Annotated in this window: 50 protein-coding genes, 1 tRNA gene and 1 other RNA gene (2 of these 52 only partly in view); 27 read left to right on the forward strand and 25 right to left on the reverse strand. The window is 59.2% G+C overall.

Features of this window, described 5'->3' with window-relative positions:
• Together ACIQUH_RS13545 and ffs are read right to left on the reverse strand one after the other, a co-directional pair.
• Positions 1-615: the beginning of a DNA polymerase III subunit gamma/tau gene (locus tag ACIQUH_RS13545; protein WP_400815798.1), read on the reverse strand. It extends 1,260 nt beyond the left edge of the window; 615 of the gene's 1,875 nt are visible here — the first part of the coding sequence; its start codon is at positions 613-615; the stop codon falls past the left edge of the window.
• Between the two features lie 79 nt (positions 616-694).
• Positions 695-791: signal recognition particle sRNA small type (gene ffs, locus ACIQUH_RS13550), an RNA gene on the reverse strand.
• Positions 792-856: 65 nt separating this feature from the next.
• Between ffs and ACIQUH_RS13555 the strand changes: the two genes are divergently transcribed.
• Positions 857-1,285, forward strand: a complete 429-nt coding sequence (locus tag ACIQUH_RS13555) for an HIT domain-containing protein (protein ID WP_400815800.1) — start codon at positions 857-859, stop codon at positions 1,283-1,285.
• A gap of 2 nt (positions 1,286-1,287) precedes the next feature.
• Positions 1,288-2,247, forward strand: a complete 960-nt coding sequence (gene nudC / locus ACIQUH_RS13560; RefSeq protein ID WP_400816200.1) for an NAD(+) diphosphatase — start codon at positions 1,288-1,290, stop codon at positions 2,245-2,247.
• A 15-nt stretch (positions 2,248-2,262) separates the two neighbouring features.
• On the opposite strand, the gene ACIQUH_RS13565 is transcribed toward nudC, so the two are convergent.
• Positions 2,263-3,126, reverse strand: coding sequence for a prephenate dehydratase (locus tag ACIQUH_RS13565; RefSeq protein WP_400815802.1), 864 nt, complete (start codon positions 3,124-3,126; stop codon positions 2,263-2,265).
• An 11-nt stretch (positions 3,127-3,137) separates the two neighbouring features.
• Complete coding sequence (locus ACIQUH_RS13570) at positions 3,138-3,893, reverse strand: 3-deoxy-manno-octulosonate cytidylyltransferase (protein WP_400815805.1); 756 nt, start codon at positions 3,891-3,893, stop codon at positions 3,138-3,140.
• A gap of 150 nt (positions 3,894-4,043) precedes the next feature.
• Between ACIQUH_RS13570 and ACIQUH_RS13575 the strand changes: the two genes are divergently transcribed.
• A complete protein-coding gene (locus ACIQUH_RS13575; protein WP_400815808.1) occupies positions 4,044-4,622 on the forward strand; it encodes a c-type cytochrome in 579 nt (192 codons plus the stop codon).
• A 97-nt stretch (positions 4,623-4,719) separates the two neighbouring features.
• On the opposite strand, the gene ACIQUH_RS13580 is transcribed toward ACIQUH_RS13575, so the two are convergent.
• The 3 genes from ACIQUH_RS13580 to ACIQUH_RS13590 form a co-directional block, all read right to left on the reverse strand.
• Entirely contained in the window at positions 4,720-5,445 is a 726-nt protein-coding gene (locus ACIQUH_RS13580) for a sugar transferase (protein WP_400815811.1), read from the reverse strand.
• Between the two features lie 278 nt (positions 5,446-5,723).
• A complete protein-coding gene (locus ACIQUH_RS13585; protein WP_400815814.1) occupies positions 5,724-8,018 on the reverse strand; it encodes a transglycosylase domain-containing protein in 2,295 nt (764 codons plus the stop codon).
• Between the two features lie 146 nt (positions 8,019-8,164).
• Positions 8,165-8,623, reverse strand: coding sequence for a YbaK/EbsC family protein (locus ACIQUH_RS13590; protein WP_400815817.1), 459 nt, complete (start codon positions 8,621-8,623; stop codon positions 8,165-8,167).
• Positions 8,624-9,093: 470 nt separating this feature from the next.
• Between ACIQUH_RS13590 and ACIQUH_RS13595 the strand changes: the two genes are divergently transcribed.
• Positions 9,094-9,303, forward strand: coding sequence for a cold-shock protein (locus ACIQUH_RS13595; RefSeq protein ID WP_003492998.1), 210 nt, complete (start codon positions 9,094-9,096; stop codon positions 9,301-9,303).
• Between the two features lie 401 nt (positions 9,304-9,704).
• Here ACIQUH_RS13595 and ACIQUH_RS13600 read toward each other — a convergent pair whose 3' ends face one another.
• Both ACIQUH_RS13600 and ACIQUH_RS13605 read right to left on the reverse strand, forming a co-directional pair.
• Positions 9,705-11,096 (reverse strand): dipeptidase, encoded by a 1,392-nt coding sequence (locus ACIQUH_RS13600; RefSeq protein ID WP_400815821.1) that lies wholly within the window; start codon positions 11,094-11,096, stop codon positions 9,705-9,707.
• A gap of 166 nt (positions 11,097-11,262) precedes the next feature.
• Positions 11,263-11,697 (reverse strand): MarR family winged helix-turn-helix transcriptional regulator, encoded by a 435-nt coding sequence (locus ACIQUH_RS13605; RefSeq protein WP_400815823.1) that lies wholly within the window; start codon positions 11,695-11,697, stop codon positions 11,263-11,265.
• A gap of 414 nt (positions 11,698-12,111) precedes the next feature.
• On the opposite strand from ACIQUH_RS13605, the gene polA reads away from it, so the two are divergent.
• From polA to ACIQUH_RS13655, 10 genes are all read left to right on the forward strand, one after another.
• Positions 12,112-15,111 carry a DNA polymerase I gene (gene polA / locus ACIQUH_RS13610; protein WP_400815826.1) on the forward strand — a complete coding sequence of 1,000 codons (3,000 nt, stop codon included), beginning with the start codon at positions 12,112-12,114 and terminating at the stop codon, positions 15,109-15,111.
• Between the two features lie 76 nt (positions 15,112-15,187).
• Positions 15,188-15,907, forward strand: a complete 720-nt coding sequence (locus ACIQUH_RS13615; protein WP_400815829.1) for a DUF1868 domain-containing protein — start codon at positions 15,188-15,190, stop codon at positions 15,905-15,907.
• Between the two features lie 192 nt (positions 15,908-16,099).
• Positions 16,100-16,285, forward strand: coding sequence for a 50S ribosomal protein L32 (gene rpmF, locus ACIQUH_RS13620; RefSeq protein WP_003507205.1), 186 nt, complete (start codon positions 16,100-16,102; stop codon positions 16,283-16,285).
• Positions 16,286-16,469: 184 nt separating this feature from the next.
• On the forward strand, positions 16,470-18,272 hold the full coding sequence (locus ACIQUH_RS13625; RefSeq protein ID WP_400816202.1) for an ATP-binding protein: 1,803 nt from the start codon (positions 16,470-16,472) through the stop codon (positions 18,270-18,272).
• Positions 18,269-19,615: a sigma-54-dependent transcriptional regulator gene (locus ACIQUH_RS13630; RefSeq protein ID WP_400815833.1), complete on the forward strand. Its 1,347-nt coding sequence runs from the start codon at positions 18,269-18,271 to the stop codon at positions 19,613-19,615. Before ACIQUH_RS13625 ends, ACIQUH_RS13630 begins: the two co-directional genes overlap by 4 nt.
• Before the next feature lie 198 nt (positions 19,616-19,813).
• A complete protein-coding gene (locus ACIQUH_RS13635; protein WP_400815836.1) occupies positions 19,814-20,797 on the forward strand; it encodes a tripartite tricarboxylate transporter substrate-binding protein in 984 nt (327 codons plus the stop codon).
• A 99-nt stretch (positions 20,798-20,896) separates the two neighbouring features.
• Positions 20,897-21,358, forward strand: a complete 462-nt coding sequence (locus tag ACIQUH_RS13640; RefSeq protein WP_400815838.1) for a tripartite tricarboxylate transporter TctB family protein — start codon at positions 20,897-20,899, stop codon at positions 21,356-21,358.
• Between the two features lie 9 nt (positions 21,359-21,367).
• A complete protein-coding gene (locus ACIQUH_RS13645; RefSeq protein ID WP_400815841.1) occupies positions 21,368-22,873 on the forward strand; it encodes a tripartite tricarboxylate transporter permease in 1,506 nt (501 codons plus the stop codon).
• 148 nt (positions 22,874-23,021) lie between these two features.
• Entirely contained in the window at positions 23,022-23,234 is a 213-nt protein-coding gene (locus ACIQUH_RS13650; protein WP_400815843.1) for a SlyX family protein, read from the forward strand.
• 13 nt (positions 23,235-23,247) lie between these two features.
• Positions 23,248-23,799: a DUF924 family protein gene (locus ACIQUH_RS13655; RefSeq protein WP_400815846.1), complete on the forward strand. Its 552-nt coding sequence runs from the start codon at positions 23,248-23,250 to the stop codon at positions 23,797-23,799.
• Positions 23,800-23,866: 67 nt separating this feature from the next.
• On the opposite strand, the gene dnaJ is transcribed toward ACIQUH_RS13655, so the two are convergent.
• The 4 genes from dnaJ to ACIQUH_RS13675 all read right to left on the reverse strand — a co-directional run bounded on the left by dnaJ (position 23,867) and on the right by ACIQUH_RS13675 (position 28,658).
• Complete coding sequence (gene dnaJ, locus ACIQUH_RS13660; RefSeq protein ID WP_003507223.1) at positions 23,867-25,003, reverse strand: molecular chaperone DnaJ; 1,137 nt, start codon at positions 25,001-25,003, stop codon at positions 23,867-23,869.
• Between the two features lie 90 nt (positions 25,004-25,093).
• Positions 25,094-26,995: a molecular chaperone DnaK gene (dnaK, locus tag ACIQUH_RS13665; protein ID WP_400815849.1), complete on the reverse strand. Its 1,902-nt coding sequence runs from the start codon at positions 26,993-26,995 to the stop codon at positions 25,094-25,096.
• A 278-nt stretch (positions 26,996-27,273) separates the two neighbouring features.
• Positions 27,274-28,299, reverse strand: coding sequence for a RhuM family protein (rhuM, locus tag ACIQUH_RS13670; protein ID WP_400815851.1), 1,026 nt, complete (start codon positions 28,297-28,299; stop codon positions 27,274-27,276).
• 269 nt (positions 28,300-28,568) lie between these two features.
• Positions 28,569-28,658: transfer RNA gene (locus tag ACIQUH_RS13675), tRNA-Ser, on the reverse strand.
• A gap of 221 nt (positions 28,659-28,879) precedes the next feature.
• On the opposite strand from ACIQUH_RS13675, the gene ACIQUH_RS13680 reads away from it, so the two are divergent.
• From ACIQUH_RS13680 to deoA, 10 genes are all read left to right on the forward strand, one after another.
• Entirely contained in the window at positions 28,880-29,197 is a 318-nt protein-coding gene (locus ACIQUH_RS13680; protein WP_400815854.1) for a hypothetical protein, read from the forward strand.
• A gap of 75 nt (positions 29,198-29,272) precedes the next feature.
• Positions 29,273-29,923 carry a peptide-methionine (S)-S-oxide reductase MsrA gene (gene msrA, locus ACIQUH_RS13685; protein ID WP_400815856.1) on the forward strand — a complete coding sequence of 217 codons (651 nt, stop codon included), beginning with the start codon at positions 29,273-29,275 and terminating at the stop codon, positions 29,921-29,923.
• 214 nt (positions 29,924-30,137) lie between these two features.
• Positions 30,138-31,130 carry a BMP family protein gene (locus ACIQUH_RS13690; RefSeq protein ID WP_400815859.1) on the forward strand — a complete coding sequence of 331 codons (993 nt, stop codon included), beginning with the start codon at positions 30,138-30,140 and terminating at the stop codon, positions 31,128-31,130.
• Positions 31,131-31,213: 83 nt separating this feature from the next.
• Positions 31,214-32,719: an ABC transporter ATP-binding protein gene (locus ACIQUH_RS13695; RefSeq protein WP_400816204.1), complete on the forward strand. Its 1,506-nt coding sequence runs from the start codon at positions 31,214-31,216 to the stop codon at positions 32,717-32,719.
• Positions 32,720-32,726: 7 nt separating this feature from the next.
• Positions 32,727-33,830, forward strand: coding sequence for an ABC transporter permease (locus tag ACIQUH_RS13700; protein ID WP_400815861.1), 1,104 nt, complete (start codon positions 32,727-32,729; stop codon positions 33,828-33,830).
• Positions 33,831-33,836: 6 nt separating this feature from the next.
• Complete coding sequence (locus ACIQUH_RS13705; protein ID WP_279654588.1) at positions 33,837-34,808, forward strand: ABC transporter permease; 972 nt, start codon at positions 33,837-33,839, stop codon at positions 34,806-34,808.
• A 19-nt stretch (positions 34,809-34,827) separates the two neighbouring features.
• Entirely contained in the window at positions 34,828-35,217 is a 390-nt protein-coding gene (locus ACIQUH_RS13710; protein ID WP_162936796.1) for a cytidine deaminase, read from the forward strand.
• Entirely contained in the window at positions 35,217-36,017 is an 801-nt protein-coding gene (locus ACIQUH_RS13715) for a purine-nucleoside phosphorylase (RefSeq protein WP_400815863.1), read from the forward strand. Before ACIQUH_RS13710 ends, ACIQUH_RS13715 begins: the two co-directional genes overlap by 1 nt.
• A 2-nt stretch (positions 36,018-36,019) precedes the next feature.
• On the forward strand, positions 36,020-36,793 hold the full coding sequence (gene deoC, locus ACIQUH_RS13720; protein ID WP_400815866.1) for a deoxyribose-phosphate aldolase: 774 nt from the start codon (positions 36,020-36,022) through the stop codon (positions 36,791-36,793).
• Positions 36,790-38,106, forward strand: a complete 1,317-nt coding sequence (gene deoA, locus ACIQUH_RS13725) for a thymidine phosphorylase (RefSeq protein WP_400816206.1) — start codon at positions 36,790-36,792, stop codon at positions 38,104-38,106. The genes deoC and deoA overlap by 4 nt, the downstream gene beginning before the upstream one ends.
• Here deoA and ACIQUH_RS13730 read toward each other — a convergent pair.
• From ACIQUH_RS13730 to cyoA, 9 genes are all read right to left on the reverse strand, one after another.
• Positions 38,099-38,620: a TIGR02281 family clan AA aspartic protease gene (locus ACIQUH_RS13730; protein WP_400815868.1), complete on the reverse strand. Its 522-nt coding sequence runs from the start codon at positions 38,618-38,620 to the stop codon at positions 38,099-38,101. The genes deoA and ACIQUH_RS13730 overlap by 8 nt on opposite strands.
• 135 nt (positions 38,621-38,755) lie before the next feature.
• On the reverse strand, positions 38,756-39,385 hold the full coding sequence (gene upp, locus ACIQUH_RS13735; protein WP_400815870.1) for a uracil phosphoribosyltransferase: 630 nt from the start codon (positions 39,383-39,385) through the stop codon (positions 38,756-38,758).
• Between the two features lie 93 nt (positions 39,386-39,478).
• The gene (locus ACIQUH_RS13740; RefSeq protein WP_400815872.1) at positions 39,479-40,456 is read right to left on the reverse strand and encodes an adenosine deaminase; all 978 of its coding nucleotides are present in this window, start codon (positions 40,454-40,456) and stop codon (positions 39,479-39,481) included.
• The gene (locus tag ACIQUH_RS13745; protein WP_400815874.1) at positions 40,453-41,673 is read right to left on the reverse strand and encodes a phosphopentomutase; all 1,221 of its coding nucleotides are present in this window, start codon (positions 41,671-41,673) and stop codon (positions 40,453-40,455) included. Before ACIQUH_RS13745 ends, ACIQUH_RS13740 begins: the two co-directional genes overlap by 4 nt.
• A gap of 113 nt (positions 41,674-41,786) precedes the next feature.
• A complete protein-coding gene (locus tag ACIQUH_RS13750; protein ID WP_400815877.1) occupies positions 41,787-42,548 on the reverse strand; it encodes an SURF1 family protein in 762 nt (253 codons plus the stop codon).
• 176 nt (positions 42,549-42,724) lie between these two features.
• The gene (gene cyoD, locus ACIQUH_RS13755) at positions 42,725-43,120 is read right to left on the reverse strand and encodes a cytochrome o ubiquinol oxidase subunit IV (RefSeq protein WP_400815879.1); all 396 of its coding nucleotides are present in this window, start codon (positions 43,118-43,120) and stop codon (positions 42,725-42,727) included.
• On the reverse strand, positions 43,120-43,746 hold the full coding sequence (gene cyoC, locus ACIQUH_RS13760) for a cytochrome o ubiquinol oxidase subunit III (RefSeq protein WP_003524364.1): 627 nt from the start codon (positions 43,744-43,746) through the stop codon (positions 43,120-43,122). The genes cyoD and cyoC overlap by 1 nt, the downstream gene beginning before the upstream one ends.
• Before the next feature lie 6 nt (positions 43,747-43,752).
• A complete protein-coding gene (gene cyoB / locus ACIQUH_RS13765) occupies positions 43,753-45,756 on the reverse strand; it encodes a cytochrome o ubiquinol oxidase subunit I (protein ID WP_400815881.1) in 2,004 nt (667 codons plus the stop codon).
• Positions 45,757-45,828: 72 nt separating this feature from the next.
• Entirely contained in the window at positions 45,829-46,959 is a 1,131-nt protein-coding gene (cyoA, locus tag ACIQUH_RS13770) for a ubiquinol oxidase subunit II (RefSeq protein ID WP_400815884.1), read from the reverse strand.
• Between the two features lie 249 nt (positions 46,960-47,208).
• Between cyoA and ACIQUH_RS13775 the strand changes: the two genes are divergently transcribed.
• The 3 genes from ACIQUH_RS13775 to ACIQUH_RS13785 all read left to right on the forward strand — a co-directional run bounded on the left by ACIQUH_RS13775 (position 47,209) and on the right by ACIQUH_RS13785 (position 56,212).
• Positions 47,209-48,537, forward strand: a complete 1,329-nt coding sequence (locus ACIQUH_RS13775; RefSeq protein WP_400815886.1) for an MFS transporter — start codon at positions 47,209-47,211, stop codon at positions 48,535-48,537.
• Positions 48,538-48,944: 407 nt separating this feature from the next.
• Entirely contained in the window at positions 48,945-54,446 is a 5,502-nt protein-coding gene (locus ACIQUH_RS13780; RefSeq protein ID WP_400815888.1) for a glutamate synthase-related protein, read from the forward strand.
• A complete protein-coding gene (locus ACIQUH_RS13785; RefSeq protein WP_400815890.1) occupies positions 54,443-56,212 on the forward strand; it encodes a sulfite reductase subunit alpha in 1,770 nt (589 codons plus the stop codon). The genes ACIQUH_RS13780 and ACIQUH_RS13785 overlap by 4 nt, the downstream gene beginning before the upstream one ends.
• Before the next feature lie 36 nt (positions 56,213-56,248).
• On the opposite strand, the gene ACIQUH_RS13790 is transcribed toward ACIQUH_RS13785, so the two are convergent.
• From ACIQUH_RS13790 to fabI, 3 genes are all read right to left on the reverse strand, one after another.
• Entirely contained in the window at positions 56,249-56,842 is a 594-nt protein-coding gene (locus tag ACIQUH_RS13790) for a TadE/TadG family type IV pilus assembly protein (protein WP_400815893.1), read from the reverse strand.
• Positions 56,839-57,435, reverse strand: coding sequence for a TadE/TadG family type IV pilus assembly protein (locus ACIQUH_RS13795; RefSeq protein ID WP_400815895.1), 597 nt, complete (start codon positions 57,433-57,435; stop codon positions 56,839-56,841). The genes ACIQUH_RS13790 and ACIQUH_RS13795 overlap by 4 nt, the downstream gene beginning before the upstream one ends.
• A gap of 184 nt (positions 57,436-57,619) precedes the next feature.
• Positions 57,620-57,671, reverse strand: partial view of an enoyl-ACP reductase FabI gene (fabI, locus tag ACIQUH_RS13800; protein ID WP_400815898.1) — the end only. Its footprint extends 755 nt past the window's final position; the window shows 52 of its 807 coding nt (coding positions 756-807); the start codon falls outside the window, past its right edge; the stop codon is at positions 57,620-57,622.

The following is a 57,671-nucleotide window of genomic DNA, read 5'->3' on the forward strand; positions in this document are numbered from 1 at the left end:
GCCGACGAGATCGGCGGCGCTGATGCGGCGCAGGTCGAAACGCTGGCAACGCGACAGAACCGTGATAGGCACCTTGCGAATTTCGGTGGTCGCGAAGATGAATTTCACATGTTCCGGCGGCTCTTCCAGGGTCTTCAGAAGACCGTTGAAAGCCTGCGTCGACAGCATGTGCACTTCGTCGATAATATAGACCTTGTAGCGCGCCGAGACCGGGCGATAACGCACCTGCTCGATGATCTCGCGAATATCGTCGATGCCGGTATGCGAGGCGGCATCCATCTCGATGACATCGACATGCCGGCCTTCCATGATCGCCTGGCAATGTTCGCCGGGAATGCGAAGGTCGATGGTCGGCTTGTCGATGGTGTCGGTCTTGTAATTCAGTGCGCGGGCGAGAATGCGGGCCGTGGTCGTCTTGCCCACGCCGCGAACGCCGGTCAGCATATAGGCCTGCGCGATACGCCCCGTCTCGAAGGCGTTGGTCAGCGTGCGGACCATCGGCTCCTGGCCGACCATCAGATCGGAAAAATCCTTCGGGCGATATTTGCGCGCCAGTACCCGGTAGCCGGTCCCGACCTGGGATTCGCTTGATGTGGTGGGTACGGTATCGCTCATTGCCTCGCCAGTTTGTTTTGCCAGTTGTCTTGGGGCGCGGAACTGGCCCGGCGAAAAGCTGAGCACGTCTTTTAAAAAGGTGGGAGGCTGGCACGGCGACCCGTGCCGGGCTCGTTAGGGCTGCTTCCTTCCGGACCTGACCCGGTTGGCGAGTGGCTCGTCCACCACCAACCTCCCAGGGCCACATATCGGCAATATCGACAGCAAATGCAAGCCAAGCCTTCAAAAAACTGCTATCACGATGAAAACAAACATGGAGGACACCTTGGAGACATTCCGGCTGGACGACAGGCTGGCGCGCGATAGCGTGCTGGTGACGCGTTTGGGACTATGTGAACTGCGTTTGCAAAACGACAGTCGCTGGCCCTGGCTGGTGCTGGTGCCGCAGCGAGATGGTGCCAGCGAATTGTTCGATCTCACCCCGCTTGATCAGGCCGTGCTGACATTCGAGACCAATCTCGTCGCCTCCGCCTTGAAGGAAATCACGGGAGCCACCAAGATCAATGTCGGTGCTCTGGGCAATATCGTCCGGCAGCTGCATGTCCATATTATCGCCCGTAATGAAGGCGACACCTGCTGGCCCGGTCCCATCTGGGGTCACGGGACGGCGGTGCCCTACGCTCCGGGCGAAAAGGAAAGTCTGATGAAAAAAATCTCCGGCGCGCTCTGATGATGTCCATGAAAATTTTTGAAACCACTGCCCCCCATCCCGAAGCAAGCCTGCTGACGGCCTTTTCCAAAAATGCTCTCGACCGTTTCGCTGAAAAGCGGACGGAGGAGTGCGTTGCCGATGCGCTGAAAGTCGACGGCACCCATATTTTTGCCTTTTCGGGCAACCGGCTTGTCCTGAAACATGACGAGCAGGTCATCGATCCCCTGTTTTCCGCCTATGAACTGGCCGAGTTGCAGCCGGATTTCGACAGTGCCGTTCTGCTCGGATATCGCGAAACCGGCGAACCGAGAATTGCGGTGCCGGTTGCCGTGGCGGAAGACCAGCTGGCGAGCCACTACAAGCTGGCCGACGCCCGCACGCTTTATCGCGACCATCTTCTCGACGAGGAATTGCTGAGCGAAGTCGCACAGGCTGTCAGCCTCACCCACTGGAACGCCGACAATCGCTTTTGCGGCAAGTGCGGCGGCACCATGGAGCTGCGAATCGGCGGCTACAAGCGTATCTGCGCCGCCTGCAGCCACACTATTTTTCCCCGAACCGATCCCGTCGTCATCATGATGACGATCGACATCGAGCGTGATCTGTGCCTGCTTGGCCGCGGCGCGCATTTTGCGCCGGGCATGTATTCGTGCCTTGCCGGTTTTGTCGAACCGGGCGAAACCATCGAGCAGGCTGTCCGCCGCGAAACGCATGAGGAATCCGGCGTGGAAATCGGCCGCGTGCGTTATCACGCGTCGCAGCCCTGGCCGATGCCGCATACGCTGATGATCGGCTGTTATGCCGAGGCACTGTCTTTCGATATTGCGCGCGATGAGATCGAACTGGAGGATTGCCGCTGGTTCACGCGGGCGGAAGTCGCAAAGATGCTGGAGACGGCGACGGGCGACGGCTTTTCAGCGCCTCCCGGCGGCGCCATCGCGCATCGGCTGATGCGCGACTGGGTGGAATGGACGAAATAATCCCGTTCGGCAGGCTCAACCCTGGTTGAGCTTGCCGCGCATCGCATGGCCCTTGTAGACGCCGAGAATGCGGACTTTTTCCGAAAAGAAGCGCAGCTCGTCCAGCGCATGCCGCACCGGTTCGTCATCGGGGTGGCCTTCAATATCGGCATAAAACTGCGTCGCCACGAATTTGCCGCCGAGCTGGTAGCTCTCTAGCTTCGTCATGTTGATGCCGTTGGTGGCGAAACCGCCCATGGCCTTGTAGAGCGCGGCCGGAATGTTGCGAACATTGAAGACGAAGGTGGTGACAACGATTTCATCGCTCGATTGGCGCTTGGCCCAGTTTTCATCACGGGAAAGCACCACGAAGCGCGTGACGTTGTTTTCCGAATCCTCGACATTCTCAGCCAGAATATCGAGACCGTAGAGATCCGCGGCAAGGCGTGGCGCCAGTGCCGCCATGCTGCGGTCGCCCTTTTCGGAAACCAGCCTTGCGGAGCCCGCCGTATCGCCGGCGATGACGGGCTTCCAGCCATTGGCACGAATAATCTTTCGGCATTGGCCCAGCGCATGGATATGGCTGTGGACGGTGCGGATTTCATCCTTCGTCACGCCCGGCACCACCATCAGCTGGAAACGGATCGGCATGAAATATTCGCCGATGATGTGAAGGCGTGATTCGGGCAGCAGGTGATGGATATCTGCGACGCGGCCGGCCAGCGTGTTTTCAATCGGGATCATGCCGAGATCGGCTTCGCCATTCTCGATAGCGTTGAAGGCATCCTCGAATGTCGGGCATGGCAAAGGCTCCATATGCGGAAACATGTCACGGCAGGCCATGTCGGAATTCGCGCCGAACTCGCCCTGAAAGGCAATGCGATTGGTAATCAAGCTCATGGGACTGTCCGTTAGAGGGTTCTGCTTGCAAGGATCTTGCGGGCTTTTTCGAGATCGTGCGGCGTGTCGACGCCGAGCGGTACGGACCGGACGATTTCCGCATCGATGCGCATGCCCGCTTCCAGCGCACGCAGCTGTTCCAGCCGCTCGCGCAATTCCAGAGGCGAGGGCGGCAGGCGCACGAATGTTTCAAGTGCGGCGCGGCGATAGGTGTAAAGTCCGATGTGATGATAAAGCGGCCCATCGCCATAAGGCGCGGTGGCGCGGGTGAAATAAAGCGCGCGCAACCGTGTTTCGGAAAGCGGGCTGCCCACCACTTTCACCACGTTCGGATTGGTTTTTTCCTCTTCGTCGGTGATTTCGACCGTCAACGTCGCAATGTCGACGGCGGCATTTTCCAGCGGGCGCAGCGAGGCACGGATGGTTTCCGCCTCGATGGTCGGAAGGTCACCCTGGACATTGATGACGTATTCCGCCTTGCCATAGGGGTCGGCCTTTTGCAGCGCCTCGAAAATGCGGTCCGAGCCGGACTGGTGGTCGTCACGTGTCATCATCACGTCGAAACCGGCGTTTTTCACCGCTGAAAACACCTGTTCGTCGTCGACCGCAACGACGATTCGCTCCGCACCGGCCTCGCGTGCTCTCAGCGCCACCTGCACGATCATCGGCTTGCCGCCAATGTCGGCAAGTGGCTTGCCGGGCAGGCGCGTGGAGGCCATCCGCGCCGGTATGAGGACGACAGCTTTCTCGAAATCCCGATTCTTCATCCGACACCCTTCAAATCCCGCCCGAAAAGTGTCAAAACGTCACGGTGTGGGGAGCATTATTCAAGTTGCGCAGGCTGTGCAAAAGCCATAGCTTTCGAGCAATTTCAAGATGCCCGGTTATATGGAGCGGATGCGAGGGAGCGCATATAGATGAATTCTTATGTTAATATGGGCGTTGGGGCGTTGCTCGGCACGGTTTTCGTCCTGATGTCGGTGTCGATTGCGTCTGAGGGCATTTTCCATGCGCCCGCGCCCGAAAAGGAAGGTTACGCCATTGCCGCGGCAGAGAGTGGCGGCGGAGAAGCCGGTGGCGGAGAAGCCGCTGCAGCTGCGACGCCAATCGCAAAATTGCTTGCGAGCGCCGATGCCACCAAGGGTGAGGCCGTCTTCAAGAAGTGTACGAGCTGTCATACCGGAGAGAGTGGTGGTGCAAACAAGGTCGGCCCCAATCTCTTCGATATCGTCAACCGGCCGATCGCCAGCCACGAAGGTTTCAGCTACTCCGCTGGGATGAAGGATTTCTCCAAGGGCGGTTCCGTGCATTGGGATTACGATCATCTCAGCTACTTCATCGAAGCTCCCAAGAAACACGTTCCCGGCACGGCCATGGGCTTCGCGGGTGTGAAGAAGGAGACGGAACGAGCGGACCTCATCGCTTATTTGCGCACGCTTTCGGCAAACCCGGCTCCGCTTCCGGATCCGAATGCGGCTCCCGTACCGATGAACTGATCATGATGATGGTTTCATGAAAAAAAGCCCGGCATCGCTGCCGGGCTTTTATTTTCGTGAGGGGTGGACTGCAAATACGGGCATGGCGCCTGAAGAATCAGAAGCCCTTGCCGCCGCGCAATTCGGAAATCACCGTTCCGACCATGATCTTGATATCCAGCCAGACCGAAAAATTGTCGACATAATAGAGATCGGAGACGATCCGGGCACGGGCCTTGTCGCTGCGATCCGTCGGGCCGCGGAGTCCCCGCATCTGGGCAAGGCCGGTAATGCCGGGCCGCATCCGGTGCCGCATGTGATAATGCGGAACCAGCTCCTCATAAAGACGGCCGGCCGCCAGCATGCCGATGGCGTGGCAGCGTGGGCCCACCAGCGACATGTCGCCCTTCAACACATTGATGAGCTGCGGCAGTTCGTCGATATTCGTACGGCGGAGAATGGCGCCGATACGGGTTATCCGCGGATCGTTCTTCACCGTTTGCGCCACGCCGGTGGCATCACCCAGTTCCGCCCGCATCGAGCGAAATTTATAGACACGGATTTTTCGCCCGTTCATGCCCCAGCGCACCTGCGAGAACAGGACGGGACCATTGCTGTCGAGCTTCACCAGCACTGCGACGGTCGCCAATACCGGCGCAAGCGCCACAAGGGCGATGGACGCCCCTGTAATGTCTATTGTCCTTTTGAGCGCAAACTGGCTGCGCAGAAAAGCCGATGGTTTCTTGTCGGAGATGGGAGATTGTATTTCCGCCGTTTCAAACGGGACGGCAGGATAGGGAGCGCCGTAAAAAACGGCATGCGATGAGCCTTTAGTACCCAGCATAATATGGAACCCTGAAAAGTTATTTTGAAACAAGAAAATTAATTTATATGAACGATTAATAATTCATTTACCCTAAAAAGTCACCCGAAATGTAGCCGCCTCCGTGCAAATGGCAATCTAGGGTTAATGTCGGTGCATCCATATGTTGCGGCCTTGCGCCATCTTCGCGCTCGGCTAGGGATGCGAGGGGTCGATCCCCCGGGAAAAGCGGGTTTTTGGGGAGGTGAACGGGTCTGCCGTCACCATCCGTCCCGAGACCGGGTCCGTTTGGGTGCCGCTCAGTTGCCCATCAGAATGTCGAGAAGCGTCGTCTGCTTCGGCCCCGATTGTGCGGGGGCCGAGCTGCCTATATCGGCAGGCGGCACGGGGCCGTTGCCGGCCTGATAGCCAGGTTCGATATCGCGGGAGGGTATGTTCGCCGGCGGCATGGCCATGCCCGGCTGGTTGGGCGAGGCCGGCGCGTCGGGATAGGCCCGGGTGCCGGTCGTCCCGCCACCAAGCGCATTGGAAATAATGTCGCCAATGGAGGAGGGGGCGCTTTCCGGCGCCGGCTGCTGCATTTCTCCAAGCGGCGGCACGCCGCCTGCGCCAAGCCCGAAGAGCGGTGAGGGCGAAAGCCCCGAATGGGCGGCGGTCATGAAATCTTTCCACGCCTTTGCGGGAAGCCCGCCGCCGGTGACCTTTTTCATCGATGTGCCGTCATCATTGCCGAACCAGACGCCGGTGGTCAGGTTGCTTGTGTAGCCGACAAAAAGTGCGTCGCGGAAAGACTGGGTCGTGCCGGATTTTCCTGCCGCCTGCCAGCCCTGCAGCCTTGCGGCCTTGCCGGTGCCTTCGGTGATGACACGCGACAGCATGCTGTTCATGGTCGCGGCGATCTCTTCGCTCAGCACGCGCGGCGGGTTATCGTATTTGTTTTCGTAAAGCACCTTGCCGTCCGCATCGGTGATACGTTTGACGATATGCGGCGTCGCTTTGTAGCCGCCATTCATGAAGGGGGCGTAGGAGGCGGTCAGCTCCATCAGCGACACTTCCGAAGTGCCGAGCGCGATGGAGGCATTGTTCTGCAGCTCGGATTCGATGCCCATGCGATGCGCCACCTGGGTCACACGATCGGGGCCAACTTCCATCACCAGCTGCGCGGCAATGGTGTTCAGCGAATTGGCGAGCGCGGTAGCGAGCGTCACTTCGCCCCGATATTTCTTCTCGTAATTTTCCGGGGTCCAGTTGCCGATACGAACAGGCGCGTCATTGCGGATGGTATAGGGGGTGAGCCCGGATTCGAGTGCGGCGACATAAACGAAGGGTTTGAATGCGGAGCCGGGTTGCCGTTTTGCCTTGGCGGCGCGGTTGAACTGGCTTTCGGCATAATCCGCTCCGCCTACGACGGCCCGGATCGCACCCGTACCATCGATGGAAACCAGCGCCGCCTGCGAGGCGCCCTGTTTCTTGCCGTCGCCCTGCAGCACATGCGTCAGTGCCTTTTCGGCGTCGCGCTCGAGATTGGGGTCGATGGTCGTATCGACGACGATGTCCTGCTTGACCTCGCCGACCAGGTTGCGCACTTCCTCCAGCACCATATCGGCGGCGTAATGCTCGGCACCCGACCAGAAACGTTTCGCCTTGGTCGGCGGCTGTGACATGGCGGTCTTGATTTCGTCGTCGGTGATGAAGCCGACATCGCGCATGGATTGCAGCACGACCTGCGCCCGCTCTTCCGCCGCCTGCGGGTCGCGCGCCGGCGAAAGGCGCGAGGGCGCTTTCAGAAGCCCGGCGAGCATGGCCGCCTCGCCCAGATTGACGTCGCGTGCGGATTTATTGAAGTAGCGCCGCGAGGCAGCCTCGACGCCATAGGCGTTGGAGCCGAAATAGACGCGATTGAGATACATCGCGAGAATCTGGTCCTTGGTGAATTTATGCTCCAGCCAGAAGGACAGCAGCACTTCCTGAACCTTGCGCTCCAGCGTGCGATCCGGCGAGAGGAACAGGTTTTTTGCGAGCTGCTGCGTCAGCGTCGAGCCGCCCTGCACGGTTCGTCCTGTCAGCACATTCGTGACGATGGCGCGCCCGAGACCGAGCGGATCGACCCCGAAATGCGAATAAAACCGCCGGTCCTCGATTGCCATGACGGCCTGCGGAATATAGGGCGACATATCCTCCAGCGCGAGCGCCTCGCCGCCGGTGGTGCCGCGATTGGCCAGCACGCTGCCATTTACCGAAACGATCTTCACATTCGGCGGGCGTTCGGGAATGGACCAGCTGCTGGCGCTCGGCATGCGTGCACCGTAATAGAGGACAAGACCGGCAACGCCGATGCCGCCCCAGATGCCGAGCACGATACACCAGTAGACGAGAGAGCGAAGGAAGCCCGTCGCGCCGCGGCCGGAGCTGCGGGTGCGTTTTTCTTTTTTCCTGGATTTGGCGCGGGCGGATGCCGGCTTCGGTTTCCCGGCTTGCTGTTTTGTGGTGCCGCTGATGCGCTCGCTGGCGTCAAGGCGCAGGTCGTCGCCGGACTCGTGGAAATCCCCGAAGGAGGGTTCTACCCGTTCGCGTGATTTACCTTTGCCTGCCATTCAGCCGAAGTCGCTCCTATTTGCGAAACCGCGCGCATCCCATTCGAATTTCAGGCTTCCATGCCTGCGCGATCCTTAATCCAGGATGAAGAGTTTAAATGCGGCAATTTAAGGCGGGGTTAAGCTCTTGCCGGATCAAATCGGCGTCATTGGCAGACGTCGACCCATTGCGCGCCCGTCAATTCGGCCATCACATCGGGCGAAATCTTCACTGCCGCATTGGTGGCGCCGGCAGCCGGAACCACCTCTTGGTAGTTTTTTAGAGATATGTCGCAGAACACTGGCAGGGGCGAGGGCAGGCCGAAAGGGCACACGCCGCCGACGGGGTGGCTGGTCACCGCAACCACCTCTTCCGGTCCGAGCATACGCGGCTTGGCCCCAAAATGATCGCGGAACTTCCGGTTATCGAGCCGCCTCGTGCCGGCGGCGACGACAAGGAGAATGGTGTCGCCTGCCTTCAGGCAGATCGTTTTGGCGATCTGGTCGGGCTGGACACCATGGGCTTCGGCGGCCAACGCCACCGTTGCTGAACTCGCCTCCGTTTCAATCACGGCGACTTCGGGCGATTTCTCGGTGAAAAAGGCTCTGACGGATTCGATAGACATGCGTATTTATTAGGCGTTACGCGGAGACGCTTCAAGTCACCCTGCAACAGCTATGCAATTTGTGCAATGCTGCGCTGCGATGAAACGTCTGTTTTTTAAGCTGATATCCTGTATCTTCAAATCATCGAAGCGACGCACTCCTCCTCCCAGCGTCGCCCGATTGGACTGACAATACTCCTCCTCCCAATTGTCAGTCAGTTTCAAGAACCCGGCGCACCTCCTCCCGCGCCGGGTTTTTGCTTTTTGGCGCTCCTGTCGTCTAGCTCCCTGCTGAACCCCGGCAAGATGGGCGTGTTCAAAGAAACTTGACTTTCAGCCCCTTCCAACCTAGTTACTTCGCCATCGATATTTGTTTGACGACCAGAGCTTCGGCGTCTTTTTAGACGCTCACGACGATCTTTTCCTTCAAATTCGACCCAAGTCCGCACTGCTCGCAGTGCAAATACAATTGCCAACGGAAGGAAATCGTTATGGCGACTGGTACAGTAAAGTGGTTCAACGCAACCAAGGGCTACGGCTTCATTCAGCCTGACGACGGTTCGCAGGACGTATTCGTTCACATCTCCGCTGTTGAGCGCGCTGGTCTGACCGCCCTCAACGACGGCCAGAAGCTCTCCTACGAGCTGATGCAGGATCGTCGCTCGGGCAAGATGTCCGCAGGCAACCTCGTTGCTGCCTGATAAGCGCTTTGGCCCGAAAGGGTCATTCGCATGAATGGAAAGGCCGGATTTTTCCGGCCTTTTCTTTTGCTGGAAGGGGCTGGACCGGCTGCCCTTGAAAAAGCCGGACCACATACCAATATAGGGGTCAACAGTGCTCCGGACCGGAACTGCCGGGAATGGCGCTTTTAAAAGCGCCGCTGCTGTTGTGTTAACCAAAGATTAACCAAAGCAGCCGATCTTGAGCCGGAAAGCAGCGTCGATATCTTTGACGCGCTCTGGAGCATTAGACCGTTAGAACGCTTTGACCACGGATGTACTGGCATTGACGGAAAACGGATGGAAAGGTCGGGCTTGCCCGGCCTTTTTGTTTATGTGCCGAGGAGGTGCCGAATATTCGGCACCTCCTCTTTTTCTCTGGATTATTTCGCCGCGAGCGCGTCGAGAATACGGACCCAGGAGCGGATACCCTTGTGGAAGGACTGCAGGTCGTATTTTTCATTCGGCGAATGAATACGGTCATCGGTAAGTCCGAAGCCGACAAGCAGCGAATCCATTCCCAGCATCTTCTGGAAATCGCCGACGATCGGGATCGAGCCACCCATGCCGATGACGACGGCAGGTTTCGGCCATTCTTCCGAAAGCGCATTTTTGGCCTTGGTCAGCACGGGTGAATCATAAGAAAGCTGGATGGCTGGTGATGCGCCATGCTCGTGGAATTCCACGGAGCAATCGGCTGGAAGCTTCGAGCGCACATAGGCCCGGAAGCTGTCGCGGATGGTTGCCGGATTCTGCTCGCCGACGAGGCGGAACGACACCTTGGCGGAGGCCTTCGCGGCGATCACGGTCTTGAAGCCGTCGCCAGTGTAGCCACCGATGATGCCGTTGACTTCCGCCGTCGGCCGCGCCCATGTCTGCTCCAGCACGGAACGGCCCTTTTCGCCCGAGGGAACAGAAAGGCCGACTTCGCCGAGAAAGGCTTCGGCCGTTCGTCCCAGCGTTTCCCAGGAGGCCTTGATGTTGGCTGGGGTTTCCTCCACGCCGTCATAAAAGCCTGAAAGAGTTACCCGGCCTGTTTCGTCATGCAGGCCGGCGAGAATATCGGTGAGGATGTGGATCGGATTTGCCGCCGCACCGCCGAACAGACCGGAATGCAGATCGCGGTCGGCCGCGGTGATGACAATCTCTTCCCCGACAAGACCGCGCAGGGCTGCGGCAATGGCCGGCGTATCCCGGTCCCACATGCCGGTATCGCAGACCAGCGCATAATCGGCCTTCAACTCATCCGCATTGGCTTCGAGAAAAGGCTTCAGCGAGGGCGAACCGGATTCCTCTTCGCCTTCAAAGAGGATAGTGACGCGCACCGGCAGGCCGCCATTCACTGCCTTATAGGCGCGGCAGGCCTCAACGAAGGTCATCAGCTGGCCCTTGTCGTCTGCCGTACCGCGTCCGGTGATCACCTGCCGGCCGGCGCCGATATCCTTGACGGCGGGCTCGAATGGATCGTTTTCCCAGAGATCGAGCGGATCGACGGGCTGCACGTCATAATGGCCGTAGAAAAGCACATGCGGTGCATCTTTTGTGGCCGCATCGTGATGCGCCACAACCATGGGGTGGCCGGCCGTATCGCGCACGGAGGCTGTGAAGCCGAGCGCTGAAAGCGTTCTGACCAGCCATTCCGCCGCCTTGCGGCAGTCCGCTTTGTAGGCCGGGTCCGTCGAAATCGATGGAATGCGCACGAGCTCGAACAGCCGCTCGAGGCTGGAGGTGAGATTGTCGTCGGCGGTGGAAAGAATGGGGGAAACGTCTGTCATCGCTGATCCTGTCATGTCTGTCGTGACCCGGCGATAAGACGACACATGCGGGCATCGCGCATCGCGGGAAACAAGGGGGCCGGCGTGTCGTGAATCGGCAAACGTGCGGCCGCCGGAACGATAGAGCAGTTCAGGGAAAGTGCGAAGCGGTTTCGGGCTCTAAATATTATTTCGCTTTTTTGGCGCTTTCGATCGCCCGGCGCATATATTCCAGCAGAAGCTGTCTCTCGAAACGCCGGAAATCCTTGAGCAGCGTGTCTTCGGTGGCTTCGGAGGCGGCAATGGCGTTGGCTTCCAGATCCCTGCCGCGCTGGGTCAGCTCGATGATCTGGGCACGGCGGTCGCTTGGATGGGATTTGCGGATGATCAGCCCGTCACGTTCCATACGGGAGAGCGTATTGGCGAGCGTCGCCTGTTCAACATCGATTCTATCGAGCAATTGCCGCTGCGTCAGGCCTTCCTCATGCCAGAGTTCGATCAGGATGGGGAACTGCCCGGGGGAGAAACCGAGCGCGGCGGCTCTTTTCTGCATCGCCATGGTGAATTCGCGCGCCATTTTTGAGGCGAGATAGATTGCCGATTCGTCCCGGGAAAAACCCATTTTTCCGCCCATAAAGCACCACGGCCGGCTCAGTCCGGCAATTTCAATAGCGTGATATATATCGCGTGATATGTTTAAGCCAGCCCGACAGGGCACAAAATAAAACCGCCATGGCCGGGAGGGGTCGGCCATGGCGGTCATATTGGAGGACAAAGGCCCGGAGAGGGGGAAAGGCCTTTGTCCGGTCTGACGCGGCGGGGGACGAGCCAGCAATCAGACTACGGCGTGATCAGGCGCCGTCCTCCTAGAAATGTGTCTGCAAATGCGGCTTTTCAAGGGAAGGGCGGATTACAAATCGGTAACGTTGAGGTGAATTTCGCGCGCTCTTGCGGACACCGTATTCCCTGCGCTTTGCGGTGTGTTGTGCGAAGTTTCGGTGGACGTCAAAACGGCCCCGCGCTATCCATGCTACCCATGAAAAAAGGCGATCATCTTTTCCTCGTTGACGGTTCCGGTTTCATTTTCCGGGCCTTCCATGCCATTCCGCCGCTGAACCGCAAGTCGGACGGGCTGCCGGTCAACGCCGTCTCGGGCTTCTGCAACATGTTGTGGAAGCTCCTGAAGGATGCGCGCAATACCGATGTGGGTGTGACGCCTACCCATTTCGCGGTGATTTTCGACTATTCATCGAAGACCTTCCGTAACGAGCTTTACGATCTCTACAAGGCCAACCGCACCGCGCCGCCGGAAGATCTCGTTCCGCAATTCGGTCTGATCCGCGAAGCGACGCGCGCCTTCAACCTTCCCTGCATCGAGACGGAAGGTTTCGAGGCGGACGATATCATCGCCACCTACGCCCGGCAGGCCGAGGCAATCGGCGCCGATGTCACCATCATCTCTTCCGACAAGGATCTGATGCAGCTCGTGACGGCCAATGTGCATATGTACGACGCCATGAAGGACAAGCAGATCGGCGTTCCCGACGTCATCGAAAAATGGGGCGTAGGCCCCGAAAAGATGATCGACCTGCAGGCGATGACCGGCGATTCCACCGACAATGTTCCCGGCATTCCCGGCATTGGGCCGAAGACTGCGGCGCAATTGCTGGAAGAATATGGCGATCTCGATACGTTGCTGGCGCGGGCGGGCGAAATCAAGCAGCAGAAGCGTCGGGAAAACATCATCGCCAATGCGGAGCTTGCCCGCCTTTCCAGACAGCTTGTGGCGCTCAGGACCGATGTGCCGCTGGATCAGTCTCTAGAGGCGCTGGTACTCGAACCGCAGAACGGCCCGAAACTCATCGCCTTCCTGAAGGCGATGGAGTTCACGACGCTGACACGCCGGGTTGCCGAAGCGACCGAAACCGACGCTTCCGCCATCGACCCTGCCAATGTGCCGGTGCAATGGGGTGCCGATGCCCATGGTCCCGATCTTGACGCGCCGGCCGCTGCCGTCAAGTCCGGTGAAGTCGCTGCTGACGCAGCAGGCGCCCCGGCTTTGCCTGCCGCTCCGGCAAGGAAAGTAACGGGGGAGGGCAGCGCGCCCGCCGATCTGGCTGCAGCGCGACAGGCGCTTTTTTCCGCCGCCGCGATCGATACGACTGCCTATCTAACGATCAGGGATCTTGCGACGCTTGACCGTTGGATAGCCGCTGCCCGGGAGACGGGCGTCGTCGCCTTCGATACGGAAACGACTTCGCTCGACCCGATGCAGGCGGAACTTGTCGGCTTTTCTCTGGCCATTGCCGATAACGGCAAGGACGCCACGGGCACCGATATCCGCGCAGCCTACGTTCCATTAACGCACAAGACCGGCTCCGGCGGCGATCTCTTCAGCGATGGCATTAAAATGGCTGAGGGGCAGGTGCCCTTTGCCGAGGCGCTGGAGCGCCTGAAGGACCTGCTCGAAGATGAAGCCGTCCTGAAGGTCGCCCAAAACCTCAAATACGACTATCTGCTGATGAAGCGTCACGGCGTCGTCATGCAAAGCTTCGACGACACGATGCTAATTTCCTATGTTCTCGAGGCCGGCAAGGCCACGCATGGCATGGATTCACTGTCCGAACGCTGGCTCGGCCACACGCCGATCGCCTATAAGGATGTGGCGGGTTCGGGCAAGTCGAGTGTCACTTTCGATTTTGTCGATATCGACAAGGCAACAGCCTACGCAGCGGAAGACGCGGATGTCACCCTGCGGCTCTGGATGGCGCTGAAGCCGAGGCTTGTCTCGGAACGGCTGACCAAGGTTTATGAGCGTCTGGAACGTCCCCTCGTTCCGGTTCTCGCGCATATGGAAGAGCGCGGCATCACCGTCGACCGGCAGATCCTGTCCCGCCTCTCCGGTGAACTCGCTCAGAAGGCTGCGGCCTTCGAAGAGGAAATCTACGAGCTGGCGGGCGAGCGTTTCAACATCGGCTCCCCAAAGCAGCTCGGCGATATTCTGTTCGGCAAGATGGGCTTGGCCGGTGGCTCGAAAACCAAGACCGGCCAATGGTCGACATCGGCACAGGTTCTCGAAGATCTCGCGGCGGAAGGTATCGAACTGCCGCGCAAGATCGTCGACTGGCGGCAGCTGACCAAGCTGAAGTCGACCTATACGGATGCACTGCCCGGCTATATCCATCCCGAGACGAAACGGGTGCATACGTCCTACGCGCTTGCCTCCACCACCACGGGGCGTCTGTCCTCCTCGGAGCCGAACCTTCAGAACATTCCGGTTCGCACGGCTGAAGGCCGCAAGATCCGCACGGCTTTCATCTCCACGCCCGGCCACAAGCTTCTGTCGGCCGATTACAGCCAGATCGAACTGCGCGTACTGGCCCATGTCGCCGATATTCCGCAGCTGCGCAACGCCTTCGAAAACGGCATCGACATTCATGCGATGACGGCATCGGAAATGTTCGGCGTGCCGGTGGAAGGCATGCCGTCGGAAGTACGCCGCCGCGCCAAGGCCATCAACTTCGGTATCATTTACGGCATTTCCGCTTTTGGCCTCGCCAACCAGCTCGGTATCGCCCGCTCGGAGGCCGGCGACTATATCAAGAAATATTTCGAGCGTTTTCCCGGCATTCGCGATTACATGGAAGCGACCAAGGCCTTCGCCCGCGAGAATGGCTATGTCGAAACGATTTTCGGCCGGCGCGCTCATTACCCGGAAATCCGTTCTTCCAACCCTTCCGTGAAGGCCTTCAACGAACGCGCCGCCATCAACGCGCCGATCCAGGGCTCGGCCGCCGATATCATCCGCCGCGCCATGGTCCGCATCGAGCCGGCGCTGGAGGCGGAAAAGCTTTCCGCCCGCATGCTTTTGCAGGTGCATGACGAACTCATCTTCGAAGTCGAGGAAGCGGAAATTGAAAAGACCCTGCCTGTCGTCGTCTCTGTCATGGAGGATGCGGCTATGCCGGCGATTTCGATGAAGGTGCCGCTGAAAGTGGATGCGCGTGCCGCCGACAATTGGGATGAGGCGCATTGACCGGCCTTTGAGCGGTCGATGTCATTGCCCTGTCGCGCGCGCGGACTAGGGGGAACGTCTCACAAGGAGTTCCCCGATGCACGCCCCGCTCGTTTCGAAAGATCTTGAGTATATTTCCGCCGCTAATCGCGATCAGCCGCCGCGCCATCTGGGCAGCCGCTTCAATGCGAATGGCGAGTTCCTGCCCGAGCCAGGTAACACCGTCGTCTGCCATCTTGTCGAAGGATCGCAGACCGAAAAAGCGATCATTGCGACCCGCCAGCGTTTTCTGGATATGCCGGAGGCGTCGCATCTTGCCTTTACGCCTGTTTCCAGCCTGCACATGACGGTATTTCAGGGCATCATCGAGTTTCGCCGCGCTTTGCCCTACTGGCCGGAAAACATGCCGCTCGATACGCCGATCGACACGATGACGGACTATTATCGCGACCGTCTTTCCGCATTTCCGGTCCTGCCCGCGTTCAAAATGCAGGTATCGGGTCTGCGTCCCGTAGGTCTTGCAATGAAGGGCGCAACCGCTGAAGATGACCGGATCGTGGCTCTCTGGCGTGACACATTCGCCGATTTCTTCGGCTATCGCCATCCCGATCATGATAGCTATGAGTTCCATATCACCCTGTCCTACATTGTTCGCTGGTTCGAGCCGGAGTGCCTGCCGCGCTGGCAGGCGATGCTTGACGAGGAACTGGAAAAGCTGCGCGCCGCAGCGCCCGTCATAGAGATGCGTCCGCCGGCTTTCTGTGAATTCAAGGATATGAACCACTTCAAGGAACTTGTCGTTTTCGATAAGAGGTAAGGTGTGATTTGCAGCCACCAGCCGTGGTTCTGCATACCGATTCCGCTGAATCGGAAAAAATGCGCATCAGGGCTGGTCAAAGCCCGTTTGGGCATGTATAAGCGCGCCAAATTTCCGATATCGAGACATCCGACATTCGGCCTTTGGTTCTGGCCGGTTCCGTTGTTTCGCCGCTTAAGTGGAGTAACAAAAATGGCTGTACCAAAAAGAAAAACAAGCCCGTCCAAGCGCGGTATGCGCCGCTCGGCTGACGGTCTCAAGTCTGCAACCTATGTTGAAGACAAGAACTCCGGCGAACTGCGCCGTCCGCACCATATCGATCTGAAGACCGGTATGTATCGCGGCCGTCAGGTTCTGACGCCGAAGGAAAGCGCATAAGCTTTCTGAAATCATCTTTGCAAAAACCGGCCCTCGTGGCCGGTTTTTTGTTTTCAGGACTGCCCACCTGTCCTTTCCGCTCACTTGGAAAATCCGCGCGCTCCCCCTACACTCTTTTAGGGAGAGCAGGTTTGCTGCCTGCAGCAGGAGGGGAGCTTCGGTGAAATATCGCTGGATTTTGTTGATGCTTCTCAGCCTCGGCCTCGGTTATGGCGCCGTGACGAGAGGTGGTGGCATCATCGCGGAGAGCTATTTTGGCGAAATGTCCGAGCAGGGTCGCACGACGCTTCGGCTCGCCGTCTCGGCACTGGGCGGGCTCCTGAGCCGTTACGAGCCGCTTCCTGCGCTCATTGCCGATCACGACGACATCGAGGAACTGGTCGCCCATCCCAAGGATGAAGCCCTGCGTCAGCGCGCCAATGTGTACCTCAAATCCATCAACACCCTGCTGGAATCCTCCGATATCTATATCATCACGCTGGACGGGGAGACCATCGCGGCCAGCAACTATGATGGTCCGACAAGTTTCGTTGGTGAGAATTTCAGCTACCGTCCCTATTTCCAGGATGCCGCCAGGGGCTTCCAGTCCCGCTTTTTCGCGCTCGGCACCACCTCGCACAAGCGCGGTTATTATTTCTCCGCACCGATTCTCTTCAATGAGGAGATCAAGGGCGTCATCGTCTTCAAGGTCGATATCGAAGGCATAGAGGCCTCCTTTGGCGATGGCGAAAACCGTATTCTGGTATCGGACCCGGAAGGCATCATCTTCATGACCGGAACGCCGCAATGGCTTTATTCCGGGCTGATGCCGCTGACGCCTGAAAGGCTGGCGCGCACGGAGGCTTCCCGCCGTTATGCCAATGCCGCCTTGAAGGAACTGCCGCTTAAAAACGGCAGTTTCGGTTCGCATCAGTTGATGACGATCAGCCAGGAAGACGGTGAGAGGGAATATATGGTCCTGTCGCAACCGATGCCCGATGCCGGCTGGACCGTCAGCGTGCTGATGGACACGGGCTCGCTCCGAACGCAGGTCAAGACGGCAATGATTGCGATCATCCTCTGCCTGTGCCTGGCCGCCGCGCTGATCGCCGTGCTGTTGCAAAGACGTCGACGCCTGCGGGATCGGTTAACCCATCAGGCCGAAGCCCAGGCGGAACTGGAGCGCCGGGTGGAGGAGCGCACGGCCGATCTGGCGCGGGTCAATCAGGAGATCGAGCACGAAATCGCCGAACGCCGCCAGACTGAGAAGCAGTTGCGCAAGATGCAGAACGATCTGGTGCAGGCTGGCAAACTTGCAGCACTTGGGCAGATGTCGGCCGCGCTGTCGCATGAGTTCAACCAGCCGCTGGCCGCCGCCAAGAATTATGCCGAAAACGCCTCGCTTCTCGTGGAGCGCGGGCGGCTGGAGGAGGTGACGGAAAATCTCAGGCGTATTTCGGGCCTTATCGACCGTATGGCGTCCATCAGCAAGCATCTCAGGAACTTCGCCCGTAAGCCCAATGAAAAAATGGCGGCAGTGGGTCTGGAAACCGTGCTTCGCGACACGCTTGAAATCGTCGGCCCGCGACTGAAGGCCGCCAATGCGATGCTGGATGTCGATCTCGGCCCGATGCCGCTTGCCGTAAAGGCCGGTCCGGTGCGGCTGCAGCAGGTGCTCGTCAACATCATCTCCAATGCCGCTGATGCGGTGGAGGGGCGCGAGGACCGTCGCATTGCGCTGCAGGCGGTGCAGCATGGCCAGTCGGTGTCGATTTTCATCCGTGATCGCGGTCCCGGCGTGCCGGCGGCGATTTCGGAACGTATTTTTGACCCCTTCTTCACCACCAAGGGCGTGGGACGCGGCCTTGGTCTTGGCCTGTCCATTTCCTACAACATCATCAAGGATTTTGGCGGCCAGCTGCGCGTCAGAAACCATGAAGACGGTGGGGCGGAGTTCGAAATCGAATTGCCTGCCGCCGCATGGCGCGTGGAGGCGGCTGCGGAATGACGATGTCGCGGGTTCTGTTGATTGATGACGAAGAGGAGCTGCGCTTTTCCACGGCGCAGGCGCTGGAGCTCTCCGGCTTTGCCGTCACCATGCTGGCGAGTGCCGAACATGCGCTCGAACTTATTGGATACAGCTTTGACGGTGTCGTGGTCAGCGATATCAGGATGCCCGGCATGGATGGCATGACGCTGCTGCAGAAGGTGCGGGAACTCGACCCGGAAATACCCGTCATCCTGATGACCGGCCACGGCGATGTGCAGCTTGCGGTCAACGCCATGCGCAACGGCGCTTATGATTTCATCGAAAAGCCGTTCACGCCGCAATATCTCGCCGGCATCATCAAAAGGGCGAATGACCGGCGCGCATTGGTGCTGGAAAACCGCCGCCTGAAGGCGGTGGCCGGCAAGCATGACGATCTCGAGACACGTCTGCCCGGCAGAACCCAGGTCATGGTCGATCTGCGCTATCGCATCCGCGCCATCGGCGCGACGGACGCCGATACGCTGATCGTGGGTGACACTGGCGCCGGCAAGGAGGTGGTAGCGCGGGCGCTGCATGATATCAGCGCCAGAGCCAACCGGCCCTTCGTGGCGATCAATTGCGCCGCCCTTCCGCAGACGCTGATCGAAAGTGAACTATTCGGCCATGAGGCCGGTGCGTTTCCGGGCGCGCTGCGCCCGCGCTACGGCAAGTTCGAACATGCTCGCGGTGGCACCATCCTGCTGGACGAGATCGGCTCCATGCCCTTCGAATTGCAGGGCCGCTTTCTGCGTGTGTTGCAGGAAAGGGTGATTACCCGTCTCGGCTCGAATGAAACGGTCGAGCTCGATGTTCGTTTCATTGCCACCAGCAAGGTCGATCTGGAACAGGAAGTTGCGGCTGGCCGGTTTCGTGCCGATCTTCTTTACCGCCTGAACGTGGCGACACTTCTCGTGCCATCCCTTTCGCAGCGCAGTGCCGATATACCGTTACTCTTCCTGCATCTTGTGCGGGAAGCTGCGGCTCGCTACGGGCGGGAAGACATGGAGGTGCCGCAAAACCTGCTTTCGGCCGTCTCCCTTCGAGAATGGCCGGGCAATGTGCGTGAATTGCGCAATGCCGCCGATCGTTTCGTTCTCGGTCTGGAAAGCGACGTGTCCGAAGGATCGTTGCCGTTTCAGGATGACGGAAAGGCAGCGCTTGCCACAAGGGTTGCGGCTTATGAAAAAAGCCTGATTGCACACGCAATTGCCGCCAATGGCGGAAACCTGAAATCCGTCTATGAGAATCTCGGCATTTCGCGCAAAACGCTCTATGAAAAAATGCAGAAATACGGGTTGCATCGCCACATGACCGAGGTCTGATGGGTGGATTTCCACCCATGGATAGGCTCCTATGGGTCGAAATCCACCCAATCCCCTTCGCGATGGCGATAAAAGCGCACTCTATTGCAAGACCGCCATTGCTGAATGGCCTTCCCGGATCGCAAATATCGTCACCCCGGTCGCCATGGAGGAGCATGCGCGGCTGAAGTGGCAAACATTTTCATCCGGGAGGAATCGATGAAAATACTGAAGACAGTTACCGGCCTTGCCGCCGCCGCTGCCGTTTCCCTTTTTGCGCTGTCCGCATCCGCTCAGAACTACCCTGAGCGCAATATCACCATGGTTGTGCCCTTTGCCGCCGGCGGCCCGACGGATACGGTCGCGCGCCTTGTCGCCGAATCCATGTCGAAGGATCTCGGCCAGCAGATCATCGTTGAAAATGTCGGCGGTGCGGGTGGCACGCTGGGCGCGGGCCGTGTGGCATCGGCCGATCCGGATGGTTACACTGTCCTTCTCCACCATATCGGTATGGCGACCAGCGCCACGCTCTACCGCAAGCTCGCCTATGACACGTTGAACGCCTTCGAATATGTGGGTCTCGTCACCGAAGTCCCGATGACCATCCTGTCGCGCAAGAACCTCGAGACCAAGGATCTCAAGGGTCTGATCGAATACGCGAAAGCAAACAAGGACAAGGTCACCGTCGCCAATGCCGGCATCGGCGCTGCCTCACATTTGTGCGGCATGCTGTTCATGAGCGCCATCGAGACACCGCTCGTCACCGTTCCCTACAAGGGCACCGGACCGGCCATGACCGATCTGCTCGGCGGCCAGGTCGACATTATGTGCGACCAGACCACCAACACCACCAAGCAGATCCAGGGCGGCACCGTGAAAGCCTATGCCGTGACCACGGCCAAGCGCCTCGACGTGCTGCCGGACGTGCCGACGGTTGTCGAAGCGGGCCTGCCGAAACTCGAAGTGGGCATCTGGCACGGCATCTATACGCCGAAGGGCACCCCGGCCGAAATCAACGAAAAGCTCTCCAAGTCGCTGCAGGTCGCGCTGAAGGACAAGAATGTCGCGGCCCGCTTTGCCGAACTCGGCACCACGCCCTCCTCGGAAAGCGATGCGACGCCGGCGGCGCTGAAGGCCAAGCTTGAAAGCGAAATTGCCCGCTGGAAGCCGGTGATCGAATCCGCCGGCCAATATGCCGACTGATGAACGCGGAACGACCGGCGGTATCTCGCCGCCGGTCGACCGTGATCATTTCAATAGGCGGACCGGTGTTATGCCGGCCGTGATGGAGGGGCATCTTTCATGAAGTCTTTATTTAATGACCCTGCCGAGGCGATCTGCGGGGCAATTTTCATGGGGCTTGGCGTCTTTTTCGCCTTGCAGTCCTATGGGCTGGAAATCGGAACGGCCTTTCGTATGGGCCCCGGCTATTTCCCGCTCGTTCTGGCAATCATCCTCATCCTGCTCGGCGGCGTTATATTCCTGCGATCGGCCCGCCCGGTCGGGGAGGGGATCGGAGCAATTGCGTGGCGCGGCATATTTTTCATCCTGCCCGCGCCGATTTTCTTCGGTTTCACTGTCCGCGGTCTTGGTTTTGTGCCGGCGCTGTTTTTCAGCGCGCTCATCGCTTCCTTCGCCTCGCACAAGATGAGCCCGCTCATGGCGATCATTCTTTCCGCGGCCATCACGGTCTTTTCCGTCGCCGTTTTCAACTACGGTCTCGGCCTGCCGTTCCAGCGCTTCGGCCCCTGGCTCAAATTTTAAGGTGCTGCGATGGATTTGCTCGATAATCTCGCTCTCGGTTTCGTCACGGCATCCTCGCTGGCAAACCTGTTCTTCTGCCTGATCGGCGTGCTGCTCGGCACCCTGATCGGTGTGCTGCCCGGTATCGGCGCGACGGCGACCATCGCCATGCTGCTGCCGATCACCTTCCAGCTGGAACCCGTCTCGTCACTCATCATGCTCGCCGGCATTTATTACGGCGCGCAATATGGCGGCTCCACCACCGCCATCCTGATCAATATGCCCGGCGAATCGTCGTCTGCCGTCACTGCCATCGATGGTTATCAGATGGCACGCAAGGGCAAGGCGGGTGCGGCACTTGCGATTGCCGCGATCGGCTCGTTTTTCGCCGGCACGGTCTCCACCTTCCTCGTGGCGATCTTCGCCCCGCCGCTCACGGCCATTGCGCTGGAGTTCGGTGCGGCGGAATATTTTTCGCTGATGGTCGTCGGCCTCGTTTCGTCGATCGCGCTTGCCCATGGTTCCATCGTCAAGGCGCTGGCCATGGTCGTGCTGGGCCTGCTGCTCGGCCTGGTCGGCACGGATATTTATAGCGGCACGCCGCGCTTCACCCTCGGTATCCGTGAATATGCCGATGGCCTGAATTTCGTGGCTGTCGCAGTGGGTGTCTTTGGCATTGCCGAAATCCTGCGCAATCTCGAAAACGAGCGGACTCGCTCGGTGCTGATCGCCAAGGTCAGTGGCCTAATGCCGACCAAGGATGATTTCAAACGCATGGTGGGGCCGGTTCTTCGCGGCACCGCCATCGGTTCGGCTCTCGGCATCCTGCCAGGCGGCGGCGCCATCCTCGCGGCATTTGCGTCCTACACGGTTGAAAAACGCGTCTCCAAGAACCCGGAAGAATTCGGGCATGGCGCGGTGGCTGGCGTTGCCGGTCCGGAATCGGCCAACAATGCCGGTGCCCAGACCTCCTTCATACCGCTGCTCACGCTTGGCATTCCCGCCAATCCGGTGATGGCTTTGATGATCGGCGCGATGATCATTCAGGGTATCGTGCCGGGTCCGAACGTCGCGACCGAACAGCCGGCGCTGTTTTGGGGCATCATCGCCTCCATGTGGATCGGCAATCTGATGCTCGTCATCCTGAACCTGCCCTTGATCGGGCTGTGGGTGAAGCTCCTGACGGTGCCCTATTATGTGCTTTTCCCGATCATCATGGCCTTCTGTGCCATCGGGGTCTACAGCGTCAATTCCAACGTCTTCGATCTCTACGCCGTCGCCTTCTTCGGCTTCATCGGTTACGTGCTGGTGAAACTGCGCTGCGAGCCGGCGCCGCTGCTGCTCGGCTTCGTGCTCGGCCCGCTGCTGGAGGAAAATCTGCGCCGCGCGATGATCCTCTCCCGCGGTGATCCGACCACCTTCGTCACCCGGCCGATCAGCGCCACCCTGCTCTTCATTGCTCTGGCCGTGCTGATCATCGTCTTCCTGCCCAGCGTGAAGAAGAAGCGCGAAGAGGTTTTCGTAGAAGAAGACTGAGACTGCCAAAAATTCCGGATGCCGGCGATGGAAACATCGCCGGCTTTTTCCGTTTCCGGATCGCCGTGACGAATTCGCTTCACGAAAGCGACATATGGTTGACTTGTGCGCTTTTACGCCCAAGGAAGGGCTGGAAAGAGAGGTCGATATGACGTCGGAAACCGAAAAACGCATCATCACGCTCGAGGAAACGGCCGCGCATCAGGCGAAGGTGATAGAGGAACTCTCCGATCAGCTGGCGGAACAGTGGAAGGTGGTGGAGCAGACACGCGCCAAGCTAGACCGCCTGACGGAGAGATTTCTGAGCCTCGAAGAGCAATCGCTTGACGCGCCCGCAATCACTCGACCGCCGCATTATTAACAGGGAACAGCCAATGAAAAACGACAACGCCGCGCTGGCTGCCGATATAGTCGATTTCTGGAAGAAGGCCGGACCGGACAAGTGGTTCGACAAGGATGCCGCCTTCGACAACCACTTTCACGACCGTTTTCGTGACGCCCATTTCGCCGCCGCAAGGCGGGAACTGGATAGCTGGCTGGAGGGTGCGGAAAGCAGCTTGGCGCTGATGCTTCTGTTGGACCAGTTTCCGCGTAACTGCTTTCGCGACACCGCCCACATGTATGCGACAGACCCGTTGGCACGGCTTTTTGCCGACGAGGCTATCCGCCGTGGCCACGATCAGGCGGTGGGCGAGGACTTGCGCGTTTTCTTCTATCTGCCCTTCTCCCATGCGGAAGATATGGCGGCCCAGCAGCGCGCCTGCGGCCTGAACCAGCCGCTTGGCGGGCTTTATCTTCACCACGCCGAAGAACATCGCGATATCATCGAGCGTTTCGGCCGCTTTCCGCATCGCAACGGCATATTGCTGCGGGAAACGACCCCGGCGGAGCGAAAATATCTGGATGAAGGCGGTTTTTCCGGCTGAGCCGGAAACGAAAACGCCGCCAGTCCCGAAGGGTGGCGGCGTTTTAAAGGCATGGGAGCGGCGACAATCAGCCGTCGAAGAATTCCTTCATCCGGGCGAAGAAGCCCGTCGATTCCGGATTATTCTCCTTGGAGGAGAGCTGCTCGAACTCCTGCAACAGTTCGCGCTGACGCTTGCTGAGTTTCTGCGGCGTTTCGATCTGAATCTGGATATAGAGATCGCCCGTCTGCGCCGAACGCAGCACCGGCATGCCCTTGCCCTTCAGACGGAACTGCTTGCCCGGCTGGGTGCCTTCCGGAACCGTGACGCGCGATTTCGTACCATCAAGTGTCGTAACATCGAAAGTGCCGCCAAGCGCTGCCGTGGTCATCGAGATCGGCACGGTGCAATAAAGATCGGCACCGTCCCGCTGGAAGAATTCATGCGGACGCACGGACAGGAAGATATAAAGATCGCCCGCCGGACCGCCACGCATGCCGGCTTCGCCTTCGCCCTGCAGGCGAATGCGGGTGCCGTCTTCGATGCCCGAGGGAATGTTGACGGAAAGCGAACGCTCTTCCGTTACACGGCCCTGACCATGGCACTTGCCGCAGGGGTCGGAGATCGTCTGTCCGCGACCGTGGCAGGTGGGGCAGGTGCGTTCCACCGAGAAGAAGCCCTGTGCTGCGCGCACGCGGCCGGAACCCTGGCAGGTGGCGCAGGTCTTGGGCTGCGTGCCGGGTTTGGCGCCCGAGCCGGAACAGACGTCGCAGGTGATCGAGGTTGGAACCCTGATCTGCGCCGTCTTGCCGGTGAAGGCCTCTTCCAGCGTGATTTCCATATTGTAGCGAAGGTCGGCGCCGCGCTCGCGACCACCGGAAGACCGGCGCGCACGACCGCCACCCATCATCTCGCCGAAGATGTCTTCGAAGATATCGGAGAAGCCGCCATTGGCGAAACCGCCGCCGCCAAAGCCGCCACCGCCGCCCATGCCGCCATTTTCAAAGGCCGCATGGCCGAAACGGTCATAGGCCGCGCGCTTCTGCGGGTCCTTCAGCGTTTCATAGGCTTCGTTGATTTCCTTGAATTTCTGCTCGGATTCGGCGTTATCCGGGTTCTTGTCCGGATGGTATTTCATCGCGAGTTTGCGGAAGGCGCTTTTCAGCTCTTTTTCGTCCGCGGTCTTGCTGACGCCAAGTGTTTCGTAAAAGTCTGCTTTCGCCATTAAGTTAACAAGCCCCGCAAATGGATTTCCGGCTGCACGTCGGCAGCCGGATGTCTTGCATATGTTGCCAGGAGACGGAAGGTCACGCGATTATGCGGACTTCTTGTCGTCCTTGATTTCTTCATAATCGGCATCGACGACGTCATCCTTGCCGCCTTCAGAAGCATCGCCGGCTTCGGCCTGCTGTGCTTCGTAGATGGCCTGACCGAGCTTCATGGAAACTTCCATGAGGGTCTGGGTCTTGGCCTGAATGTCGTCGGCGTCAGGCTCGGAAGCTTCAACCGCCGTCTTCAGGCTGGCAATGGCGTCTTCGATCGCCTTGCGGTCTGTCTCGGAAACCTTGTCGCCATATTCCTTCACCGACTTTTCGGTGGAGTGAATAAGGCTTTCGGCCTGATTCTTGGCTTCCACGCCGGCGCGACGCTTCTTGTCGGCCTCGGCATTGGCTTCGGCGTCCTTCACCATCTTTTCGATGTCGGCGTCGGACAGACCACCGGAGGCCTGGATGCGGATCTGCTGTTCCTTGCCCGTGCCCTTGTCCTTGGCGGATACCTGCACGATGCCGTTGGCGTCGATATCGAAGGTAACTTCGATCTGCGGAACGCCACGCGGCGACGGCGGCAGGCCAACGAGGTCGAACTGGCCGAGCAGCTTGTTGTCCTGCGCCATTTCGCGCTCGCCCTGCGAAACGCGGATGGTCACGGCCGACTGGTTGTCTTCGGCGGTCGAGAAGGTCTGGCTCTTCTTCGTCGGGATCGTCGTGTTGCGATCGATCAGACGGGTGAAGACACCACCCAGCGTTTCGATGCCGAGCGACAGCGGGGTCACGTCGAGCAGCAGAACGTCCTTGACGTCGCCCTGCAGAACGCCGGCCTGAATGGCGGCGCCCATGGCAACCACTTCATCCGGGTTGACGCCCTTGTGCGGCTCCTTGCCGAACAGCTGCTTGACGACTTCCTGCACCTTCGGCATGCGGCTCATGCCGCCGACGAGAACGACTTCGTCGATCTCGGAAGCGGAAACGCCGGCATCCTTGAGCGCTGCCTTGCAAGGCGCGACGGTGCGCTGCACCAGATCGTCGACCAGGCTTTCGAACTTGGCGCGGGTCAGCTTCAGCGTCAGGTGCTTCGGACCGGAAGCGTCAGCCGTGATGAAGGGCAGGTTGATTTCGGTCTGCTGCGAGGACGAAAGCTCGATCTTCGCCTTTTCGGCAGCTTCCTTGAGGCGCTGCAGAGCGAGCTTGTCGTTCTTCAGGTCGATGCCCTGATCCTTCTTGAACTCGCCGGCCAGATATTCGACCAGACGCATGTCGAAGTCTTCACCGCCAAGGAAGGTATCGCCGTTGGTCGACTTCACTTCGAAGACGCCGTCGCCGATTTCCAGAACGGAAATATCGAAGGTGCCGCCGCCAAGATCGTAAACGGCGATGGTCTTGCCGTCCTTCTTGTCGAGGCCATAGGCGAGTGCAGCCGCAGTCGGCTCGTTGATGATACGCAGAACATCAAGACCGGCAATACGGCCGGCATCCTTGGTTGCCTGGCGCTGCGCATCGTTGAAGTAGGCCGGAACGGTGATGACGGCCTTCTCGACCTTTTCGCCGAGATAGGATTCAGCCGTTTCCTTCATCTTCTGAAGGATCATCGCGGAAATCTGCGAAGGGGAATAGGGCTTGTCCTGTGCCTTTACCCATGCGTCGCCATTGTCACCCTTGACGATTTCAAAGGGAACGAGGGCCTTGTCCTTTTCGACGGTCGGGTCTTCATAACGGCGGCCGATCAGGCGCTTGACCGCAAACAGGGTGTTGGTCGGGTTGGTGACCGCCTGGCGCTTGGCCGGCTGGCCGACAAGGCGTTCGCCATCGTCGGAAAATGCCACCATGGACGGCGTGGTGCGTGCACCTTCCGCGTTTTCAATAACTTTCGTGTCCTTGCCGTCCATCACTGCGACGCAGGAATTGGTCGTGCCAAGGTCGATACCGATTACTTTTGCCATGCTCTTCTCTCCTTGAAGCGAGTTGCCGGAACCCCGTGAGGCATTCTTGTGGCAGCTCCTTGACTTGGATTTGCAGTATTTGCTGCAGTTCTGCGGCGTATATAAGGAGCGATTTTTCCTGCTGCAAGGCGCAAGAGAGGGTGAAGCGCAGCAAAAAAGCGCAAGAAACCCCTGTCTGTGCAGAAGCATAGCCATCGCGGCTTGCGGAAGCGGGAAAACACGGCTTTGACGGTAGGGTCCGTGTGGTCCTTTGCCCCCGATCCCGTTGGAGAGTTGATTTATCTCTTTCTGCCAGACGGCAAATCTTTCGCGACTTTTGCCAGTTCGTTAATCGTTTTTTTTGCGAGTTGTTGACGTTCCGCTTTTCGCTGCTGGTCAAATTTGTCGTATTGGGTCTCCGCATGGCGTTTTGCCTTTGCGGCGCTAACACTTCCACCATCCCGGAGAACTCGCCTACCAAGACCCTTTAGCTGCTGCTCAAGCAAACGTTCAGCATCCTGCATCACGACGAGCCGACCGATATCAACCTGATCTTCAAAAATATCCAAAAGGATTGTTGTCAGCCTGTTTAACTCTTTTATTTCTGTTTCGGTCAGATAATTTTTGGAGACGGTTACATCCGTTTTTCTGATGTTATCGTTGGGCCATGTCCGCAGGCCCATGTTCTCCACATCATGTTTCGCCCTTGATGTCACAATCTCCGCGGGAGTTTGAGAGACGACCGCAAAAATAAGTTTTGCCTGTGTATGCTGATAGAACTCGCGAGCTGCTTCTGTGGCATTGTCGTAATCTTGGCACATCGCGCATATCTTGCGAAGCTCGGCGTAGACGTTCGCTTCATCGGCGCGAATGTCCCGAATGATCTCTTTCAGCTCGGCAATTCTATCGGAATTTTCAGGTTGCTTCAGACGAGCAGTGTCAACGACGAAGCCTTTTTTTGCGAACTGAACGAGTATTCCTGTTGCCCATCGACGGAATAAGGTGGCTTGTGCAGAGGACACGCGATAGCCGACTGATATTACCACGTCGAGATTGTAAAGCGTGGCAGGTCTACCATTGGTTGTTTGCACTTTTTGCAAAGAAGTCGATTCGGGCAACTCACCTTCTTCAAAGATGTTGGTTATGTGTCGGGAAATGCTCGAAACGTCGCGACCAAACAGCTCACCAATTTGGGCTTGTGTCATCCAGAGGGTTTCCCCCTCATATTTGATATCAATCCGAAGCCCTTTCTCTGTTCCGTAAACTAGGAACTTGTTTCCTGTTTGGGCATCTTCGAAAAGATGGATCGGCCCGTCTTCGCTCATACTTCTCTCCGATTCGGCTGATGCACTATAGCGATTTTTCAAACCGGACACTTGCCCTCACCCCCCTGCTGCGCACTGAAAACTGCGCAGCAGGCCCACTACTCGCTATACACACAAGTTATTGGGGATGAGCGTTCGTCAACGGATGTCGAAAAGGGCCTCAAGAGATTTTCCGAAATAAAGCGGGAGGAAGTTTTCTCAGGCAACAGAAAGAAAAGCCGGGCAAATCAAGAAAATTACGGAGAAATCACTGCGCGGCTGACGTGAAATGGCGGACAGGGTGGGATTCGAACCCACGGTACGCTTTCACGCACACACGCGTTCCAGGCGTGCGCCTTAAACCACTCGGCCACCTGTCCTTTTTTCAAATCTGCATGTTTTGAAGAATGCAAATCACTGGAACGGCGCGATATATACCGATGAATTCGCAGGGATCAACACGAATCTGACAGTTTTTTGAAATGTCGGCAATTTCCTGTGTTCCGATGCGATTGCAAACCGGTTTTTCCGCCTTTATCGATGCATTATAGATTTCAAAATATGGCTGTCTGATCGGCAGATCGTAAGCGAGGTGTCCCCAATGAAAGCTTTTTTGCGGTTTTTGAGCTTTCTTTTCCTCGTTGCGGCGGTTTTTCTGGGCGTGCTCGATTCGATCCGCTCGGTTTCCACATCCTCGGTCAACATCACCGGCATCCTGTCCGCCTGGAACTATCTTCTTCCTGCCTCCCGTACCATGGTGGAAGCGGCCATGGCTCACTATATTCACCCTGAAGCGTGGCGCTTCATTGAAAATGCCCTGTCGGCGGCGCCCGCATTTGCCGTTTCCCTGGCGCTTTCCCTGCTCTTCTGGATGGCGGGTTACAGGAAGCACAAGGCGATGAGGCGTTTATCGGCCTGACCTCGTGTCTGTCGAATTGGGCGCCCGCAGACGTGAACCATGAGAAGCGGCGGAACTGGCCGCATGGAGGACCGAATGTTCCTGTTCGATACGCTTTCAAAAAAAACGACGATGCCGACTGAAGAAACGGCCTTGCCCGGCCGTGAAGAGGCGCTTGCGGTGCCGGAAAACCATTTCGTGAATGGCCGGCCTTTGAAGGGGCCATATCCGGATGGTCTGGAAATCATCTATCTCGGCATGGGCTGCTTCTGGGGCGCGGAGCGGCTTTTCTGGAAAACGCCGGGCGTGTGGGTAACGGCGGTCGGATATGCCGGCGGCTTCACCCGCAACCCGACCTATCAGGAAACGACGACCGGCCAGACAGGCCATGCCGAAGTGGTCAAGGTTGTCTATGATCCGGCGGTTATCTCGCTCTCGGGTCTGCTGAAGATATTCTTCGAGGAGCATGATCCGACTCAAGGGATGCGGCAGGGCAACGATGTCGGCACGACCTACCGTTCCGCCATTTACGCGACGACGGAAGGGCAGTTGCAGCAGGCGCAGAAGGCGGGCGATGCTTTTCAGGAGGCTTTGGACGAGGCCGGCCATGGCAGCGCCATCACCACCGAGATCGGGCCGCTTGAAACGTTTTATTACGCTGAAGACTATCATCAGCAATATCTTGCTAAGAACCCGGGCGGCTACTGCGGCCTGAGGGGAACCGGCGTAAGCTGCAATATCGACTAGATTTTTTGCAGGTCGCCCCGGTGGAAAGACCAAAAAAACGCCAGAATAAAGTTTTTCCACCGGGTCAAAAAAACCGGATGAATTTTTCATTGAGCCATGCAAGGATATGAGCCAAGCACAGCCGGGAAAACGGCTGGCGGTTCCGCAGACATTCCCGGTCAACGGGTTTGCGGGAGGACCCTTAAAATATCAATTGCAACAACAGGGCTGCACAATGAAAAAATCCCTTCTGACGCTTTTTGCGCTCGCCGCAATGTCGGCTTCCGCGCTCGCCGCAGATATCAAGCCGGCGCTGGTCTATGGCACGGGCGGCAAGTTCGACAAATCGTTCAACGAAGCCGCTGCGGCCGGGGCTGAAAAGTTCAAGGCAGAAACGGGCATCGAATACCGCGACTTCGAACCGACCAGCGACACGCAGGGTGAACAGGCGATCCGCAACTTCGCCAGCAAGGGCTTCAACCCGGTCGTGGCCGTTTCGTTCGCCTGGACCTCGGCCATGGAAAAGGTTGCAGCCGAATTCCCTGACACCAAATTCGTCATCGTCGATTCCGTCGTCGAGCTGCCGAACGTCCGCTCCGTCGTCTACAAGGAGCATGAAGGCTCCTACCTCGTTGGTCTTCTGGCCGGCATGGCTTCCAAGACCGGCAAGGTCGGCTTCATCGGCGGCATGGATATTCCGCTTATCCGCAAATTCGCCTGTGGTTATGCCCAGGGCGCCAAGGCTGCCAACGACAAGATCGAAGTCTTCCAGAACATGACCGGCACCACGGGTGCTGCCTGGAACGATCCGGTGCGCGGCGGCGAACTCACCAAGAACCAGATCGACCAGGGCGCCGATGTGATCTACGCGGCAGCCGGTGCGACGGGTATCGGCGTGTTGCAGACCGCCGCCGATAACAAGAAGTTCTCGATCGGCGTCGATTCCAACCAGAACCACCTGCATCCGGGTTCCGTTCTGACCTCCATGGTCAAGCGCGTCGATCTGGCCGTCTACAACGCCTATAAGGACGCCAAGGACGACAAGTTCACCCCCGGCATCGTTGCTTTGGGCGTCAAGGAAGACGGCGTGGCTTACGCGGTTGACGACAACAACAAGGCCCTGATCACGCCGGAAATGACCGCCGCCGTGGACAAGGCGAAGGCCGACATCATCTCCGGCGCCGTCAAGGTTCATGACTATATGGCGGACAATTCCTGCCCGAAATGATATGATATGTAACTGGGGCGCATGATGATTTTTCATCTTGCGCCCTTTTCATATCCAGCCTTCGGAGAGGTTTCGGTTTGAGTATGGACCCTGCAATCGAACTGGTGGGCATCGACAAGAAATTCGGTGCCGTTCACGCCAATAAAAATATCAATCTGACCGTTGCCAAGGGCACAATCCACGGCATCATCGGGGAAAACGGTGCCGGAAAATCGACCCTGATGTCGATTCTTTACGGTTTTTACCAGGCGGATGCCGGTGAAATCCGGGTGAATGGCACGCCCGTCGCGATCCGTGACAGTCAGACGGCCATCAATGCCGGCATCGGCATGGTGCACCAGCACTTCATGTTGGTGGAGAATTTCACCGTGCTGGAAAACGTCATGCTCGGCGCGGAAGGCGGCGCATCGCTCGCCAAGGGCCGGGCGGCGGCCCGCAAGGAGTTGCAGCGCCTCGAGGACGATTACGGTCTGGAAGTCGATCCGGATGCGGTCATCGAAGAACTGCCGGTCGGTCTGCAGCAGCGCGTCGAAATCCTGAAAGCCATGTATCGTGGCGCCGAAATCCTGATCCTCGATGAGCCGACCGGCGTTCTAACGCCGGCTGAGGCCGATCACCTTTTCAAGATTCTCGGCGTCCTGCGTGAGCAGGGCAAGACTGTCATCCTCATCACCCACAAGCTGCGCGAGATCATGGCGATCACGGATTCCGTCTCCGTCATGCGCCGCGGCGAAATGGTGGCGACCCGCAAGACCTCCGAAACCAGCGTTGAGGAACTGGCCGAACTGATGGTTGGCCGTCGCGTGCTGCTCCGGGTGGAAAAGGGCGAGACGACACCGGGCGATGTTCTGCTCTCCATCCGCAATCTCACCGTCAAGGATAACCGCGGCGTCACCATGGTGGATGATGTCTCGCTCGATGTCCGCGCCGGTGAAATCGTCGGCATTGCCGGCGTGGCGGGTAATGGCCAGTCGGAACTGCTCGAAGCCATTGCCGGCATCCGCAATCCCGCTTCGGGAGAGATATGGGTGGATGGCCAGAAGGTAGACCGCCCCGATCCTGCGATCCTGCGCAAACTTGGTCTGGCGCATATCCCGGAAGACCGCCACCATATGGGGCTGGTGCTGAAATTCGAGGAATATGAAAACTCAATCCTCGGCTATCACCATGATGAGCGATACGGCAAAGGACCTTTCCTCAACCCCGAGGCCATCCGCAAGGATGCGGTCGAAAAGATCGAGAAATACGATATCCGCCCGCCGAACCCGCAGTTAAAGACCGCCAATTTTTCCGGCGGCAACCAGCAGAAGATCGTCGTCGCCCGCGAAATCGAACGCGACCCGAAGATGCTGATTATCGGCCAGCCGACCCGCGGTGTCGATATCGGCGCCATCGAATTCATCCATCGCCGCATCATCGAAATGCGCGATGCCGGCAAGGCGATTTTGCTGGTTTCGGTCGAACTCGATGAAATCCGTTCCCTTTCGGACCGGATCATGGTCATGTTCGCCGGCCGTGTCGTTGGAGAAAAAACGGCGGAAGCCGAAGAACAGACGCTGGGCCTGATGATGGCCGGCATCGCCGCATGAGGCATGAATGAGCACCGCTTCCACCCCCCTGCCAAACTGGATCAGCTACGGCCTGCTGCCTTTGCTGAATGTCGTCACCGCTTTTCTGATTTCCGGCCTCGTTGTCTGGTCCATCGGTGAAAATCCGCTGGCGGCGCTTCGCCTGCTCATCGAAGGTGCGCTCGGCCGTGGCGACGCCATCGGCTTCACGCTGTTTTACACGACGAGCTTCATTTTCACCGGTCTCTCCGTTGCCGTGGCTTTCCACGCGGGCCTGTTCAATATCGGCTCCGAAGGCCAGGCCTATATTGGCGGGCTGGGTGCGGCGCTGGTGGCGCTGGCGCTTGATCGTTACGTGCCCTGGTATGTGACGATGCCCTTCGCCGTCATCGGTGCTGCGGTTTTCGGCGCGGCCTGGGCCTTCATTCCGGCCTGGCTTCAGGCCAAGCGCGGCAGCCATGTCGTCATCACCACCATCATGTTCAACTTCATCGCCGCGGCACTGATGGTTTATCTCCTGGTCAACGTGCTGATCGTACCGGGCAAGATGGCGCCGGAAACGCGTACCTTCCTGCCGGGCGGGCAATTGCCGAAGCTGGACTGGTTGATGGCTTTGTTTGGCCTCAAGCTCGGGCCGGCGCCGTTCAACGTCTCCTTCATCATCGCGCTGGTCATGTGTTTCCTCGTCTGGGTGCTGATCTGGCGCACCAAGCTCGGTTACGAGATGCGTACGCTCGGCATCAGCCCGTCAGCCGCCATCTATGCCGGTATTCCCTATGCGCGCACGGTCATCATCGCCATGCTGATTTCCGGCGGACTGGCGGGCATGATGGCGCTGAACCCTGTCATGGGCGCCTCCGCCCGCCTGCAGGTGGAATTTGTCGGCGGTGCGGGTTTCGTCGGCATTGCCGTGTCGCTGATGGGGCGAAGCCATCCGCTCGGCATCATCTTCTCGGCATTGCTGTTCGGCATTCTCTATCAGGGTGGTGCAGACCTTTCCTTCGAGATGCCCAACATTACCCGCGAGATGATCGTGGTCATCCAGGGTCTGGTGATCCTGTTTGCCGGCGCGCTGGAATATATGTACCGGCCGGCGGTCGTCCGCATCTACCAGCGTCTGGCAAAGGGGTGAGCTGATATGGATTTCTTCGACATGCTGGTCAGCATTCTCGGCTCGACCGTCCGCCTTACAATCCCGCTTCTGTTCACCGCCCTTGCCGGACTTTTTTCCGAGCGTGCGGGGGTGTTCGATATCGGGCTTGAAGGCAAGATGCTGGCGGCGGCCTTCGCATCCGCCTGTGTTGCCTATATCACTGCCAATCCCTGGGCCGGTCTACTGGCTGGCATCGCGGTCTCCATCCTGTTCTCGCTGATCCATGGTTTCGCCGTCATCACCAATCGCGGCAACCAGATCGTGTCGGGCGTGGCGCTGAACTTCATTGCCGCCGGCCTGACCGTGGTTCTGGGGCAGGCCTGGTTCGGCCAGGGCGGCCGCACGCCGCAGCTTCCGGGCGAAGGACGTTTTGCCCCGATCATCCTGCCCGGCGCGGATGCGATGCGCGAGGTGCCTTTCATCGGCCCGCTTTATGCCAACGTCATTTCCGGCAACAATATCCTCACCTATCTCGCCTTTCTGGCTGTGCCGCTTTCCTGGTGGGTGCTCTACCGCACCCGTTTCGGCCTGCGGCTGCGCGCCGTCGGTGAAAACCCGGGTGCGGTCGATACGGCCGGCATTTCGGTGACATGGATGCGTTTCCGCGCCGTCATCGTTGCCGGTTTCCTCTGCGGTTTTTCGGGCGCCTATCTCGCCGTCGCGCAATCAGCCGCCTTTATCGCCAACATGTCGGCCGGCAAGGGTTATATCGCGCTCGCGGCGCTGATTTTCGCGAAATGGAAGCCGGTGCCGGTCATGTTTGCCTGCCTGCTCTTCGGTTTTCTGGATGCCTTCGCCAACTTCATGCAGGGCAAATCCGTGCCCGGCATCGGCGAAGTGCCGGTGCAGATTTTCCAGGCCATGCCCTATATTCTGACCTGCATCCTGCTTGCCGGTTTCATCGGCGTCGCCAAGCCGCCCAAGGCCGGTGGCGTTGCCTATGCGAAGGAGCGTTAAATCCATGTCACAAGACCCGATGTCGCATGCCCTGTTCGAGGCGGCGGTGGAGGCCATGGCCTTTGCCCATGCACCCTATTCGAAATTCCCGGTCGGTGCGGCGATCCGCGCTGAAGACGGCAAGATCTACAAGGGTGCCAATATCGAAAATCTCTCTTTCCCGCAGGGCTGGTGCGCCGAACCTTCCGCCATCAGCGCCATGATCATGGGCGGGGCCAAGAAGATCAGCGAAATCGCCGTCATCGCCGAAAAGCTCGCTCTCTGCCCGCCCTGCGGCGGCTGCCGGCAGAAGATCGCCGAATTCGCCACGCCGGAGACGAAAGTCTATCTCTGCGACGAAACCGGTGTCCAGAAGGTCATGACCATGGAAGAGCTTTTGCCCTTCAGTTTCAAGACAGAGCTGCCCTGATGCCGGATACGCTGATCGATATTCTGGTGGAGCGCCTGAACGGCCTGATGCCGCGCGTCGCCATCGTCCTCGGCTCTGGCCTCGGTTCTCTGGTGGAGGAGGTGGGCGATCCGATCCGGGTGCCCTATGCCGAACTTCCCGGTTTTCCCGCAAGCGGCGTTTCCGGCCATGCGGGCGAGCTGGTGGCGGGCTATCTTGGCGGTGAGCCGGTCATGATGCTCTCCGGCCGGGTGCATTATTACGAGAAGGGCGATCCGTCCGCCATGCGTGCGATCATCGGGGCGCTGGCCGGTCTCGGCGTGCAGTCGCTCATCCTCACCAATTCGGCGGGTTCGGTCAGGCAGGATATGCCGCCCGGCTCGGTCATGCAGATCACCGATCATATCAATTATTCCGGCATGAACCCGCTGATCGGTGAGGAAAGCGACCGCCGCTTCGTCGGCATGACCACGGCTTACGATCCTGATCTGATGCTCGCCATGCGCAATGCCGCGATCCGTGCGACGGTGCCCCTGTTCGGCGGCGTCTATATGTGGTTCTCCGGCCCAAGCTTCGAAACACCGGCGGAAATCCGCATGGCGCGGTTGCTGGGGGCGGATGCCGTCGGCATGTCCACGGTGCCGGAAGTCATCCTCGCCCGCTTTTTCGGGATGCGCGTTGCCGCTGCATCGGTTATTACCAATTACGGTGCCGGCATGACCGGTGCGGAACTGAGCCATGAAGAAACCAAGGACATGGCTCCCGTGGGCGGCAAGAGGCTTGCCGCTATTCTGAAGGAAATGATCGCAGGAGGAGCGTGACCATGGAACTCCAGCGTCCGCGCGAAGCGGCTGCCCTCACTCTGTCCTTGCTGGACCTGACAAATCTCAAGGAAGACTGCACGCCGGAGCAGATCGCTGCCCTGTGCCAGCGCGCGCATACGGATTATGGCAACACCGCCGCGATCTGCATCTGGCCGCGTTTCGTGGCGCAGGCACGCGCTGCTTTCGGAAAAGAACACGCGATCCGCATCGCTACCGTCGTCAATTTCCCCTCGGGCGATCTCGATGTCGCGACCGTGGTTGCGGAAACCGAAGTGGCGATCCGCGACGGCGCCGACGAAATCGATCTGGTCATCCCCTATCGCAAATTCATCGCCGGCGATGAAGCGGCCGTTTCCGACATGGTGGCCGCCGTGCGCAAGGCCTGCGTGGCACCCGTGCTGCTCAAGGTCATTCTCGAAACCGGCGAGTTGAAGGACAAGGCGCTGATCCGCCGCGCCTCCGAGATCGCCATCGCCGAAGGGGCGGATTTCATCAAGACATCGACCGGCAAGGTCGCCGTCAATGCAACGCTGGAAGCGGCCGATATCATGTTGCAGGCGATCCGCGACAGCCGACAGAAAGTGGGCTTCAAACCCGCCGGCGGCATCGGCACGGTGGAGGACGCGACACTTTACCTGCGGCTGGCGGAAACCATCATGGCGCCCAACTGGGCCATGCCGTCCACTTTCCGTTTTGGTGCCTCGGGCATTCTCGATGACGTGCTGAACGTACTGGCCGGCGGCGAACCGGCCAAGGCCGCCAGCGGGTACTGAGCTTGATCCCGCAGGAAATCATCCGCCGCAAACGTGATGGCCTGTCGCTTGAGCCGCAGGAGATCGCCGCTTTCATCGAGGCGTTGTCGAAAGACGGCATATCGGAAGGGCAGGCGGCTGCCTTCGCCATGGCGGTGTTCTTTCGCGGCATGAACCGCGATGAGATGGTGGCGCTGACGCTTGCCATGCGCGACAGCGGCGATGTCCTGTCCTGGAGTGATCTCGGCAAACCGGTGGCGGACAAGCATTCCACCGGGGGCGTTGGTGATAATGTCTCTTTGATGCTCGCCCCCATCGTTGCCGCCTGCGGTCTTGCCGTGCCGATGATTTCCGGCAGGGGCCTTGGCCATACCGGCGGCACGCTGGACAAGCTGGAAGCGATCCCCGGTTACAACGTTATGCCGGACGAGGCGCTGTTTCGCCGGACAGTGCAGTCTGTCGGCTGCGCCATCATCGGCCAGACGGGCGATCTCGCACCCGCGGACAAACGCCTCTACGCTATCAGGGATGTGACCGCGACGGTCGATTCCATCCCGCTGATCACGGCTTCCATTCTCTCGAAGAAGCTGGCGGCCGGGCTTGAGACGCTGGTTCTCGACGTGAAAGTCGGCAACGGCGCTTTCATGCAAAGCCTGGAGGATGCCCGCATTCTCGCCCGCGCGCTGGTCGATGTGGCGAATGGTGCGGGCCTACCGACAACCGCGCTGATCACCGACATGAATCAGCCGCTTGGCGATGCGGCGGGCAATGCCGTCGAAATCGTCAATTGTCTGGAGTTTCTGGCCGGTCGCAAGGCCGGCACGCGTCTCAAAAAAGTGGTTCTGTCCTTTGCGGCGGAAATGCTCGTGCAGGCTCAAAAAGCCGCGACGTTGGAGGAAGGCGAGGCGCTGGCATCAGCGGCTCTTTCCTCCGGCCGCGCCATGGAGGTCTTCGCGCGGATGGTTTCGGCACTGGGCGGGCCGTCGGACTTTGTCGAACATCCATCCCGTTACCTGGCCTCTGCGCCGGTCATCCTCCCGATTCCCGCTGCACGAAGCGGCTGGCTCGCATCCTGCGCAACGCGCGATCTCGGCATTGCTGTGGTCGAACTCGGCGGCGGCAGAACAAAGCCCTCGGACACCATCGATCCGGCAGTCGGTATTTCGGGTATCCTGCCGCTTGGGGCGAGGGTGGAGAAGGGCGAGCCGATCGCCGTCGTTCACGCAGCGTCCAGCGAAGACGCGGAGCGTGCGATAAGAAAAATAGAGGGCTGTTACGGGATTGCGGACAGCGCCCCGGAAATCGCCTCACCCATCCTTGAACGGATCACCTGACCAGCCGCATTTCGCCGCCGGACACCTTGAAAGACGATAATTGCTTCAGAAAGCTCATGCCGATCAGCATGTTGCTCAGCGCATTGTCCTTTAGCACCATGGCATCGACATTCTGAACGCGGATTGCGCCGATCTCTACCCGGTCAAGTTTCACATGCGCCGCCAGGGTCTGCCCATTGGCCGTCGAGATCGCATATTTGAAATCGAGGCTGTTGACGCCGTAACCCAGCCGGCGTGCAATCGTCTCGTTGATCGCCACCATCGAGGCACCGGTATCGACAAGCCCGTCGAAGGATTTACCATTGATGCGGAAGGTGGCGTTGAAGTGACCGCGCGTATCCGCTTTCAGACTGACGCTGCCCAGCGAAACCGGTTGCGGTCTGGCAACTTCGGCGGTGGCGCCGGATTTTGCCGCGCCGGTTTCCGGGCGTGACTGAAATTTTTCCATCAGCGCTGGAATTTGCGTGGCACTGACCGAAAGACCGACAAGCAGAAAAATCGCACGCGCCAGCAAGTGGTTGCTCCTTAAGGGCAGGGGTTGTCCCTGTGCAGCATAGGCGCAAAACATGCTGAAATCTTAAAAGAAAAAAGCCATCCGCCGCGTTGCGTGCGGCGAATGGCTCAAACGGTTAAGTAATGATGAACGGTGTTATTTGGTACCGTACATGCGGTCGCCGGCATCACCAAGGCCGGGAACGATATAGCCCTTCTCGTTCAGATGCCTGTCGATGGCGGCTGTGTAGATATGCACATCGGGATGGGCTTCACGGAAATTCTTGATGCCTTCGGGTGCAGCCAGCAGACACAGGAAGCGGATGTTCTTGGCACCGCGCTCCTTCAGCTTTTCAACGGCGGCGATAGAGGAATTGCCGGTTGCCAACATCGGATCCACGACGATGATGAGACGGGCGTCGAGGCTTTCAGGGGCCTTGAAATAATATTCGACCGCTTCCAGCGTATCGTGATCGCGATAAACGCCGATATGGGAGACACGCGCCGAAGGAACGAGCTCAAGCATCCCTTCCAAAAGGCCGTTGCCCGCGCGCAGGATCGAAGCGAAAACCAGCTTCTTGCCTTCGAGCACCGGTGCCTCGATGGTTTCGAGCGGCGTGTCGATGGTTTCCATCGTCATTTCAAGGTCGCGCGTCACTTCATAGCAGAGCAGCGTCGAAATTTCCCTGAGCAGGCGGCGGAAGCCGGCCGTGGAAGTTTCCTTCTTGCGCATGATGGTGAGTTTGTGCCGCACCAGCGGATGTTCGATGACTGTGACGCCGTCCATGAAACTGGCCTTTCTTTTATCTTATGCCCTGTAATTCACCGAAAGCACGTTTTTCGCAAGCCTTCTTCGCGGTTTTACCCTGCCAACAACAGCTCAGGACTGATCGATCCGGGCCAGCAGCTGTGCGCGGGTGGCGTCGTCCACAAAGGCGCATTCCAGCGCGGTGCGGGTCATGCGGTTGATCTCATCGTCGCTAAAACCGAACTCGTCTGCGGCTAGGGCATATTCCCTTGCGAGCGATGTGAAGAAAAATGGCGGGTCGTCGGAACTGATGCACACACGCACCCCGGCATCGCTGAGAGCTTTCAGCGGGTGGCTGGCGAAATCGGGATAGACGTTGAGCGCGATATTCGAGCCGGGGCAGACTTCGAGAACCGTTCCCGCCTCGACCAGCCGGGAGATGAGAGCGGCATTTTCAATCGCACGTACGCCGTGGCCGATACGCGACGGTTTGACGAGATCGAGCGCGTCAGCAACGCTTTCCGGCCCGCAAACCTCACCCGCGTGGATCGTCAGCCCAAGACCCGCATCGCGGGCGATATCGAAGGCGCGGGCGTAATCGGCAACCCGGCCCATGCGCTCTTCACCCGCCATGTTGAAGCCGGTTACCAGGGGATGCCGCGCGCGCGCCGCATATTCGGCCGCCGCGATCACCCGCTCTGGGCCGAAATGCCGCTCGCCGGTGACGATGATGCGGGTTTCGATGCCGGTCTTTTCTTTCGCGATGCGGATGCCTTCGGCAATGCCGGCCAGATAGGCGTCGGCACCGAGCCCGATGCGGTCGCCGTGGTCGGGCGAAATGATCAGTTCGCTGTAGATCGTATTGGCTTCGGCAAGTTCGGTCAGATAGGTTTCGGTCAGGACGGCATAATCCTCATCCGTTTTGAACACCTGCGCCACTGCGTCATAACAGCGGATGAATTCGGCGAAATCCGACCAGACATATTGGCCGTCCCGCAGGAAGCCGCTGGTGTCGATGCCGTATTTCTCCGCCTGTTTCGCGACGAGGGCGGGCGGGGCCGCACCCTCGATGTGGCAGTGAATTTCCGCTTTCAGCAAATGCGATGTCAAATGAAGCTCCTGCCGTGTGAACCGGCGTCAATTCCAAGATGGTGGGCGATGCTTTCGCCGATATCGGCGTAGCTTGAACGGATGCCGACGTCGCGGGAACGGATGCCCGGCCCGAATGCCATGATCGGCACCCTTTCGCGTGTATGGTCCGTGCCCCGCCATGTGGGGTCGCAACCGTGGTCGGCGGTCAAAAGGGCGATATCACCCGGCGCCATCTTACGATGGATTTCGGGGATGCGCGCATCGAAGGCCTCAAGGGCAGCGGCGTAACCGGCAACATCGCGGCGATGGCCGTAAAGCATGTCGAAATCGACGAAATTGGTGAAGACGAGATCGCCGTTTTCAGCCTCGTCGATCGCCTGCAACGTCGCATCCATCAGGGCGCTGTTGCCGTTAGCCTTGATGATGCGCGAGACGCCCTGATGGGCATAGATATCGCCGATCTTGCCGATCGCATGCACCTTGCGCCCCGCCTCCACCAGCCGGTCGAGCAGGGTCGGCTCGGGTGGCAGAACGGAGAAGTCGCGACGGTTGCCGGTGCGTTCGAAGGTTGCGACCGTTTCGCCGATGAAGGGGCGGGCGATGACGCGGCCAATATTCAGCGGATCGAGCAGCTTGCGCACCGTCTCGCAGAGCGAGATGAGCCGCTCCAGGCCGAAATGCGTTTCATGCGCGGCGATCTGGAAAACGGAATCGGAGGACGTGTAGCAGATCGGTTTGCCAGTCCTGATATGCTCTTCACCGAGCGCCGCGATGATCTCGGTGCCGGAAGCATGGCAATTGCCGAGAATGCCCGGAATATCGGCTTGCCTGCAGATCGCTTCCACCAGTTCCGGTGAAAATGCATCGCCTTCCGTCGGGAAATATCCCCAGTCGAAGGTAACAGGCGTACCGGCGATCTCCCAGTGGCCGGAAGGCGTGTCCTTGCCCTTGGAGATTTCGCTGGCGGAGCCATGCAGGCCGAAAATCCGCTCCGGCGGTTCCATGCCGGCGGGAATGTCGCCGCTTGCCTGCCTCGCGATCTCGATGAGGCCGAGCGAACACATGTTCGGCAGCTTCAGCGGACCTGCCCGAAGCCCGGCTCTATCCGCCGCACCTGCCGCGCAGAATTCCGCGATATGACCGAGCGTATTTGCACCAAGATCGCCATAACGCTCCGCATCAGGCGCGCCGCCGACACCGAAGGAATCCAGAACGAGAAGAAATGCTCTTGCCATAACTCACCGAAACAAAATGCGCCGACGGGCAATGTCAGGCCGAACTGTCGTTATAGATCAGCAAAACGTGAAGAAGGAAGTGCTTTTATGAACCATCCGGTAAAACCGGCTGCTCAATCCCCGTCCCGTTTCGATTTGGGGGCGTTGAGATTACGCAGGACATACCACCCCGCCGCCGCCACCATCGCCGCCAGAATATACCACGTTACGGCATAGGAGAGGTGGTTGTTGGGAAAGGCGAGCATGGTCTTGCCGCCGACCGGCAGACCGCCCGGATTGGGTGTCGCATCGGCGTCGACATAAAACGGCGCGACATCGGAAAGGCCGGATGCCTGCGAGATTTCAGGAATGTTGCGGGAATACCAGCGGCCATTTTCCGGATCGTTGGTGCGCAGGAAAAGCCCGCCGGTTTCAGGCGCGCGCATCAGCCCGACGATCTCCACGTTTCCGGTCGGTTCGCCTTCCTGACGGGAGGATGGATCGCGCCTGTCGGACGGTACGAAGCCGCGATTGACGATGATGCTGGAGCCATCGTCGCGCCTGAGCGGCGTCATCACCCAGTAACCGGGGCCGAGATCCGTGACCGTATAGACCTGAACCTCCCTGTCATTGAGCAAGGTGCCGGACAGTTTCACACGGCGATATTCGTATTGCGCCGGGTCGCCGAGTGCCCGCCATTCTCCGGCTGCAGGGGCGTCGACGGGATCGGCATGGGCGCGGGCTTCAACCCGTTCGATAAGATCGAGCTTCCAGGAAAGGCGCTTGACCTGCCATGTGCCGAGCGCCAACAGCAGACCCGTCAGGGCAACGGTCAGAAACAGAACGACGATGGCCGCAGGGCGGATGCGCCGCTTATGGGATGTGGTTTCTTTCATGTCACGGTCCTTGCGAAGCGCGCCTGGCAGAGACCAGTCTGCTTTGACGGGCTTTTTTACGCCCGCATACGCTTCTTCCAGCAAATAACCCCATAAATCGCACCAGGATTCATGGGGTTATGTGTTGGCGCGAAGGCGGCCCGCCGGAAACCCGGCAGGCCGTCGATCTATGCTGCTCAGGGCAGGTTCTTCACATCCTCGATGTGCAGCGGCATCATGTTCTTGTTCATGTTGTACATGACCCAAAGCGAGCCGGAGAGCGTGATCAAAAGCACCACGACGGTGAAGATCAGCGCCATGAAGGTCCAGCCGCCTTCGGACTTGGTGTCCATGTGCAGGAAGTAGATCATGTGCACGAAAATCTGGATGACGCCGAGGCCCATGATCGCGATGACCAGCAGGGTCTTGTTTTCGAGAACGTCGCCCATGACCAGCCAGAAGGGGATCGCCGTCAGGATGACCGACAGGACGAAGCCGATCATGTAGCTCTTGAACGTGCCGTGGCTTGCGCCATCATGGTGATGATGGTCGTCGCCATGCGCGTCGTGATGTGCGTGTGCTTCGGAAATCATCAAAGAACTCCCATGAGGTAAACGAAGGAGAAGACGCCGATCCAGATGACGTCGAGGAAGTGCCAGAACATCGACAGGCACATCAGGCGGCGCTTGTTTGCCGCGATCAGGCCGTGTTTGGCAACCTGGAACATCAGCGTGACGAGCCAGATGATGCCGAAGGTGACGTGCAGACCGTGCGTACCGACCAGCGCGAAGAAGGCCGACAGGAACGCCGAACGCTGCGGGCCGGCACCTTCCGCGATCAGGTGATGGAACTCGTAGAGTTCGACGGCGAGGAAGGCGAGGCCAAAGAGGCCGGTCACACCGAGCCAGACCAGCGTCGCCTTTACCTTCTGCTTTTCCATTTCCAGCATGGCGAAGCCATAGGTGATGGAGGAGAAAAGCAGGAAGCCGGTATTGATCGCCACCAGCTTCAGGTCGAACAGGTCCGCACCCGAGGGGCCGGCCGCATAGTTGCGGCCGACGACGGCATAGGTGGCAAACAGCGTCGCGAAGATGAGGCAGTCGCTCATCAGGTAGAGCCAGAAGCCCAGCGACGTCCCGTTCTCCGGGTGATGGTCTTCCTTCAGGTAGAAGACCGGTGGTTCAGCGCCGTCGACGCTTTGTGCAGGTGTATGAGACATGTTCCGTTACGCCTGTTCCGCGAGCAGCTTGGTACGTTCCGCTTCGACCGTCGAAACGTCGGCAGCCGGAATGTAATAATCGCGATTGTAGTTGAAGGTATGGGCGATGGAGACCGCGATGATGGCGAGCATCGACAGAGCTGCAAGCCACCAGATGTGCCATACCAGGGCGAAGCCGAGAACCACGCTGATGGCGCTGATGATCACGCCGGCGCCGGTGTTCTTCGGCATATGGATCGGAATGAAGCCTTCCTTGGGACGGTTGTAACCGCGCTTTTTCATATCCGCCCAGGCATCGACATCATGGATGACGGGCGTGAAGGCGAAGTTGTAGGCAGGCGGCGGCGACGAGGTCGACCATTCCAGCGTACGGCCGTTATAGGGGTCGCCGGTTACATCGCGCAGCTGGTCTCGCTTCAGGAAGCTGACGATGAGCTGGATGACGAAGGAGGCGATGCCGAGCGCGATCAGGAAGGCGCCGAAGGCGGCGATCAGGAACCAGATCTGCAGCGAGTTGTCCTCGAACTGGCTGATACGGCGGGTGATCCCCATCAGGCCGAGAATATAGAGCGGCATGAAGGCGAAGTAGAAGCCGATGAACCAGAACCAGAAGGACAGCTTGCCCCAGAACGGATCGAGCCGGTAACCGAAGGCCTTCGGGAACCAGTAGACGATACCCGCAAGCACACCGAACACGACACCACCGATGATGGTGTTGTGGAAGTGGGCGATGAGGAACAGCGAGTTGTGCAGCACGAAGTCCGCCGGCGGAACGGCAAGAAGAACGCCGGTCATGCCGCCGATGACGAAGGTGATCATGAAGCCGATCGTCCAGAGCATCGGCACATCGAACTTGATGCGGCCCTTATACATGGTGAAGAGCCAGTTGAAGATCTTCGCGCCCGTCGGGATCGAGATGATCATCGTGGTGATGCCGAAGAAGGCGTTGACGCTTGCGCCGGAACCCATGGTGAAGAAGTGGTGCAGCCACACGATATAAGCGAGGATGGTGATGACGCCCGTGGCGTAGACCATCGAGGCATAACCGAAAAGGCGCTTGTTGGAGAAGGTCGAGACGATTTCCGAGAAGACGCCGAAGGCCGGCAGAACCAAAATGTAAACTTCCGGATGACCCCAGATCCAGATGAGGTTGACATACATCATCGGATTGCCGCCGAGATCGTTGGTGAAGAAGTTGGTGCCAACGTAACGGTCGAGGGTGAGAAGGGCGAGCGTGCCGGTCAGGATCGGGAAGGAGGCCACGATCAGGATGTTCGAACACAGCGAGGTCCAGACGAAGATCGGCAGGCGCATCATGGTCATGCCAGGCGCGCGCATCTTGATGATCGTGACGATCAGGTTGATGCCCGATAACGTCGTTCCCACACCGGCGATCTGCAGACCCCAGATATAATAATCGACCCCGACCCCCGGGCTTCCGTCAATGCCCGACAGCGGCGGATAGGCCAGCCAGCCGGTCTGCGCATATTCACCGATGAACAGCGAGATCATGGTGATGACGGCGCCGGCCGTGGTCATCCAGAAGGAGAAGTTGTTGAGGAAGGGGAACGAAACGTCGCGGGCGCCGATCTGCAGCGGCACGACGAAGTTCATCAGACCCGTGATCATCGGCATGGCCATGAAGAAGATCATGATGACGCCATGGGCCGTGAAGATCTGGTCGTAATGGTGCGGCGGCAGATAACCTTCCGAACCACCCGAGGCGATGGCCTGCTGCACGCGCATCATGATGGCGTCGGCGAAGCCGCGCAACAGCATGACGAGCGCCAGAATGATGTACATGATACCGATCTTCTTGTGATCGATGCTCGTGAACCATTCGTTCCAGAGATAGCCCCACAGGCGGAAATAGGTAAGGGCGCCAACGACGGCGATGCCACCCAGAGCCACGGCCGCGAAGGTGGCGACGAGAATGGGCTCGTGAAGCGGGATGGACTCCCATGTCAGCTTCCCGAACAGGAACGACGTTTGATCGGAATTGACGATCATTTTAGCCTCTTGCGATTCGAAAACGTAAGATCGGCGCGGACAGGCCGCGCCGCAGAATGCCGGGACGTATCGTCAGCCAGCGACTTGTTTCGTTTCCGGCAGCGCCGCGGGTTCGAAAGTCTGACCCTTGATTGCAGCCGGAGTGGATTGGGGACCGCTGGCGACGCCATAGGGCGCGAGCGGGGTGCAGACGACGGAGTTCAGCGCCTTGGCGATGTCGATGCCTTCCTTGCCGCCGCCGCCATTGGCGTCGATATGCATCATGTCACGCATGCAGAGCTTGTTGGGCTCGACACAGCGGTTGAGAATGGCGCTGTAGAGCTCCGGATCGACCGAAGCGAAATATTGCACCGGCTCGCGCTCGGAAGGCTTGGCGAATTCCAGATATTCCTGACGGCCGAAGCCCTTGCCGCCTTCCTTCGCCTTCGCAACCCATTCATCGAAGCCCTGCTGGCTGAGGCCATGGAACTTGAAGCGCATGTGGGAGAAGCCGGGGCCGGAGAAGTTGGCCGAGAAGCCGTCATAGACGCCTTCCTTGTTGATGACCGCGTGCAGCTTGGTCTGCATGCCGCCCATGGCGTAGATCTGGCCGGCGAGTGCTGGAACGAAGAAGGAGTTCATCGCAGTCGTGCCGGTGATCTTGAAGTTGATCGGAACATCGACCGGAGCGGCGAATTCATTGACGCTGCCAATGCCGAGTTCGGGATAGAAGAACAGCCATTTCCAGTCCATGGCCACCACTTCGACCGTGAGCGGCTTGATATCGGCGGTCACCTGGCGGTTCTCGTCGATACGCTCCAGCGGGCGATAGGGGTCGAGACGGTGAGTGGAAATCCAGGTCACCGTGCCGAGCATCAGGATGATGGCGACCGGAGCCGACCAGATCACCATTTCAAGGCGTGTGGAGTGGTGCCACTCGGGATCGTAATCCTCGGCCTTTGCCGATTCCCGATACTTCCATGCGAAGAAAAGCGTCAGGGCAATGACGGGGACGATGATCAGCAGCATCAAGACCGTGGACGTGATGATAAGATCGCGCTGCTGGATGGCGACGTCGCCCGAAGGGTTCATGACGACGAGGTTACAGCCGCTGAGCAGCAGCAGAGCCGGGATTGCCAGAAGGGCGGATGAGATTTTTTTGATCGTGCGCACGTTCTTTGAACTCGTACAGTTTGGATTATGCCGCGAATAATTGCCGAACATCATTTTTCAAATGAGGTATATTGTCGCGGTGCAGCGAAACCTTCGCGATGCACCATGTGCCGGGCAGAGCTGCCTTTGAAGGCTGAGCGCGTGCATTATCGCATGGTCGACCGACTGGGCAACCCTTTATTGCCAAACTTCAATTGACGTTACGGAGGGTGCGTGTGACAATCCGTCGCATCGTAACGCAACGGAAGAGGAGCCGGCGCGTTACAGGAAATGGTTCGTCCATGACGCAGGAGGGATATTATGAGTTATACGAATGCTGCTCCATCCTTTGGGCAGGCGCCGGAGGCGAACGGACATGGGGCCGGTCCCGTCAAGGTCGATCCGGATCGCATTACGATTGCGGTCATTCTTGCGAGAATGACGGAATTCTTTGACTTTTTTATCTACGCCATCGCCTCCGCGCTCGTTTTCCCACACGTCTTCTTTTCTTTCGTCGATCCGCTGACGGCGACGCTTTATTCCTTCGCGGTTTTCTCATTGGCCTTTATCGCAAGGCCGATCGGTTCGCTGATCTTCCTCCAGATCGACCGCAAGTTCGGCCGCGCCGTCAAGCTGATGGCCGCCCTCTTCACGCTCTGTGGCTCCACCATGGCGATCAGCTTTCTTCCGTCCTATGCGGAAGCGGGCATGCTCGCCCCCTGTCTTCTGGCCGCGTTCCGCATCGGCCAGGGCCTTGGGCTCGGCGGCGCATGGGACGGTCTCGTTTCGCTGCTCGCCATGAATGCACCGCAGAAGCAGCGCGGCTGGTACGCCATGATGCCGCAGATTGGCGCGGCCATGGGCTTCGGTCTCGCCAGTGCCTTTTTCATCGTCTTTGTCACGCAGCTTTCCAATGCGGAATTCCTCGCCTGGGGCTGGCGTTTCCCCTTCTTCGTCGCGCTGGCGCTGAATGTTCTCGCGCTGTTTGCCCGTCTGCGCATGATCGTGACGCCGGAATTCCAGGCCATGCTGGAACAGCACGAGCTGGAACCGCGCCCCATGTTCAAGATGCTGCGCTCGCAGTTTCCGGTGGTCGTGACAGGCGCATTCGTGCCGCTGGCGAGTTTTGCGCTCTTCCATCTCGTCACGGTCTTTCCGTTGAGCTGGGTTTCGCTCAACACCAGCCAGCGTGTCTCGGACTTCCTGTTCGTGCAATTCGTCAGCGCCATCATCGCCGGCGGAATGATCGTGGTGTCAGGTATTCTGGCGGATCGGATCGGACGGCGGAAACTCTTGGCTGTGGCGGCCGTGCTGATCGGTCTTTTCAGCCTCGTGGCACCCGTTCTCCTGAGTTCGGGCGATATCGGCCGCTATCTCTTCGTCCTGATCGGCTTCTCGCTGCTTGGCCTGTCCTTCGGTCAGGCGGGTGGCGCGCTCGCTTCCCGCTTCAGCCGCGAATACCGCTATACCGGCGCATCGCTCACCTCGGATATCTCCTGGCTGATCGGCGCCGGCTTCGCACCGCTTGTCGCTCTTGGATTTTCGTCCAAATTCGGCCTTTTCGCGGTCGGGATTTACCTGATGTCGGGTGCGCTCTGCACGCTGATTGCCCTCTGGTTCAGCCGCACGCTGGACATGCCCTCGGAGTAAGCAGGGCAATTTAAAAATCTCTGCAGCCATTGCGCCGCGGAATCCTGTCGGATTTCGCGGCGTTTTTGTTTTTTTATTGCGCTGGACCGATTTTAATCTTGACTCGGTCGATCATGAAATATTATGTAAGCAATACTGACGTAATTCAGTGTGTCTCATTGCCGGAAATGCCGGCCATCAGGGAACGCGATGCGAACGACGACGATCATTATTTGCGAAAAAGCGGCCATTGCCGCCACGCCGTTTGGCGGCCGCAAAACGACCGTTCGCGCCATTAAACGCCGATAAGCAGAAAAAAGAGGAGCAGCCAGGTCGCCTGCGGCTCCGCCCGCAGAGTGCCGGCTGACGCGCCGGGTTTCGGGAAAGAGGGCGATGCCGCGCGAAATGCGCAACGAGAGGAGAGTGCCTTGAGCGTGACGGAGCAAAAATTCGGCCTTTACGATGCCGCTTTTGAAAAAAGCAGCTGTGGCGTCGGTTTCATCACCCGCAAGGACGGCGTACAGACTCACGATGTGCTGAAGCGCGGGCACGAGGCGCTCTGTGCCGTGCCGCATCGCGGCGGCATGTCGGCGGAAGGTGTCGGCGACGGCGCGGGCGTGTCGCTGGATCTGTCGCTTCCCTTCTTTCGGGAATTGACCGGTGAGACTGGCTTGCAGGCCGGCCGTTTCGGCGTCGGCAATTTTTTCCTGCCGCAAAATCCGGCTTTCCACGGCGAGGCGGTCGGTATCATCGCAAACGCCCTCAAAGAGCAGGGCTTTGCAATCCTGCTCGTCCGCGATGTGCCGGTGAATGACGCGGCCATCCGTTCGGCTGCCATCCGTTACCAGTTGCCGATCCGCCAATGGGTCTTTTCGGCTCCGGCCGAATGCGGCAGCCTTGCCGAATTCGACTGGCGCATCCACAAGGCGCTGCTCGCCATCGAGGCGCTTGCCTATACCGTGCCGGAACTCGCCGGATTTTATCCGCTGTCGCTCAGCGCACGCACGCAGGTTCTGAAGGGTCGACTGAACTCCCATGAGGTCATGCCCTATTTCTGCGACCTCACCGATCCGCGTCATGAAGTGCATACGATGTATTTCCACACGCGGTTTTCCACCAATACCGACCCGCATCCTTCCATGGCGCAGCCCTTCCGCCTGATGGCGCATAATGGCGAGCTCAATACCGACAAGAAGAATCGGCTGTCGGAAGCGGCCGTGGCGCTGGCGAAGAATGCCAGCATCATCCGGCCGAAGGGCCAGTCGGACAGCTGCCGCCTGGACCAGACCCTGCAGGCGCGCGTGATGGAAGACGGTCTCGACCTCGTTACAGCCGTGGTCTCGATGATGCCGCCAGCCTGGGAAAACGACGATACCCTGTCACCGGCCGTCAAGGCGATGCTGGAATATTTCTCGCTCTATGAGGAGAAGAATGACGGCCCGGCCGCGCTGATCTTCGGTGACGGCACCATCATCGGCGCGCGGCTCGATCGCCTCGGCCTGCGCCCGCTGCGCACCGTCGAGACGGAAGATTATCTCTGCGTCATGTCGGAGGCCGGGCAGATCGCCTTTCCGGCGGAAAGCGTCATCCGTCGCGGCCGCATCGAGGCGGGCGGCATGCTTTATTACGACCATGCAGAACGCCGCGCCTTTTCGACCGTCGAGGCGCTGGAGCTTCTGGCCTCGCGCCGCGATTATTCGTCCCTGCTGTGCGAAGCCCGTGTCATGCTGGAGGATCTGCCGGAAGTGCCGGCGGAAAAGCAGGGCTCGCCGCTGCGTTACAATGGCGATCTGGAACGGCACCAGCGTTATGTCGCCTATTCGCATAATCAGGAAAGCTTCAAGTTCCTGATGGACCCGATGCTGGCCTCCGGCGCTGAAAAGATTTCGGCGATGGGTTACGGCAATGCCATCAACGCGCTGTCCGATCAGGAGGGTGGGGTCGCGAAGTATTTTTCGCAGCGCTTCGCGCAGGTCACCAATCCGCCACTCGACAGTATTCGTGAGGCCGATGGCATGACGTTGCGTGTCGCTCTCGGCGCAAAGCCGAACAGCGGCGCGAGGAAGGCCCGCCAGATCGTCGTGCGCTCTCCGATCCTGACCCATCTCGATATGTTGCGTATTCGCGAACAATCGGAGACGCCGCTTCGCCGTTTCGAAATGCTTTATTCGCCGGTCTTCGATGTTGCGGAGGCCAATGAAGCGGCCCTGCGGCAGGCAATCGATGGTCTCTGCGATGAGGTTGTGGCTTTTGCGGCTGATGAAGGCGGCATCGCCATCATCACCGACCGGCACGTTTCGGCAAACCGCGCGGCCTTGCCGATGATCATGGTCGTCTCCGCCATCAATCAGCGGCTGATCGAGGAAGGTCTGCGGCTGCGCGTGTCGCTGATCGTTGAAAGCGGGCAGTTTTCCTCTTCCCATCACATTGCGGCGAGCCTCGGTTTCGGTGCCTCGGCTGCCTATCCGCTCGGCGTGCAGTTCCGCGCCGAGGAGAAATTCGGTGCCGACGCCGACAAGGCCTTCAAGCGTTTCGCCAAGGCGGCGGAAAAGTCACTGATGAAGACCATGGGCAAGGTGGGGCTGTGTACGGCGGAAAGTTACATCGGCGGCGAGTTCTTCGAACCGAACTTCCTCGATACCGACGATGCGGTGCTGAAGCGTTATTTCCCGAACGTGAAGACCCCGGTTGGCGGCGTCAACTTCGCCGTCATCGCGCAGGCGGTGGCGGACTGGCATCGCAAGGCGCTGTCGGTGAAGGGTGAGAACGACATTCCGCTGCTCGGTCTTTTCAAGGAGCGTGCGGAAGGTGCCGGCCACTCCTACGGCACCACGGCGGTGCGCGGTTTCGTGGATATGACGGAGGAAAAGATCGGTTTCGACAAGGGAACCGACAATGAAGAGGCGCTACGCCTCCTGCCGCTCAACCGGCTGGAGGATGCCTTTGGTCTCAATGACACCGCCTATTATCACAACAGCTTCGACCGGTTGACGCCGGACGCCATCGATAAATTCGAGGTGACGCCCGGTTACCGCGCCTTCGCCCGCATGATGGCGGAGGAAAGGGCGCGCCGTCCCGCCGCCCTGCGCGATGTTCTGGAATTGCCGGCCGATGTCACTTTCGCCGGTTCGGCAGAAGAGTTCCGCCGGGAAATGGGCCGTTTTTCCCGGCAGGGCAATAACAGCTTCATGGTGCGCGGGTTGGTTTGCGAAAAGGCGGGTGAAGATGCGTTCCGGCTGCGACTGACCGGCCCGCACGGTCATGAGCTTGCCCGGCTTGCCGCACTCGGCCAGTCGCTGCTCGACCGTTTCGGCGCGGATATTCCCGGCCATTGGCTGGAAGGTGGCGCGCTTCTGGTGCAGGTGAAGGGCGAGGCTTTCGCCTATCTGTCGCTTATCCGCACCGCACCGGCAAGCATACCGCTTGAGGCCGTGCAAAAGGCGAGCGAGATCACCAGGACGCTGGCATCGGGCGCGATGAGCCACGGCGCGCTGGTCGCGGCCGCCCATGAGGCGGTGGCGCATGGCACCAACATGGTCGGCGGCATGTCGAATTCGGGTGAAGGCGGTGAACATATTTCCCGCTATGGAACCATCCGTGCCTCGCGCATCAAGCAGTTCGCCTCCGGCCGCTTCGGTGTCTGGGCCGGCTATCTTGCCGATCCGATGCTGGAAGAGATCGAGATCAAGATCGGTCAGGGCGCAAAGCCGGGCGAGGGCGGGCAGCTGCCGTCTCCCAAGGTAACGGTGGAAATCGCCGCCGCACGCGGCGGCACGCCGGGCGTCGAGCTTGTCTCGCCGCCGCCGCATCACGATACCTATTCGATCGAGGATCTGGCCCAGCTCATCCATGACGCCAAGGCGGCGCGCGTGCGCGTCATCGTCAAGCTCGTCTCGTCGGAAGGCATCGGCACGATTGCGGTCGGCGTCGCCAAGGCGGGGGCCGATGTCATCAATGTCGCCGGCAATACCGGCGGCACGGGGGCGGCGGCCGTCACCAGCCTCAAATATACCGGCCGCGCGGCGGAAATCGGTATCGCAGAAGTGCATCAGGCGCTTTGCGCCACCGGCCTGCGCGCCAAGGTGCTGCTGCGCTGCTCCGGCGCGCACCAGACCGCGAGTGATGTGGTCAAATCGGCCCTTCTCGGCGGCGACAGCTTCGAATTCGGCACGACGGCGCTGATGATGCTGAAATGTGTCATGGCAAAGAACTGCAACATCAAGTGCCCGGCCGGTCTCACCACCAACCAGGAAGCCTTCAACGGCGATCCGCGCGCGCTGGCGCAATATCTCATGAACATCGCCCATGAAACGCGCGAGATTCTGGCCGCACTCGGGCTGCGCTCGCTGCGGGAAGCACGCGGCCGTTCCGATCTTCTTCACCTCCTCGATCATCCGGCGAGCGTCGGCCAGCTTGACCTCCGGGCAATGCTTGCCGTGGTCGAAGAGGTGAAGATCGACAGCCCCGTCTACATGGAAAAGGATTTTGGGCTGGATGATGCCTTCATCGAACTCGTGCGCTCGGCTCTGGTTGACAGCAAGCGGGAAAAAATCGAGCTGGGCGGCAATCGCTTCCTGAATAATTGCAACAAGAGCGTTGGCGGCCAGCTCGCCGTCGATATTGAACGCATGCTGAACCACGAGCTTTCCGGCGAAGAGGCGGATGCGCTTCCGGCCGTGAAGCGGGACAGCCGTGGCCGCCGGTTCCTGGAGGCGGGTTCGGTGCGCATCGATACATCGGGTTCGGCCGGTCAGTCCTTCGGCGCCTTCTGCAATGACGGCATGGTCATGGTTCATACCGGCACCTGCAATGACGGTGTCGGCAAAAGCGCCTGCGGCGGCACCATCGTCGTGCGCTCGCCCGGAGGCGGATCCGAAGAGGCGGGCGGTAATGTGCTGGTCGGCAATTTCGCGCTGTTCGGCGCCACCGGCGGCCGCACCTTCGTGGAAGGGCAGGCGGGAGACCGTTTCGCGGTGCGCAACTCCGGTGCCACCGCTGTCGTCGAAGGCGTGGGTGATTTCGCCTGCGAATACATGACCAACGGCGCGGTGCTGAACCTTGGCAGCTTCGGCAAGGGTTTCGGCAACGGCATGAGCGGCGGTTTCGTTTATCAATATGATCCCTATGGCGATCTGCCGAAGAAGATCAGCCATGATTCCATCCTGCTCGGCTCGATCACCGGTGAGGATGAGCAGGCCGCGATCCATCATCAGGCTGTGCACCAGCTTCTGGCCTGGCATGTCGCGGAGACCGGCTCGGCCAAGGCGGCATGGCTGCTGGAAAACTGGGAAAGCGAACAGCATAATTTCGTCTATGGCATGCCGCGCGCCCTGTTGCTTTATCAGGACAGTGACGAGATTCTCAAGGCCAAGCCCCGCAAGGAGCTGCTGGAGGAGCTGGCATCTGCGCTTGCCGCCCATCAACTGCGCAAGTTCAAGCTCGCCTATCGTGACCGCAAGGCCGTCTTGAATGGAACGGTGCCGGGCTATGGCGAGACGGATACGGAGGAAATGTATGCGCTTCTCAACAATTACACGGTGTTGAGCATGGCGCAGGCCATCGCCTTGCAGCGGGTGCCGATGGCATCAGGCCCTTCCGACCCGGCCATCGAAAAGGCAGTGCGCAATCTCATCCTCACGGAAGACTATGCGCTGATGCAGCGTCTGCTGAAATATGCGCGCGAGGCTCTTTCCGATCATAGCGACGAACAGCTTGCGGTGATGATCGCCGCCAAGCGTCTCGACGATTACAAGCAGGCGCTGGCGCGCCGCAACATCTGGTCGGTGGACAGCCCCGGCACCTATGGCTGGATCATTCAGCAGAACCGGAAAAACATCGAGAAGATCGGCCGCCTGCCGGGCTTCGAGGAGCTTTTCGCAGCCCGCGCCATTCCCGACCTCGCCACCGTATCCAGCCACAGGGCAGCATGATGAAGATACCTTATATTCCCGAGGACGCGCCCTTCAACGGTGATCAGCGCGCATGGCTTTCCGGTTTCCTGGCGGGGCTCCATTCCCGCGCCGCCATCGGCTTGGAGACATCTGTTGCTGCGGCCGCTCCGAAAGCGGCGGCCAGTGTGCTGAATATTCTTTTCGGCACCCAGACCGGCAATGCCGAAGCGCTGGCGATGGATATTGCCGCCGCCGCCCGTGCGCAGGGCATGCAGCCGGTGGTGACGGCGCTGGACGATGTCTCGATGGACAGTCTCGGTGCCATGAAGCGGGTCATCGTTGTCACCTCGACATATGGCGAAGGGGAAATGCCTGACAATGCCCAGCTTTTCTGGGAAGCACTTGCCGCTGACAGCGCCCCGCGTCTGGACGAGACGAATTTTGCCGTCCTCGCTCTCGGCGATACCGGTTATGACGGCTTCTGCCAGGCGGGCAAGCTCATCGATACGCGGTTCGAGCAACTCGGCGGCAAGCGCATGAAGACGCGTATCGACTGCGATATCGATTTCGAGGATGCGGCCGCGGCATGGATCGGCGAGGCCTTGCCGCTTGCGCTTGCTGTCGATGGCGGCAACGCAGCATCTGTCACCATGCCCGACATCGCCGAGCCACCCGCGCGCGCGAAACAGGGCTGGAACCGCAAGAATCCCTATTTGGCGACGGTGAGCGTCAATCGTCGCCTTTCCGGTCCCGGTTCGTCCAAGGAGATTCGTCACTATGAATTCGATCTCGGCGAAAGCGGCCTGGACTATGAGGCGGGTGATGCGCTCGGCGTCGTGCCCCTGAACGATCCGAAACTGGCCGGCGCGCTGCTGGAACACTTCGGAGCGGCGGCGGACAGCGAAGTAGCAGGGCTCGACCGGCCGGTCGGCGATGCGCTTCTCAACATGTTCGAAATCTCGACGCCCTCGCGCGAACTCGTCGCCGAAATCGGCAAGCGGGCGGGGCATGATGAACTCAGCCACATTCTCGCAAATGGAGACAGGGAGCAGCTGGCGGCCTTTCTCTGGAGCAAGGATATTCTCGACCTCATTAATCTCGGGGGAAAGCCCCTGTTTGACGTCGCCGAATTCGTGACATTCCTGAAGCCGCTACAGCACCGCGCCTATTCCATCTCCTCCAGCCCGCTGGTTGCAAAAAACAGCGTGCATCTGACCATCGCCAGCGTGCGTTATCGTGCCGAGGGGCGTGAGCGTGGCGGCGTGTGCTCCACCTATCTCGCCGACCGGGTGGAGGCGGGACAGAATGCCGGAATTTTCGTCTCACCGAACAAGGCGTTTCGTGTGCCGCAGGACAATGAGGCGCCTGTTATCATGGTGGGACCGGGCACGGGCATCGCCCCCTTCCGGGCCTTTTTGCAGGAACGTCAGGCACGCGGCGCCAAGGGCAGGAACTGGCTGTTTTTCGGCGACCAACACCGGCAGTCGGATTTCATCTATGAAAACGAGCTTGGCGACATGAGCCGCGATGGCGTGCTGACCCGTCTCGACCTCGCCTTCTCGCGCGATCAGGCGGAGAAAATCTATGTCCAGACCCGCATGCGGCAGAACGGCAGGGCGCTCTATCAATGGCTTGAAGAGGGCGGGTATTTCTACGTTTGCGGCGATGCGACGCGTATGGCGAAGGATGTCGATGATGCCCTGCACAGCATCATCGGCGATGAAGCAGGCATTTCCACTGAGGCGGCAAGCGATTATGTGAACCGGCTGAAGCGCGAAAAACGCTACCTGCGCGATGTCTACTAGGCCTCGCCCACAGGGGCCGCCAGAGCGCCGATTGGCTCAGCAATTGGTGCAAGCGGTCTCGGCGTCGCGCTGTTTGAAGAAATAATCCCGGCCGATGGTGATCGACTTTACCCCGGATGACGTGACATCGGGCATGAACATCAGCAACTCATGCGGGATGGAAAGTTCGACATGGATGAGGAAGCTGTCTTCCACGAGCAGGCGGGTCGGAACGACGACCGGTGATCCCACCGCGTAGGGTCTGAGGTTCTTCTCGTCCCAGGACCAGGTGATTTTCGCCTGTTTTTGTGTATCGATCTTGATGCCGCTGATCTTAAGCTGCAGACCCTTGGTGCTGTAGGGCGCAAAAACTGCCGCCGCGACATCCTGCATGCCTGTGAGATAGGTTTTATCGACGGAGCCCGTTTTCGATATCAGGTCATTGATGGTGGCGGCCGCGCTGCTTGCCCGCTTGTAGGTGTTGTAGCCGATCGTCAATTCGAAAGAGGTCAGATAGAGCGCGAGCAATATCGGGAAGATGATCGCGAACTCCACCGCGCCCACGCCACGGTTGTCTCTGGCAAAGCGAGAAACGAGCGCCATCAAGCGTTGTTTGCCCTTTGCGGCAACGGACACCAGCCCTGCCATCATGAGCCCCCGCTTGTGATGTATTTCTCGTTCATGAACGCACTCGTTGCGACGATGAGGAAATGTGAAGGCATCGATCCGTCGGCCGGACGTATTTTGGTCAGGTAAGGCCGGATGATATCGGCAATCACACGCCAGCGATAATAGACGCGCAACATGTTGATGGTTTCAGGTCCGCCCGGCTTGAAGCCGAATTGAGCCGTGTCGAGATCGTAATATTCGCCATAGGCTTTCAGGGGTATCGTGGTCGGAATATCCTTGAAGGCGGTGAAGGAACGAAGGTCGATATAAAGCTTCTGCTCTTTCTGGATCTCGTCTGCCGAGCAGGTGATCATAACCGAGACTTCGCTGCAGAAACTTCTGCGGAAATCTTCTTTCGAAATCGAGCTGCTGATCTGCCCGGTGCGCAGTCGCCGCGACATGGTCTCGGTGGCGTTGACCACGACCTGTTCGGCCATAAGGGCGATGAAGGTCTCGATGATTGCGAAGACGACAAGGAAATAGGGAATGGCCAGGATTGCGAATTCGATGGCCGCTGTCCCGTCTCGCGAGAACCCGAATTTTTCCAGCAATGGCTTCAGTCTGGCCAGTCGCATGAGGCGGTGTCGATCTCTAAGAATATGCGGCAAGCGCAACCGTTGAATTTGTTGCGGACCATAACCACCCGATGTTTAAATTCAGTTACTCCGATAAACTATACTTTAGTGATTTCCAAAATTGATACGGCGCATAAAAAAGCCCGGCACGGGGCCGGGCTTTTGGCTGATGTCAGAGAGCTGCTTATTCAGCGTCTGCCTTGGACAGAACCTCGAGCGTGGGCGTTGAGGTGATG

The sequence above is a fragment of the Agrobacterium sp. NPDC090283 genome (genome assembly GCF_044769685.1).
In the GTDB taxonomy this organism is placed as follows: Bacteria; Pseudomonadota; Alphaproteobacteria; order Rhizobiales; family Rhizobiaceae; genus Agrobacterium.

Excerpts from the sequence above, each read along its gene's own strand:
- nudC (WP_400816200.1), top strand. The coding sequence starts at position 1,288 with ATGTCCATGAAAATTTTTGAAACCACTGCCCCCCATCCCGAAGCAAGC.
- ACIQUH_RS13615 (WP_400815829.1), top strand. The coding sequence starts at position 15,188 with ATGCACGCCCCGCTCGTTTCGAAAGATCTTGAGTATATTTCCGCCGCT.
- ACIQUH_RS13710 (WP_162936796.1), top strand. The coding sequence starts at position 34,828 with ATGTCGCATGCCCTGTTCGAGGCGGCGGTGGAGGCCATGGCCTTTGCC.
- ACIQUH_RS13600 (WP_400815821.1), bottom strand. The coding sequence starts at position 11,096 with ATGACAGACGTTTCCCCCATTCTTTCCACCGCCGACGACAATCTCACC.
- ACIQUH_RS13630 (WP_400815833.1), top strand. The coding sequence starts at position 18,269 with ATGACGATGTCGCGGGTTCTGTTGATTGATGACGAAGAGGAGCTGCGC.
- ACIQUH_RS13775 (WP_400815886.1), top strand. The coding sequence starts at position 47,209 with ATGAGTTATACGAATGCTGCTCCATCCTTTGGGCAGGCGCCGGAGGCG.
- polA (WP_400815826.1), top strand. The coding sequence starts at position 12,112 with ATGAAAAAAGGCGATCATCTTTTCCTCGTTGACGGTTCCGGTTTCATT.
- upp (WP_400815870.1), bottom strand. The coding sequence starts at position 39,385 with ATGGACGGCGTCACAGTCATCGAACATCCGCTGGTGCGGCACAAACTC.
- ACIQUH_RS13590 (WP_400815817.1), bottom strand. The coding sequence starts at position 8,623 with ATGTCTATCGAATCCGTCAGAGCCTTTTTCACCGAGAAATCGCCCGAA.
- msrA (WP_400815856.1), top strand. The coding sequence starts at position 29,273 with ATGTTCCTGTTCGATACGCTTTCAAAAAAAACGACGATGCCGACTGAA.
- ACIQUH_RS13555 (WP_400815800.1), top strand. The coding sequence starts at position 857 with ATGAAAACAAACATGGAGGACACCTTGGAGACATTCCGGCTGGACGAC.
- ACIQUH_RS13595 (WP_003492998.1), top strand. The coding sequence starts at position 9,094 with ATGGCGACTGGTACAGTAAAGTGGTTCAACGCAACCAAGGGCTACGGC.
- dnaJ (WP_003507223.1), bottom strand. The coding sequence starts at position 25,003 with ATGGCGAAAGCAGACTTTTACGAAACACTTGGCGTCAGCAAGACCGCG.
- ACIQUH_RS13650 (WP_400815843.1), top strand. The coding sequence starts at position 23,022 with ATGACGTCGGAAACCGAAAAACGCATCATCACGCTCGAGGAAACGGCC.
- ACIQUH_RS13570 (WP_400815805.1), bottom strand. The coding sequence starts at position 3,893 with ATGAAGAATCGGGATTTCGAGAAAGCTGTCGTCCTCATACCGGCGCGG.
- cyoB (WP_400815881.1), bottom strand. The coding sequence starts at position 45,756 with ATGATCGTCAATTCCGATCAAACGTCGTTCCTGTTCGGGAAGCTGACA.
- ACIQUH_RS13785 (WP_400815890.1), top strand. The coding sequence starts at position 54,443 with ATGATGAAGATACCTTATATTCCCGAGGACGCGCCCTTCAACGGTGAT.
- ACIQUH_RS13745 (WP_400815874.1), bottom strand. The coding sequence starts at position 41,673 with ATGGCAAGAGCATTTCTTCTCGTTCTGGATTCCTTCGGTGTCGGCGGC.
- ACIQUH_RS13645 (WP_400815841.1), top strand. The coding sequence starts at position 21,368 with ATGGATTTGCTCGATAATCTCGCTCTCGGTTTCGTCACGGCATCCTCG.
- ACIQUH_RS13585 (WP_400815814.1), bottom strand. The coding sequence starts at position 8,018 with ATGGCAGGCAAAGGTAAATCACGCGAACGGGTAGAACCCTCCTTCGGG.
- ACIQUH_RS13690 (WP_400815859.1), top strand. The coding sequence starts at position 30,138 with ATGAAAAAATCCCTTCTGACGCTTTTTGCGCTCGCCGCAATGTCGGCT.
- ACIQUH_RS13680 (WP_400815854.1), top strand. The coding sequence starts at position 28,880 with ATGAAAGCTTTTTTGCGGTTTTTGAGCTTTCTTTTCCTCGTTGCGGCG.
- ACIQUH_RS13580 (WP_400815811.1), bottom strand. The coding sequence starts at position 5,445 with ATGCTGGGTACTAAAGGCTCATCGCATGCCGTTTTTTACGGCGCTCCC.
- cyoA (WP_400815884.1), bottom strand. The coding sequence starts at position 46,959 with ATGTTCGGCAATTATTCGCGGCATAATCCAAACTGTACGAGTTCAAAG.
- ACIQUH_RS13635 (WP_400815836.1), top strand. The coding sequence starts at position 19,814 with ATGAAAATACTGAAGACAGTTACCGGCCTTGCCGCCGCCGCTGCCGTT.
- dnaK (WP_400815849.1), bottom strand. The coding sequence starts at position 26,995 with ATGGCAAAAGTAATCGGTATCGACCTTGGCACGACCAATTCCTGCGTC.
- ACIQUH_RS13705 (WP_279654588.1), top strand. The coding sequence starts at position 33,837 with ATGGATTTCTTCGACATGCTGGTCAGCATTCTCGGCTCGACCGTCCGC.
- ACIQUH_RS13565 (WP_400815802.1), bottom strand. The coding sequence starts at position 3,126 with ATGAGCTTGATTACCAATCGCATTGCCTTTCAGGGCGAGTTCGGCGCG.
- ACIQUH_RS13575 (WP_400815808.1), top strand. The coding sequence starts at position 4,044 with ATGAATTCTTATGTTAATATGGGCGTTGGGGCGTTGCTCGGCACGGTT.
- cyoC (WP_003524364.1), bottom strand. The coding sequence starts at position 43,746 with ATGTCTCATACACCTGCACAAAGCGTCGACGGCGCTGAACCACCGGTC.
- ACIQUH_RS13640 (WP_400815838.1), top strand. The coding sequence starts at position 20,897 with ATGAAGTCTTTATTTAATGACCCTGCCGAGGCGATCTGCGGGGCAATT.
- ACIQUH_RS13625 (WP_400816202.1), top strand. The coding sequence starts at position 16,470 with ATGCTTCTCAGCCTCGGCCTCGGTTATGGCGCCGTGACGAGAGGTGGT.
- ACIQUH_RS13695 (WP_400816204.1), top strand. The coding sequence starts at position 31,214 with ATGGACCCTGCAATCGAACTGGTGGGCATCGACAAGAAATTCGGTGCC.
- cyoD (WP_400815879.1), bottom strand. The coding sequence starts at position 43,120 with ATGATTTCCGAAGCACACGCACATCACGACGCGCATGGCGACGACCAT.
- rhuM (WP_400815851.1), bottom strand. The coding sequence starts at position 28,299 with ATGAGCGAAGACGGGCCGATCCATCTTTTCGAAGATGCCCAAACAGGA.
- ACIQUH_RS13605 (WP_400815823.1), bottom strand. The coding sequence starts at position 11,697 with ATGGGTTTTTCCCGGGACGAATCGGCAATCTATCTCGCCTCAAAAATG.
- deoC (WP_400815866.1), top strand. The coding sequence starts at position 36,020 with ATGGAACTCCAGCGTCCGCGCGAAGCGGCTGCCCTCACTCTGTCCTTG.
- ACIQUH_RS13750 (WP_400815877.1), bottom strand. The coding sequence starts at position 42,548 with ATGAAAGAAACCACATCCCATAAGCGGCGCATCCGCCCTGCGGCCATC.
- rpmF (WP_003507205.1), top strand. The coding sequence starts at position 16,100 with ATGGCTGTACCAAAAAGAAAAACAAGCCCGTCCAAGCGCGGTATGCGC.
- ACIQUH_RS13715 (WP_400815863.1), top strand. The coding sequence starts at position 35,217 with ATGCCGGATACGCTGATCGATATTCTGGTGGAGCGCCTGAACGGCCTG.
- ACIQUH_RS13790 (WP_400815893.1), bottom strand. The coding sequence starts at position 56,842 with ATGATGGCAGGGCTGGTGTCCGTTGCCGCAAAGGGCAAACAACGCTTG.
- ACIQUH_RS13655 (WP_400815846.1), top strand. The coding sequence starts at position 23,248 with ATGAAAAACGACAACGCCGCGCTGGCTGCCGATATAGTCGATTTCTGG.
- ACIQUH_RS13700 (WP_400815861.1), top strand. The coding sequence starts at position 32,727 with ATGAGCACCGCTTCCACCCCCCTGCCAAACTGGATCAGCTACGGCCTG.
- ACIQUH_RS13795 (WP_400815895.1), bottom strand. The coding sequence starts at position 57,435 with ATGCGACTGGCCAGACTGAAGCCATTGCTGGAAAAATTCGGGTTCTCG.